This is a genomic window from Sphingomonas bacterium, from assembly GCF_903643035.1.
Taxonomy (GTDB): Bacteria; Pseudomonadota; Alphaproteobacteria; order Sphingomonadales; family Sphingomonadaceae; genus Sphingomonas.
This window is the reverse complement of record NZ_CAHJWW010000001.1, coordinates 1-54,136: the sequence shown is the minus strand read 5'-3', so window position 1 is coordinate 54,136 and position 54,136 is coordinate 1. Positions and strand designations below refer to the sequence as shown.

43 protein-coding genes and 3 pseudogenes are annotated in these 54,136 nt (G+C 65.8%); 26 read left to right on the top strand and 20 right to left on the bottom strand.

Features of this window, described 5'->3' with window-relative positions; translation table 11 throughout:
* Window positions 1–122: 122 nt before the first annotated feature.
* On the bottom strand, window positions 123–3,053 hold the full coding sequence (locus HUV01_RS00220; protein WP_174296313.1) for a Tn3 family transposase: 2,931 nt from the start codon (window positions 3,051–3,053) through the stop codon (window positions 123–125).
* Window positions 3,054–3,200: 147 nt separating this feature from the next.
* Between HUV01_RS00220 and HUV01_RS00215 the strand changes: the two genes are divergently transcribed.
* Genes HUV01_RS00215 through recD2 form a run of 4 tightly spaced genes read left to right on the top strand, consistent with a single transcriptional unit; the run spans window position 3,201 to window position 6,862 of the window.
* Window positions 3,201–3,794: a recombinase family protein gene (locus HUV01_RS00215; protein WP_174296312.1), complete on the top strand. Its 594-nt coding sequence runs from the start codon at window positions 3,201–3,203 to the stop codon at window positions 3,792–3,794.
* Window positions 3,791–4,891 (top strand): hypothetical protein, encoded by a 1,101-nt coding sequence (locus HUV01_RS00210; protein ID WP_174296311.1) that lies wholly within the window; start codon window positions 3,791–3,793, stop codon window positions 4,889–4,891. The genes HUV01_RS00215 and HUV01_RS00210 overlap by 4 nt, the downstream gene beginning before the upstream one ends.
* Window positions 4,892–4,893: 2 nt before the next feature.
* Window positions 4,894–5,637: an ATP-binding cassette domain-containing protein gene (locus HUV01_RS00205; RefSeq protein ID WP_174296310.1), complete on the top strand. Its 744-nt coding sequence runs from the start codon at window positions 4,894–4,896 to the stop codon at window positions 5,635–5,637.
* A gap of 31 nt (window positions 5,638–5,668) precedes the next feature.
* On the top strand, window positions 5,669–6,862 hold the full coding sequence (recD2, locus tag HUV01_RS00200; protein ID WP_174296317.1) for an SF1B family DNA helicase RecD2: 1,194 nt from the start codon (window positions 5,669–5,671) through the stop codon (window positions 6,860–6,862).
* Window positions 6,863–6,930: 68 nt separating this feature from the next.
* Here the strand turns inward: recD2 and HUV01_RS00195 are convergent, their stop codons facing one another.
* The 5 genes from HUV01_RS00195 to HUV01_RS00175 all read right to left on the bottom strand — a co-directional run bounded on the left by HUV01_RS00195 (window position 6,931) and on the right by HUV01_RS00175 (window position 11,996).
* A complete protein-coding gene (locus tag HUV01_RS00195; RefSeq protein ID WP_438827129.1) occupies window positions 6,931–8,397 on the bottom strand; it encodes a coniferyl aldehyde dehydrogenase in 1,467 nt (488 codons plus the stop codon).
* A 239-nt stretch (window positions 8,398–8,636) separates the two neighbouring features.
* Window positions 8,637–8,963 carry a winged helix-turn-helix domain-containing protein gene (locus tag HUV01_RS00190; RefSeq protein WP_174296315.1) on the bottom strand — a complete coding sequence of 109 codons (327 nt, stop codon included), beginning with the start codon at window positions 8,961–8,963 and terminating at the stop codon, window positions 8,637–8,639.
* Between the two features lie 63 nt (window positions 8,964–9,026).
* Complete coding sequence (locus HUV01_RS00185) at window positions 9,027–9,233, bottom strand: TOBE domain-containing protein (protein WP_174296309.1); 207 nt, start codon at window positions 9,231–9,233, stop codon at window positions 9,027–9,029.
* 20 nt (window positions 9,234–9,253) lie between these two features.
* Complete coding sequence (locus HUV01_RS00180; protein ID WP_174296308.1) at window positions 9,254–9,823, bottom strand: hypothetical protein; 570 nt, start codon at window positions 9,821–9,823, stop codon at window positions 9,254–9,256.
* A gap of 31 nt (window positions 9,824–9,854) precedes the next feature.
* A complete protein-coding gene (locus tag HUV01_RS00175) occupies window positions 9,855–11,996 on the bottom strand; it encodes a TonB-dependent receptor plug domain-containing protein (protein WP_174296307.1) in 2,142 nt (713 codons plus the stop codon).
* A gap of 128 nt (window positions 11,997–12,124) precedes the next feature.
* Here HUV01_RS00175 and HUV01_RS00170 point away from each other — a divergent pair, with 128 nt between their 5' ends.
* The 5 genes from HUV01_RS00170 to HUV01_RS00150 all read left to right on the top strand — a co-directional run bounded on the left by HUV01_RS00170 (window position 12,125) and on the right by HUV01_RS00150 (window position 17,333).
* The gene (locus tag HUV01_RS00170; RefSeq protein WP_254606271.1) at window positions 12,125–12,625 is read left to right on the top strand and encodes a homogentisate 1,2-dioxygenase; all 501 of its coding nucleotides are present in this window, start codon (window positions 12,125–12,127) and stop codon (window positions 12,623–12,625) included.
* Window positions 12,626–12,630: 5 nt separating this feature from the next.
* On the top strand, window positions 12,631–13,608 hold the full coding sequence (locus HUV01_RS00165) for a cytochrome-c peroxidase (protein ID WP_174296305.1): 978 nt from the start codon (window positions 12,631–12,633) through the stop codon (window positions 13,606–13,608).
* A 299-nt stretch (window positions 13,609–13,907) separates the two neighbouring features.
* Window positions 13,908–14,324 carry a DUF2946 family protein gene (locus HUV01_RS00160; RefSeq protein WP_174296304.1) on the top strand — a complete coding sequence of 139 codons (417 nt, stop codon included), beginning with the start codon at window positions 13,908–13,910 and terminating at the stop codon, window positions 14,322–14,324.
* A gap of 61 nt (window positions 14,325–14,385) precedes the next feature.
* The gene (locus tag HUV01_RS00155) at window positions 14,386–16,737 is read left to right on the top strand and encodes a TonB-dependent receptor (RefSeq protein WP_174296303.1); all 2,352 of its coding nucleotides are present in this window, start codon (window positions 14,386–14,388) and stop codon (window positions 16,735–16,737) included.
* 53 nt (window positions 16,738–16,790) lie between these two features.
* The gene (locus tag HUV01_RS00150; protein WP_174296302.1) at window positions 16,791–17,333 is read left to right on the top strand and encodes a YcnI family protein; all 543 of its coding nucleotides are present in this window, start codon (window positions 16,791–16,793) and stop codon (window positions 17,331–17,333) included.
* A 33-nt stretch (window positions 17,334–17,366) separates the two neighbouring features.
* Here the strand turns inward: HUV01_RS00150 and HUV01_RS00145 are convergent, their stop codons facing one another.
* The gene (locus HUV01_RS00145; protein WP_174296301.1) at window positions 17,367–19,421 is read right to left on the bottom strand and encodes a TonB-dependent receptor; all 2,055 of its coding nucleotides are present in this window, start codon (window positions 19,419–19,421) and stop codon (window positions 17,367–17,369) included.
* Between the two features lie 166 nt (window positions 19,422–19,587).
* Between HUV01_RS00145 and nikR the strand changes: the two genes are divergently transcribed.
* The 4 genes from nikR (at window position 19,588) to HUV01_RS00125 (ending at window position 22,438) form a co-directional block, all read left to right on the top strand.
* Window positions 19,588–20,061 (top strand): nickel-responsive transcriptional regulator NikR, encoded by a 474-nt coding sequence (gene nikR / locus HUV01_RS00140; protein WP_174296300.1) that lies wholly within the window; start codon window positions 19,588–19,590, stop codon window positions 20,059–20,061.
* Between the two features lie 330 nt (window positions 20,062–20,391).
* Entirely contained in the window at window positions 20,392–21,042 is a 651-nt protein-coding gene (locus HUV01_RS00135) for a neutral zinc metallopeptidase (protein WP_174296299.1), read from the top strand.
* Between the two features lie 14 nt (window positions 21,043–21,056).
* Entirely contained in the window at window positions 21,057–21,899 is an 843-nt protein-coding gene (locus HUV01_RS00130; RefSeq protein WP_174296298.1) for a DUF4198 domain-containing protein, read from the top strand.
* A 296-nt stretch (window positions 21,900–22,195) separates the two neighbouring features.
* Window positions 22,196–22,438, top strand: a complete 243-nt coding sequence (locus tag HUV01_RS00125) for a hypothetical protein (protein ID WP_174296297.1) — start codon at window positions 22,196–22,198, stop codon at window positions 22,436–22,438.
* 16 nt (window positions 22,439–22,454) lie between these two features.
* On the opposite strand, the gene HUV01_RS00120 is transcribed toward HUV01_RS00125, so the two are convergent.
* Genes HUV01_RS00120 through HUV01_RS00100 form a run of 5 tightly spaced genes read right to left on the bottom strand, consistent with a single transcriptional unit; the run spans window position 22,455 to window position 28,909 of the window.
* Window positions 22,455–25,580, bottom strand: coding sequence for a S41 family peptidase (locus tag HUV01_RS00120; protein ID WP_174296296.1), 3,126 nt, complete (start codon window positions 25,578–25,580; stop codon window positions 22,455–22,457).
* A 53-nt stretch (window positions 25,581–25,633) separates the two neighbouring features.
* Complete coding sequence (locus HUV01_RS00115; protein ID WP_174296295.1) at window positions 25,634–26,557, bottom strand: hypothetical protein; 924 nt, start codon at window positions 26,555–26,557, stop codon at window positions 25,634–25,636.
* Complete coding sequence (locus HUV01_RS00110) at window positions 26,524–27,669, bottom strand: DSD1 family PLP-dependent enzyme (protein ID WP_174296294.1); 1,146 nt, start codon at window positions 27,667–27,669, stop codon at window positions 26,524–26,526. The genes HUV01_RS00115 and HUV01_RS00110 overlap by 34 nt, the downstream gene beginning before the upstream one ends.
* Entirely contained in the window at window positions 27,666–28,349 is a 684-nt protein-coding gene (locus HUV01_RS00105) for a VC0807 family protein (RefSeq protein WP_174296293.1), read from the bottom strand. The genes HUV01_RS00110 and HUV01_RS00105 overlap by 4 nt, the downstream gene beginning before the upstream one ends.
* Window positions 28,346–28,909, bottom strand: coding sequence for a TetR/AcrR family transcriptional regulator (locus HUV01_RS00100; RefSeq protein ID WP_174296292.1), 564 nt, complete (start codon window positions 28,907–28,909; stop codon window positions 28,346–28,348). Before HUV01_RS00100 ends, HUV01_RS00105 begins: the two co-directional genes overlap by 4 nt.
* A 505-nt stretch (window positions 28,910–29,414) precedes the next feature.
* On the opposite strand from HUV01_RS00100, the gene HUV01_RS00095 reads away from it, so the two are divergent.
* The gene (locus HUV01_RS00095) at window positions 29,415–30,053 is read left to right on the top strand and encodes a recombinase family protein (RefSeq protein WP_174296291.1); all 639 of its coding nucleotides are present in this window, start codon (window positions 29,415–29,417) and stop codon (window positions 30,051–30,053) included.
* A 307-nt stretch (window positions 30,054–30,360) separates the two neighbouring features.
* On the opposite strand, the gene HUV01_RS14860 is transcribed toward HUV01_RS00095, so the two are convergent.
* Entirely contained in the window at window positions 30,361–30,540 is a 180-nt protein-coding gene (locus HUV01_RS14860) for a hypothetical protein (protein WP_217430851.1), read from the bottom strand.
* Window positions 30,541–30,697: 157 nt separating this feature from the next.
* Here HUV01_RS14860 and HUV01_RS15275 point away from each other — a divergent pair, with 157 nt between their 5' ends.
* Window positions 30,698–30,826: a hypothetical protein gene (locus HUV01_RS15275; protein WP_302480006.1), complete on the top strand. Its 129-nt coding sequence runs from the start codon at window positions 30,698–30,700 to the stop codon at window positions 30,824–30,826.
* 690 nt (window positions 30,827–31,516) lie between these two features.
* On the opposite strand, the gene HUV01_RS00085 is transcribed toward HUV01_RS15275, so the two are convergent.
* A complete protein-coding gene (locus tag HUV01_RS00085; protein ID WP_174296289.1) occupies window positions 31,517–31,681 on the bottom strand; it encodes a hypothetical protein in 165 nt (54 codons plus the stop codon).
* Between the two features lie 46 nt (window positions 31,682–31,727).
* Here HUV01_RS00085 and HUV01_RS00080 point away from each other — a divergent pair.
* Window positions 31,728–32,755, top strand: a pseudogene (locus HUV01_RS00080) (IS110 family transposase); the annotation flags it as partial.
* A gap of 372 nt (window positions 32,756–33,127) precedes the next feature.
* Here HUV01_RS00080 and HUV01_RS14985 read toward each other — a convergent pair.
* Window positions 33,128–33,270 (bottom strand): annotated as a pseudogene (locus HUV01_RS14985) (IS256 family transposase); the annotation flags it as partial.
* A gap of 250 nt (window positions 33,271–33,520) precedes the next feature.
* On the opposite strand from HUV01_RS14985, the gene HUV01_RS00075 reads away from it, so the two are divergent.
* From HUV01_RS00075 to HUV01_RS00045, 7 genes are all read left to right on the top strand, one after another.
* Entirely contained in the window at window positions 33,521–34,990 is a 1,470-nt protein-coding gene (locus tag HUV01_RS00075; RefSeq protein WP_174296288.1) for an AraC family transcriptional regulator, read from the top strand.
* A gap of 637 nt (window positions 34,991–35,627) precedes the next feature.
* A complete protein-coding gene (locus tag HUV01_RS00070; protein WP_217430850.1) occupies window positions 35,628–41,642 on the top strand; it encodes an autotransporter outer membrane beta-barrel domain-containing protein in 6,015 nt (2,004 codons plus the stop codon).
* 29 nt (window positions 41,643–41,671) lie between these two features.
* Window positions 41,672–41,950 (top strand): hypothetical protein, encoded by a 279-nt coding sequence (locus HUV01_RS00065; protein WP_174296286.1) that lies wholly within the window; start codon window positions 41,672–41,674, stop codon window positions 41,948–41,950.
* Window positions 41,951–42,013: 63 nt separating this feature from the next.
* On the top strand, window positions 42,014–43,057 hold the full coding sequence (locus HUV01_RS00060; RefSeq protein WP_174296285.1) for an SGNH/GDSL hydrolase family protein: 1,044 nt from the start codon (window positions 42,014–42,016) through the stop codon (window positions 43,055–43,057).
* Window positions 43,054–43,581: an MliC family protein gene (locus HUV01_RS00055; RefSeq protein WP_174296284.1), complete on the top strand. Its 528-nt coding sequence runs from the start codon at window positions 43,054–43,056 to the stop codon at window positions 43,579–43,581. Before HUV01_RS00060 ends, HUV01_RS00055 begins: the two co-directional genes overlap by 4 nt.
* 99 nt (window positions 43,582–43,680) lie before the next feature.
* Window positions 43,681–44,031 carry a DUF2165 family protein gene (locus HUV01_RS14855; RefSeq protein WP_217430849.1) on the top strand — a complete coding sequence of 117 codons (351 nt, stop codon included), beginning with the start codon at window positions 43,681–43,683 and terminating at the stop codon, window positions 44,029–44,031.
* Window positions 44,028–44,789, top strand: coding sequence for a DUF4239 domain-containing protein (locus HUV01_RS00045; protein WP_174296283.1), 762 nt, complete (start codon window positions 44,028–44,030; stop codon window positions 44,787–44,789). The genes HUV01_RS14855 and HUV01_RS00045 overlap by 4 nt, the downstream gene beginning before the upstream one ends.
* 251 nt (window positions 44,790–45,040) lie before the next feature.
* Here the strand turns inward: HUV01_RS00045 and HUV01_RS00040 are convergent.
* Window positions 45,041–46,139 (bottom strand): annotated as a pseudogene (locus tag HUV01_RS00040) (IS3 family transposase).
* 357 nt (window positions 46,140–46,496) lie between these two features.
* Here HUV01_RS00040 and HUV01_RS00035 point away from each other — a divergent pair.
* Window positions 46,497–48,539, top strand: a complete 2,043-nt coding sequence (locus tag HUV01_RS00035; protein WP_174296282.1) for an amidohydrolase family protein — start codon at window positions 46,497–46,499, stop codon at window positions 48,537–48,539.
* 311 nt (window positions 48,540–48,850) lie between these two features.
* The gene (locus tag HUV01_RS14850; protein ID WP_217430848.1) at window positions 48,851–48,997 is read left to right on the top strand and encodes a hypothetical protein; all 147 of its coding nucleotides are present in this window, start codon (window positions 48,851–48,853) and stop codon (window positions 48,995–48,997) included.
* A 37-nt stretch (window positions 48,998–49,034) separates the two neighbouring features.
* Here the strand turns inward: HUV01_RS14850 and HUV01_RS00025 are convergent, their stop codons facing one another.
* Window positions 49,035–49,703 carry a laminin B domain-containing protein gene (locus HUV01_RS00025; RefSeq protein WP_174296281.1) on the bottom strand — a complete coding sequence of 223 codons (669 nt, stop codon included), beginning with the start codon at window positions 49,701–49,703 and terminating at the stop codon, window positions 49,035–49,037.
* A 220-nt stretch (window positions 49,704–49,923) separates the two neighbouring features.
* Here HUV01_RS00025 and HUV01_RS00020 point away from each other — a divergent pair, with 220 nt between their 5' ends.
* A complete protein-coding gene (locus HUV01_RS00020; protein ID WP_174296280.1) occupies window positions 49,924–51,036 on the top strand; it encodes a helix-turn-helix transcriptional regulator in 1,113 nt (370 codons plus the stop codon).
* 41 nt (window positions 51,037–51,077) lie between these two features.
* Here HUV01_RS00020 and HUV01_RS00015 read toward each other — a convergent pair whose 3' ends face one another.
* From HUV01_RS00015 to HUV01_RS00005, 3 genes are all read right to left on the bottom strand, one after another.
* Entirely contained in the window at window positions 51,078–51,389 is a 312-nt protein-coding gene (locus tag HUV01_RS00015; protein ID WP_174296279.1) for a hypothetical protein, read from the bottom strand.
* A gap of 122 nt (window positions 51,390–51,511) precedes the next feature.
* On the bottom strand, window positions 51,512–53,425 hold the full coding sequence (locus tag HUV01_RS00010) for a CocE/NonD family hydrolase (protein WP_174296278.1): 1,914 nt from the start codon (window positions 53,423–53,425) through the stop codon (window positions 51,512–51,514).
* A gap of 44 nt (window positions 53,426–53,469) precedes the next feature.
* Window positions 53,470–54,136, bottom strand: a 667-nt coding sequence (locus tag HUV01_RS00005) for a Gfo/Idh/MocA family protein (protein ID WP_174296277.1), incomplete at its 5' end; no start/stop codon positions are given.

Sequence of the window (54,136 nt, the reverse complement as noted above, 5' to 3'; positions counted from 1 at the left end):
ATCGCATATTCAGCTCACTAAGCGGGTAGCAATTTACGGCAACAGCTCGACTATTCACTTGGATGCAGCCTTCGACGCCCCTGTGCATTATTGGGACACAGATATACGGTAAGCCGATTTGGTTAATTCACGGCTTGCCGGAGAGGCATGAAGCCATCGCTGTCGAGGGCCATCGCGTCTGACCAGACATAATCGCCGGTCAGATTGATGTGATCCCAGCCAAGCGGTGAGAGCTGCGGGATCAAGGACTCGTCGATTAAGACTCCGCGGCTCCGCATTTCGCCAAGCGCTCGGCCGAGGTAGCGGCAGTTGAACAGGATGATGGCGGCGGTGACCAGGTTGAGCGCGGCGGCGCGGGTTTGCTGGTTCTCGTGCCCGCGATCGCGGAAGCGGCCGAGCCGGTGGAACGCGACGGCCCGCGCGAGGCTGTTACGCGCCTCTCCCTTGTTGAGTTCGCCGGTTACGAGACGGCGCAGCGCGGGGTCGTTGAACCATCGCAGGGTGAACAAGGTCCGCTCGACACGGCCGATCTCGCGGAGGGCGGCAGCGACTCCGTTCTGCTGCCGGTAAGCAGACAGCTTCTTGAGGATCACCGAAGGCGTGACGGTCCGGCTTCGCATTGCCGTGACGATCGGACCGATCTCATCCCAATGTGTGCGGATCACGCCGGTATCGAGCCGCTGACCGAACAGCGGGGCGAGCCGCCCGTAGCGGGCGCGGGGCTCGAATGCGTAGAGGCGGCGATCCGACAGGCGCGGGATGCGCGGCTCGAACGCGATGCCGAGCAGGTGCATGACCGCGAAGATGATATCGGAGACACCGCCGCCGTCGACGGAGAGCGCGCGGATATCGACGCTGCTGTCGTGGCCGAGCAGGCCATCGAGGGTGTGGACCGCCTCGCCGGCAGTGCCGGCAATCACCGTCTGATGCAGCGGCGCATAGCGATCGGTGATCGTCGTGTAGATTTTGACGATTGGGTCGCGGCCATAGTGCGCGTTGACCTGGCCGCCGGCTTCACCAGGTCCGCCAAGGTTGAACGCCTGACCGTCACCCGAAGCGCGGACAGCCGCACCGAACCATTCGGCGAGCGGCTCGGCGTGGATCGCGTCGGTCAGACAGCCGAGCGCCGCGCGGAACGTCTCCTCGCGCATATGCCACGTCTGCATTCTGAGGAGCGCGCGTCGCGAGCCCGCGTCGCATACCTCTGCCATGCGCGACAGCCCCAGGTTGGTCGCCTCGGCGATCAGCGCGGCGAGGAAAGTCCGTTCCTCTGTTGGCGGAAGCCCGGTCGAGACGTGCCCGAAGTTGTCGATGAACCCCGTCCAACGGCTGACACTCGATAGCACATCGGTGATCCGCATCGTCGGCATGAGGCCATAGGAGCGAAGGGCGAGCTGCTTGGCGCGATCATCGTCAACTTCACGGATCTCCTTGGGGAAGCGCAGCTTGTCGCCGGCGAACAGCTCGCTCCCCTTCCGCGACAGTCCTCGCGCGAGGTCGAGCAGCCCGGCGTCGAGCTTGGCCGACGCGGTGGCGAGCCACTCGTCCGCAGAAGGGCTCGGCGCAACTGGGACACGCGCCGGCAGCGCAGATGCCGGCGCGGTGATCAGCGCATCGAGCGAGCGGTGCAGGCGCGACGTCGGCACCCAGATGTCACCGGCAGCCAACGCGTCGGCGAGCGCAAAATACGTAGCCAGCTCCCAGTAGGTCCGGTCGACCCCTTCGCGGCTGACGACGTGCCGATGCCAGCGCCGCTGGATATGGCCGAGCGGGAGCGTCGTCGGCAATGTCTTACGCCGATCGCCGCCGAGCGCGACCAGCACGTCAAGCGCGGCGCGGAGCGGTGCGGTCGAGGCCCGGCCCTCGAAGGTGAAGCTGGCGAGAAAGCGACTGCCGATCAGCTTGAACACGCGGTACTCCGGCGCGAGCTCGCCGATGACGTCGACCCGCCCGGCTTTGGTCGTCCGCCGGATGAGGGCGGCGTCCGCTTCGATGGTCGCCAGCGCAGCGACCGATGTCACGGCGGCAACGACGTCGCCGCCGCTGCGGGCGGCCTTGGCGAGCGTCTCGAGCACATCGGCGATCCGCAGCAGGCGTTCGCGGCCGCCGTCGGCCGACGCGGCGATCGTCGCCTCGAGCCGCTTGCGCGCCCGCAGATTGGCGCGCGCGACGAGTGACCAGAACATGGCAATGGCGGCATCGGTCAATGTCGCTTCGAGTTCCCGCACGGTGGCGATCAGGGTCGCGTAGCGCCGGGATGCGGCCATCTGCTGGAATGCCTGGGCGGTGTAGCGGACACCTTCCCGCGCCATCTGGGCAAGCCGGGGATGATAGGCCGCCGGCACCGTCAGCGCGACGGCACCGGTCGCGCGCATCAGTTCAAGCTTGTCGAGGATGTCGGCCAGCGAGCGGCTGCCGACCCGCGTCGCCGGCTCGCGGAGCCACGACAGGCGGCTTTTGCGCGAATGCTCCTTGTCCGACAGCAGCGCGTCGAAGCGCTCCCGGTGGTGGGGAGAGAGCAGTCGATCGACGTCGGCGATCACTTGCCGGTCGGCCGCGTGCATCGCCTCGGCGGCCATGCGCTCGACGACCGTGACGCCGGGAATGACGATGCGCTCAGCCCGCAGCCTTTCGATCAGGCGTTCGATCAGGATGCGACCGTCGACCAAGCCGATGGCGGCGTCGACCAGACCGCTGGCGATCTCTTTCCGAAGCGGATGTGTCAGCTCGCGAAAGCCGTGCCGCCGCTTGATCAGCGCGAGCTGCTCGTACCGCGTCGGTCCACGCCGGGCGAACGCGGCGAGGATATCGGCATCAACGCCGATCTGCTCGGTGATGTGGTCGAGCATGATCGCTGGCAGTGTCTCGCCGTAGCGAAGGTGCCGCCCGGGATAACGCAGACAGCAGAGCTGCAGCGCATAGCCGAGCCGAGTCTCCGGGGTCCGCGCTTCGGCAATCGCGGCGAGATCGTCGGATCCGAGGGAATGGTAGCGCACGACCTCATCTTCGTTCGCCGGCAGTGCCAGCAGCGCACCACGCTGGCGCTCGGTCATCGGGACACGCGCCGGCATCGGCAACCTCCAACAAAAACCTCTTGCCTTACGCTACCGTCATGAAAGAGGATTGTGAAAGGTTCTCGCGCTCTTGCGGCGACCTCGGTCCGCGGGGCTTCCGCAGACGCTCGTTTGTGAAAGGCTTCCGTGACCGTCGAATCCTACCTGATCGGCTACGCCCGGGTGTCAAAGGGTGACGAACAGTCGAACGCGGCGCAGGCGCGGTCGCTTGCCGTCGCCGGGTGCCAGCGTGTGTTTGAAGAAGCAGCGTCCGGCGGGCGATGGGATCGGCCGGTCCTTCACGACATGCTCCGCCAGCTTCGGCCCGGCGACACCGTTGTCGTCTGGAAGCTCGACCGGCTGACGCGTTCGCTGCAGGATCTCCTGCACCTGATCGAGCGCATCGAGGCGGCGGGTGCGGGGTTCCGGTCGCTGACCGAGGCCATCGACACGACCACGCCTGCTGGCCGCATGATGATGCAGATGGTCGGCAGCTTTGCTGAGTTCGAGCGGGCAATGATCCGCGAGCGAACCAGCGCAGGGCTTGCCCAAGCAAGGGCCGAAGGGCGGATCGGCGGGCGGCGGCGCAAACTCGATGAAGCGAAGCGCGCTGAAATCGCCGACAGCGTGATTTCGGGCCGAAAATCGGCGGCCGAGATGGCGCGGCTCTATGACGTCAGTCAGCCGACGGTATCGAGGATCGTCGCGTCGCACCGGTCGGGGTCCGTCGCCGCCATATGACGACAACTCGGTTGCTATGCCATGACCTGCTGCTGATCCAGAACGGCCTTGCGGATGTGCTCGGTTCATGGCGGGATCGCCTGCTTCTGGGTACATTTGCCGCGATCGGACTTGGCTGGCTAATCAACTCGCACCCTGTGAATGCGCCGACCTGGCCGAACTGGGTGCCCGGTTCCATACTCGTCATCATGGCAGTCGCGGCGGCCGGCACTATGCAGGCCGCGAGCAGCCGGCTTCGGGATTTCGTCGATGGATCGGCCTTGTGTGCCGACGCGCTCGATCCCCCGACCCGACTGACCTATAAGGCGGTCGCCCTGACTCCGGTCTTGATCGCCAGTCTCCTCGTTGCCAGCGTCGTCGAGTGGGATGGCCGAGCGCCTTCCCTCTGGCCGTTGGCGGTGGCAGCAGCGCTGTTCTTCGGTGCCGTCATACCCGGTGCAACAACAGCAATCGGTCGGCTTTTTCGGACGAGGCGCGTGCATGCGACGGAGGCGCAGCGGCATAATACGACCGGCACTTCGGTTTGGTCTCCCCATCTCGCCGTCATTATCGCCGGGCACCAGACGATGATGCCCGCGAAGACATCGACGATTTTCGTCGTTCCCAGCGTTCTCGCGCTCGCCGTGGCCGTATTCGCAGCGGTAATAGCGCGGACCGCTGGCAACATCGCCGGGGTCGTTGCACTGGGCGTCCCCGCACTCGGCGCCCTGCTCCTCCTGACGCGGGTCGATGATCAACTTGTCCGGTTTACGGCTTTCACCGGCCGTGGCCCGCTGATCAGTGCGGGCGATCATCTTATCGTGGCCGGCATTTTCTGCGTGGTCGTCACTCTGGCCGAGTTGGCACTGACCCGAATGCCGAGCGGGGATTTGCTTGTCATCCTTATAGTCGCGCTCGCTTTCGCCAGCGTGGCCGTCGCTAGGGTATGGTATTATCGAACGCGATCGCGCCGTGCGGCCAACTTGGCGATCCAGCTGGACCTGTCCGCAACCGCCCTGCTCGGTTCGGCGTTCCCGCCGCTGGCTGCTGGATGGTTGGTGCTCCGGCTCACGTACCTCTACCGGGCTGCCCGCGCTGCCACGTGGGCGGTGCCTTGACGGTGCGGATCGACGTCCGAGGCGTCGATGTGGTTCGAGGCAGGTCGCTTGCCATCCGCGGCGTCACACTCGAAGCTCGCCCTGGGGAATGGCTCGGAATTGTTGGTGCGAACGGGAGCGGCAAGACTTCGTTGCTCCGGGCGGTGGCGGGTCGGATCGAGGTCGCCAGCGGCGGCATTGCCATCAATGGCGTTGACGTCACGAGCGATCGCGCATCGCGAGCACGAGTAATCGGGTTTGCTTCGGAGGCGGCGCTGCTGCCTGGCGGCTTGGTTCCTGGCCAACTGTTGAGCCTGCTCGCGGGGAGGCAACATCATCTGGATCAAGACCGTGATCTCGCTCCGCTTCGCGCAGCACTCGGCATCGCGGCGCTGCTTGATCGGCGAATGAGCACGCTGTCGAGCGGAAACCGTCAGCGAATCGCGATCTATGCAGCGTTCGTTGCTTCAGCTCCTCGGCAGGCCGTCATCTTGGACGAACCATTCAACTGGCTCGATCCGGTGTGCGCCTACGACCTGAAGACAGCCTTGTCGGGCTTGGTCGCAAAGGGCCTAACGTTGATCACCGCTCTGCACGATCTCGCCAGCTGGGCGATGCTGTGCGACCACGGCATACTGCTCACCGATGGCGCTGTCGCCGCGGACCTCTCTGCCGCAGAGCTGATTGAGGGACGGCGCGATATCGTCTGCTTCGAGCGGGATATCATCGGCAAACTGAGTCGCCCGAACGCTGCGCCCCTACCGTGAATCTGTGTCCCAATAATGCACCGAGGCCAAGCTGTCGCCGAGCCAGGATGAAGCGCTGCGGCTCGCCCTGGTGTCGAAGGTCTGTGTCATTACCGGTGGTCCTGGTGTCGGCAAGACGGCGTTGGTCAACTCGATCCTCAAGGTCCTTGCGGCGAAGAAGCTGGCTATCGCGCTCGCCGCGCCGACCGGGCGCGCGGCCAAGCGGCTGGCCGAGTCTACCGGTCTCGGTGCCATGACGCTCCACCGGCTGCTGGAGACCGATCCGAATGAGGGCGGGTTCAAGCGCAACGCCGACAACCCGCTCGAGTGCGACCTGCTCGTCGTCGACGAGACCAGCATGGTCGACGTGCCGCTGATGAACGCGATGCTTAAAGCGTTGCCGCCCGCTGCCGCGTTGCTGATGGTCGGCGATGTCGACCAGCTGCCCTCGGTCGGGCTTGGCCAGGTGCTCAAAGACATCATCGCCAGCGGCGCTGTTCCCGTCGTCCGCCTGACCGAAGTGTTCCGCCAGGCGGCGACGAGCAAGATCATCATAAACGCCCACCGGATCAACGAGGGCGCGATGCCCGACCTCTCGGCGCGCGACGAGGGCGACTTCTTCTACGTCGATGCGACCGATCCGGGCGATGTTGCAGATCGCGTTGTCGATCTCGTCGCACGCCATATCCCACGGCGGTTCGGGTTCGATCCAGCGCGCGACATTCAGGTCCTCAGCCCGATGCAGCGCGGCGGTGCCGGCGCGCGCGCGCTCAACATTCTCCTCCAGACCCGGCTCAATCCGCCGACCGATACCGCGATCGAAAAATTCGGGCAGAGCTACGGGCCCGGCGACAAGATCATGCACATCATCAACGACCGAGAGCGCGACCTCTACAATGGCGACCTTGAAGTGGTCACCGCTGTCGACCACGTCGACGGCGAACTGACCGCGATGTTCGGCCAGACCGAAGCGGTGTTCGATTTCGGCGAGCTCGATGCCGTCCAGCTGGCCTACGCCACCACGATCCACAAGTCGCAGGGGTCAGAATACCCCGTCGTCGTGCTCCCTCTTACAATGCAGGCCTACACGATGCTTGGCCGCGAGCTGATCTACACCGCCGTCACCCGGGCCAAGCAGCTCCTCGTCCTCGTCGGTCCGAAGAAAGCGCTCGCGATTGCCGTCAAGCGACGACAGCCACGGCGCTGGTCATTACTCCAGGAGCGGCTCACGCGGCGCCTCGGGTAGCGGCGGCTCTCGTTCATTCTGGACGCGCATCGTGATGCCCAAAGGCGCGCGCCGATTAGATTTCTGGCTTATGCGGCTGTGCGCTTGAGCTCGCGCGCAAAGGCCTTGCGCGTCTTGTCGCCGTAGGGCGGCTTGAACCCGGCGAGCCTGGCGAGGTCGATCTTTGGCTGGGAATACACCGCCTTGGCGTGGCTGAACGCGCGGAAGCCGTCGAGCCCGTGATAGCTGCCCATCCCGGCCGGGCCGACACCGCCGAACGGCAGATTCTCGGCAGAGACGTGAAACACGACATCGTTGATCGTCACCCCGCCCGAGATCGTCCGGTCAAGCACGCGTCGCTGTTCCTCCGCGTCGTCGCCAAACCAGTAGAGGCCGAGCGGCCGATCGCGGCGGTTGATCCGGTCGATCGCGTCGTCGACCGTATCGTATGGCACGACCGGAAGCAGCGGGCCGAAGATTTCCTCCTGCATCACGGTCATACTGTCGTCGACGCGGCGTAGGATGTGGAGCGGCATCTTGTTGCCGTTCTGGGTCGCGAAGTCCTCATTGCCGGGGTTGACGACGATGACCTCAGCCCCCTTGGCGCGGGCGTCGGCGACATGCGCCTCGAGCCGCTCCCGGTGGCGCGCGCCGAGCACCGACGTGTAATCGGGGTTGGCGAGCAGCGTCGGGTACATCGCCGCCACCGCGTTCTGGAGACCGGCGACGACCGCGTCCTCGCGCTCGCGCGGCACGAGGAGATAGTCGGGCGCGAGGCAGATCTGGCCGGCGTTCATCATCTTGCCCATCGCGATCCGGTCGGTCGCGCGCGCGATGTCAGCCGATCGCGAGACGATCGTCGGCGACTTGCCTCCCAGCTCGAGCGTCAATGGCACGAGGTTCGCGGCCGCCGCCGCCATGACGTGCTTCCCGACCGCGGTTCCGCCGGTGAAGACGAGGTGGTCGAACGGCAGTTCGGCGAACGCCTTGCCCGCCGCCGGGCCGCCGGTGACGACCGTCACTTCGGCGGGATCGAAGGCGGCGGCGATCAGCGACGCCATCAGCGCGGAGGTCACCGGGGTGTACTCCGACGGCTTGATCATCGCACGGTTACCGGCGGCCAACACCCCGGCCAGCGGCCCGAAGGTCAGGTTGACCGGAAAATTCCACGGCGAAATGATGCCGACGACGCCCTTCGGCTGAAACTCGACCCGCGCCCGCGCGCCGAGCAGACCGAGCGGGAAGTCGAGGCTCCGCCGCTCGGGCTTCATCCAGCCGGCAAGATGCTTGATCGCGTGGCGCAGCGGCTTCACCGACGACATGATGTCGGTCATCAGCGACATCTCGGTCGAACGATGGCCGAAGTCCTCGGAGATCGCGGCGACCAGCGCGTCTTGGTGGTCGATCAGCAACGTCTCGGCGCGGCGCAGCCGGTCGATGCGGACCGCCGCCGGCACCGGGAGCTCGCGAACGAACGTTGCGCGCTGGACGTCGAGCAGGGCGCGCATCGTGCCCGCGTCGCGCTGGTCCCAAGCCTCGGTCATCGCCGTCGTCATCGCCGCTCCTTGAGCCCGACCGTCAGAGCCTACGCGCGAGTGTCGACCGCGCTCGCCGCCGCGTCAACGTTGGCTCCGCCAGCTGCCGCGTCGGTCGAACATAGACCGACGCTTGCCGTCCGGACACCAGCGTTCGGGAGACGCGGACGTAGTCGGCGGTCTTGTCGTCGTCGGCCGCCGTTACCGCTAGCGCGGTGCCGTCGATCGCCGCGCCCGCAACAGACAAACGAGATGCTGCCTCAGCGACTCCCTCCGCCGTGGTTTAGCGGTACGTCACGCATCAGCGTCTCGAGTTCCACCAGTCGTGGATGATCGCGCGCGGCTTTTATCAATGCCGCTTCGAGTTCGCGATAGGCCTCCAATACCAGTCTACCGTGATCGGTGACGACCGCTCCGCCGCCGCGCCCGCCTGCCGTTGCTTCGACCAGCTTCTCGTCGAAGCAACGGTTCATCCCGTCGACCTGAAGCCACGTGTAGCGATAGCTCATGCCGAGCGCCCGGCCGGCGGCGGAGATCGAACCGTGCGCGGAGATGGCGTCGAGCAGATCGGCTCTGCCTGGTCCCATGGCGCGTTCGACACCGCAAAACAGCTGCGGTTTCAGCTTCAAGGAGCCGATCCGCGGGACCACTTACTTGCCGATCAGGACGTCACTGGCCTTGACGATGACGGTAACGTCGTCGCCTTCGGCGAGGCCGAGGTCGGCGACCGCTTCCTCGGTGATGCTCGAGGTGACAACATTGCCGCCGCCAATGTCGATCTTGACCGTGGCATTGACCGCGCCGGGCGTCACCGAGATGACCCTCCCCCTGATCTGATTGCGCGCACTGATCCTCATGTCGGTCTCCTCTGGCGCGCCTATATCATCACTTCCGGACTTGGAGGAGCCAATGGTGCCGCATCCACGGCGCGGCGCTTCCGGCGACGGTTGGCGCATTCAATCGCACGCTGCGACCGGTCCCTGACCGTGGTCCATCGGCAGTTGGCGGCTTCGAAGTCACGGGCAAGGTCGAGGCGAACGAGCACGTGCAGCGGCGGGCGTTCGCCCATGTCGGCGAGGAAGGTTTCGAAGTCCGTCTTCCACGCCGGGCAGACCCGGATGCCGCGCGCCCCGAAATCGCGATATCGCGCTGAGCCGGGGTTGCTGCAGATCGTGTTGATCTCCTGCCACGCACGATAAGTTGGCTCATGCCGCTTGGCGGCACGATGGCCGTGCTTGAGCAGCCGCGCCGCCGAGATTTCGCGGTGGAGGCAGCCGCAACTGGCGGTGGTACCGGAGCGCACGGCAGTCCCGCCAGCGACGGTCTCGTTGCCGCAGTCGCAGGCGAACCGCCAATGGGCGTGGCCACCGACGCTGTGCGAGAACTCGATGCCGACCAGGCGCCCGTAGCGCAGGCCTCCCATCTCGATCCGGATCTTGCGGCCCATCGAACGCCCTAGCTGTTAGTACCGCCGACTCTCAAATTTTGGCGCGAATGCTCGCGAAGAAGCTGCGGCCGGGCTCGGGGAAGCCGTCGACGAGAACGTAATTGGCGTCGAACAGGTTTCGGGCGCCGATGCCGACAGTGACGTTGGCGAGCACGTCGAAGTCGACCCGGAGCGCGCCGTTCACGTAGGAGCCGGTGCGATAATAAGTGATCGGCGCGATGTCGGTGACCGTCCAGCGGTCGGAGGCGATCTCGAGACTGGGGATAACGTGGACGCGGTGGACGGGTGTTACGTCGGCATAGAGAAACGCCTTGTGCGTCGGCACATCGGTCGGGCGGAACGCGGTACTCGACGGGTCGCGGAGGCTGCGGTGGGTGTAGGTGTAGTTGCCGCCCAATGACACGTTGGGGCTGAGCTGCACTGCAAGCAATATCTCGCCGCCATAATAATTGCCGCTACCGAGGTTACGGCTTTGGACCAGGCTGACTTGCGGGCATGCACCGGTGGCTGGCGGGGCGACGCTGGCAGTGCAGCTGTAAGCCAGCGTCGGGTATGAAACGATCGCGTTGTCGATGTGGCTGTAGAACACCGCTCCCTCGGCGTGCAGCGGGCCAAAGACGTGGCTGCCGCCGATCTCATAATTGGTGGCGCGTTCGGGGCGCAGGTCGGGATTGGGGATCGAGGTACCGAAGCGCTGGCTGAAGCGCTCGAAGATCGTCGGGAAGCGCGCGCGCGAAGAAATGCTGGCGTGCAAGCTGGTGGCGTCGTCGATCGCCCAGGCGAGCTGGCCCTGTGCGCTCCAGGCACTGCTGTTGCGCAGCGGATAGGAATACAGCTGGTTTGGTGTGGTGCTGGGATTTGTACCGAGCGGCGCACCAAACTCTTGCGCCACGATCAGGTTGCGCCAGTCGTAGCCGACGCCTGCGGTGAAGACGACGCCGTGGGCCAGCGTCAGCGTGTTTTCGGCGGCAAGGCTGTAGGTATCCTCGGAGTCGCGCTGGTTCGGCTCGGTGGTGCCATTGGGCAGCGTCGTCGCCGAGAAGCTCTGCTGCGCCTCGTTGTGCTCGTCGCGACGATATTGCGCGGCAAAGGTGAAGTGGTCGGTCGTCGCGACGTCGAGCCCAAGCTCGATCGAGCCGCCATAGGCCTTGTCGTCATACGGGCTGTTAAACGCCTTCGGGGTGACCTGGGTCGTCTCGGCCGCGGTGCTGAACGAACGCAGCAGATTGTAGAAGGTGTTGCGGTACAGCCGCGTCTTGAGCGTCGCGACGTCGCCGAGCGCGGTAGTCGACAGGAAATACAGGCTGTCGAGGTTCCATGCGGGCCAGGTCCAGTATCGCTGCGCCGCGATCGGATCGGTAATGTGCAGCGGCGCGAGCTTGGCACCCTCCTGCCGGGTGTAGCTCAACGAATATTCGTCGGTAGCATTGGGTGTGAAGCCAATCTTGCCGTTGACCCGCCAGTCCTCGGTTCGCGACAGGTCGCGGTGGCCGCCATTCTCGATCGCCGTCGGCTGGAAGCCACTGGCAAGGTCCCAGTGGTCCTGGAAATTGCGTGCATAGCTCGCCTGTGCGTACCAGCGGTCGTGCTTGGTGCCGACCAGCCCGAAGACGTTGTAGCCGGCATATTCAGCACCGTGGCCGAGGCTCAATGTGCCGCGTGCCTCCACCTCCAGCTCTTTCGTCGGCTTGCGCGTGACAAGGTTGATGGCGCCGCCCATGCCGTCGGGGCCGTTGAGGACCGAGACATAACCCTTGGCGACCTGAATTTCGGCGATGTCGGGCGTCAGAAAGCGGCCATAGTCGAGCCGGTTGTCGGCGGGAAGATAGACGCGGATGCCGTCGATCGTCAGCGGCACCTGGAAGCGGTTGAAGCCGCGCACGAAGATCAGCCGCTCGTTGCGCGACCCGCCGCTGTTTCCCGACGTTACGCCGGGGATGAGGCTCGCCGCATCGTCGAGGCTGAGCCGATTGAAGCTGTAGATCGCCTCCTGTCCGATCGTGTCGCCGCCGATCAACACGCCCTCGGCGCGATGGCCGGTCACAACGATCTGGCCTAGCCCGAACGCGCTGTCATCGGTGACCGGCGTCGCCGCGACTGTGGGTGCCGCGATCTGCGCGAGAGCCGCCGCGGGCAATAGCGCGGCCACGGTCGCAAGCAGAAAGTGACGCATGTGTCCCCCATCCGGTTCGCTGTCGCCTGCGACCCGAGGGCTGTATATGGCGGAATATTACGAGCTGTATATAGACGAATATAGCAACAGGATTGGATTGGCCGATGATGAAGATGCTCGTTTTTCCGTTGCTGGCCAGCCTCGCGGTGCCTGCCCTGGCGCAGGACATGGCGATGGCGACGCCGGTCTGCCCGAGGGATGCCGAGCCGATCCCGGCGGGTCTCGCGGCCTGGGGTAACAAGACACCGCTGGCCGCCGCGAAAGATGAAGCGTCGGTCGGGCAGGCATCTCTCATACCCGGCACTGCGGTCGACCTTGCGCTCGCTGACACGCCGGCGGTGCACTACGTCGTCCGTCCGTCGCATCCTGGCGGATCGGTCAGCCATGGCGGCATGGCGGGGCTCGTTATCGCCACCGCCGGCACCTATCGCGTCGCGATCGGGTCGGGCGCCTGGGTCGATCTGATCAAGGACAAGGCCTCGCTCGAGTCGAACGGGCACGGCCATGGACCGAACTGCTCGGGCATCCGCAAGATGGTCGATTTCGCGCTGCAGCCGGGGTCGTACATCGTGCAGATCGCCGGCAACGGCGAGGCGCGCATTCCGGTTCTGGTCGCGAAGCTGCCCTGACGGCGATGCTGCGCGGGCTCGGACTGGCGATTGCCGCGCTGATCCTGACGGCCGCGGCGCCGCCATGGGAGTGGGGATCGCCAGTTGGGCTCCGCCCGCCGCGCGTGCCCGCGGACAATCCGATGTCGGTGGCGAAGGTCGAGCTCGGCCGGCGGCTGTTCTACGACGCCGACCTGTTGATCGACGGCACCATGGCGTGCGCGACCTGCCATGAACAGCACCGCGCGTTCGCCGACGGCAACGCGACGCATGCGGGGGTCCATGGCGACCCCGGGCGCCGCAACGTCCCGGGGCTCGCGAACGTCGCGTGGCTGCGGTCGCTGACCTGGGGCGACTCCCGAATCACCTCACTCGAAACCCAGGCTGCCGTGCCGGTAATCGGCAAGACTCCGATCGAGATGGGCATGGCTGGCGAGGAAGCCGAGATCGCCCGTCGCCAGAGCAGGGACAGCTGTTATCCAGCGATGTTCACCAGGGCCTTTCCGGGCAGTGACACGATCGACTTCGCGCACGTCGCCAAAGCGCTGGCGGCGTTCGAGCGGACGCTGGTCTCGTTCGACACTCCTTATGATGCCTATGCTCGCGGCGATCTGTCGGCGATGTCGGCCGAGGCGGTGGCCGGCAGCAAGCTGTTCGATAGCGACTGCCGATCATGTCATTCCGGGCCGCTGCTCACTGACCAGAAATTTCATCGGATGGGGTCGACGCCGGGTTCCGATGCGGGTTTGGGCGAAATCACGCGGCGGACGAAAGACATAGGTCGTTTCCGGAGTCCCAGCCTACGCAACGTGGAACTGACAGGCCCCTATTTTCACGATGGCTCGGCGAAGACGATCGCCGACGCCATTCGCCTGCATCCGCACACAGCCAATCTTTACGATGCTCAGGTGGCGCAGATCACTGCATTCCTTAAATCGCTGACAGATCGTCGGTTTGTGACAAACACTCGCTACTCCCTGCCTGAGCTCGCATGCGGCAAATGACGAGGTGCAACGCCTCAGACGTCATCGATGACCATGAGCAAGATCCAAGCTTCGAGGCTTTGGCCGCGAGTCTCGAAACCTTCTACTTGTTCATCTTAGCGGGATGAGCAGGCAAAGGTCTCGGCCGGCCCAAACATCCGAAGGCGACCGTTAGAGCTTGGTCGCAATCCTGCGATACATCTGTCGCGACGCAGGCTTCGGCAGCCGAGACGGCAATCGTACCTTGGCGCCGGCGGAGTGGGTCGCTGCGACCTCGGCGTCCGTGACATCCGCGTCGTCTCCGACTAGGCGGGGCGGTCGTGAACGCATTTCGCCATCACCTCCTGCGCCACCGCTGGCCGGCCCTCCTGCTGGTCGCGCTCGCGCTGCTAGTACGGTTCGCGGTTCCCGCCGGCTATATGCCCATATTTGCCGGCAACACGGTGACCATCGCGCTGTGTTCGGGATCTGGGCCGATGAAGATGGCGATGCCCGGAATAGCGGGGGCGGCCGACCACGACAGCGGCGACCATGATACTGGGGAGCACGGCAAGGGAGAGATGCCGTGCGGCTTCGCCGGCCTCGCCGCTCCGTTTGTCGCCGGGGCCGATCCGATCGTCCTCGCGTTGGCGGTCGCCTTCATCGTCGCGACCGTGTTCCGTGTCCTCGCACCGCGCCCGCGTGCCCTACCAGCCTACCTCCGTCCACCGCTGAGGGGACCGCCCGCCACCGCCTGATCGCCCTTCCCACACTCGACGCCAGCGGTTGCCGCCGCGCGTCCCCGATCAGGATTGTGTCATGCTTTCAATCTCCCTACGCCAGCCCCCCGGGCTGGCGGCGGCGCGCTGTCGCGCCGCTCTGCTGCTTACCGCCACGCTGATACCGTTGGCCCCCGCCGTCGCCGCGGACGTCGCCGCGCCGAGCGCCGATCTCGCCGTCGTCGACACGGCCGACGACATCCTCATCACCGCCCAGCGCAAGGTGCAGACGATCGAGAACGCCCCGGCTTCGCGCGCGTCGGTCGACGCAACAACGATCGCGACGACGATCAATGCGCGCAACGTCGAGGACACGCTCAAGTATCTGCCCAGCCTCGTCGTCCGTAAGCGCCACATCGGCGACAGCCAGGCACCGCTGGCGACGCGGACCTCGGGCCTTGGTGCCAGCGCTCGCAGTCTGATCTATGCCGACGGCGCGATCCTGTCCGCGCTGGTCGGTAACAACAATACAAGCGCCAGTCCGCGTTGGAACCTCGTCTCGACCGAGGAAATCGCGCGGATCGACGTCCTTTACGGGCCGTTCTCCGCCGCCTATCCCGGCAACTCGATCGGTGCGGTCGTCAACATCACGACGCGGCTGCCCGACGCGTTCGAGGCGACGATCGACTCTGGCATTACCGTCCAGCAGTTCGACCTCTACGGCACCCACCGCAGCCTGCCGGCGTACCAGATCGGCGGCACCGCCGGCGACCGCTTCGGCCCGCTCGCGGTGTTCGCCAGCGTCGACCATGTCGACAGCAAGGCGCAACCACTCGGCTTCGCGTCGGCATCAAAGCCGACGGCGACCGGCACCACCGGCACGCCGACGACCGGCGGCTACGACGATCTCAACCGTGCTGGCGCGCCGATCCGCATCTTCGGCGCGACCGCGTTCGAGCATCAGGTCCAGGACCGGCTCAAGCTCAAGGCGGCGCTCGACCTGAACCCCGGCCTGCGGCTAACCTATGTCGGCAGCCTGTTTCTCAACGACACCAATGCGACGGTCGAAAGCTACCTGACGAACCCGGCGACCGGCGCGCCGGTCTATGCCGGTACGATCAATAACGACGGCCGGGCCTACACCCTTGCCGCGAGCACCTTTGCCGGCAACGTCTACCACACTGATCAGCGCCAGTGGTCGCACAACCTGTCGCTGAACGGCAGCGGCGGACGCTTCGACTGGCAGGTGATCGGCACGCTCTACGACGTTTCCAAGGACGAGCAGCGGATCGCCAACACCGCGCTCCCCGCCGGCGCGAACGGCGGTGCCGGATTCATCACCGATCTGCGCGGCACGGGCTGGAAGACGCTCGACGCCAAGGGCGCGTGGCGCTCCGACGCGGCGGCGACGCACACGATCAGCTTCGGCGCCCACGCCGACTGGTACGAACTCGACAGCAACCGCTACAATACCGACAATTGGGTCAGCGGCGGCGAGGGATCGCTCAACCTCGTCGGCAGCGGCAAGACGCGGACGCTCGCGCTGTGGGCGCAGGAGGCGTGGCGCATCGTCCCGGCGCTGACGCTAACGGTAGGCGGCCGCTACGAGTGGTGGCGAGCGTACGACGGCATCAACTTTTCGCAGTCGCCGCTGATCGCCCAGGTCAACCAGCCAGGGTTGTCGAGCGACAAGTTCTCGCCCAAGGCGGCCCTCGCTTACGACATCAACCCGCATTTGACTGCGCGCCTGTCGTTCGGCCAGGCGTGGCGCTTCCCGACCGTCGGCGAGCTCTACCAGATCGTCACCACCCCAATCGGGTCGGTGCCCAACCCCAACCTCCGCCCCGAACGCGCGCGGTCGGGCGAGCTCGCGCTCGAGCAGCACGATCGCCACGGAACGATCCGCCTGTCGCTGTTCGACGAGGTGATCGACGACGCACTGATCTCGCAGACCGGTCCGCTCGCCGTCACTCCGGTTCAGGTCGGCACCTATGTCCAGAACGTCGACCGCACCCGCGCGCGCGGCGTCGAGTTGGCGGTGGCGCGGACCGACGTTGTGCCGCGCGTCGACATCCAGGGCAGCGTCACCTACGCCGACGCGATCACGAGCAAGGACAGAGTCTTCCCGGCGGCGGTCGGCAAGCTGCTGCCGAGCGTGCCGCACTGGAAGGCGACGATGGTCGGGACGTGGCGGCCGGCCGAGCGAGTCGCGCTGACGGCGGCGGCGCGCTACGCCAGCCGCAATTACGGGTCGCTCGATAACAGCGACATCGTCGGCAACACCTATCAGGGCTTCTACAAATACTTCGTTGTCGACCTCCGTGCGGTGGTCAAGGCGACCGACCGGCTCCAGATCGGGGTCGGCATCGACAACGTCAACAATGACAAATACTTCCTTTTCCACCCCTTCCCGCAGCGCAGCTTCGCCGCCGATGCGAAGGTGACGTTCTGAACCCCGCGGCGGCGACTGTCTGCGGTCGCCACTGCCTTTCGAAAGCACCGATCATGACTGTTCGCCTTGCCCTGCGCGGTGTCGCCGCGCTGAGCCTTGCCGCCGCCACCGCGGCCCACGCCCATATCGTCTTCGCCGAGCCGAGCGCAGCGTCGGGCAGCTACTACGCCGGCTTCCTCCGCGTATCCCACGGCTGCGCGGGATCGCCGACCGTGTCGATCCGCGTCGAGATCCCCGCCGCAGTCGCCAGCGCCCGACCACAGCCAAAGCCCGGGTGGACACTGACTGTCGAGAAGGCACCGTTGGCCACGCCGATCCCGAGCGAGAGCGGCGGCACGGTGCACGACCGCGTCACTGCGATCACGTGGACCGGCCGCCTCGACGCCGACCAGTTCGACCAGTTCGGAATCATGCTCAAGCTGCCCGACGCCTCGGCGACGCTCTACTTCCCGACCGTCCAGCGCTGCGAATCCGGGAGCAACGAGTGGAACATGATCCCCGCTGCCGGCCAGCCGTGGCACTCGGTCAAGTCGCCTGCGCCGGTGCTCAACGTGACAACCGGCACCCCATCGATAATGCATGGCATGAAGATGTAGGTCGAAACCCCCGCGGTCGGTGGCGCCATACAGTTAGAACCGCGCGGTCGCCGAGACCCTGAGCTGGCGCGGCTCGATCGGCTTGATGTGTCGGTCGTCGACACCGGCGAGCGGCTCACCGGGCAGCCGCGAGGTGTAGTAATACTCGATCTCGTTGTCCTTGGCGTCGAAGGCGTTGAGCAGGTCGGCGGCGATTTCGATCCGCCCGAAGTCATAGCCGAGCCGGGCATTGACCACCGTCAGCGGCTTGGCGCGAACGCTGTTGTCCTCGATGATCGGATACGGTCCAAAGTGGCGGACGCGCAATGCCGCCGAGGCGCGTGCGTATTTAACGACCGCGCCTGCCGAAATGACGCTCTCGAGCGCGTTCGGGATATGGTCAGCCCCCGGCGGCAAGTCAGTCTCGCGTGCATACGACCGTGAATATTGCCCGTCGACCGTGAGCCACGCGGCGGGCTGGTAGAAGGCGCTAAGCTCGTAGCCGTGGCGCTTCGACGGCCCGACCGGGGCGGTTTCGCCTGCATCGCCCTCGAACTGGAGCTCGGAGTTAAGGTTGAGCCACCAAGCCGTTGCGGTCAGCGTCAGCCCGTCGATCGGGCGCGCGCGAACTCCCGTCTCATACCCGCGCGCTTTGACCAGTGCCGACACCTTGTCGACCGGGGTGACGCCGTCGTTCGGATCGATCGTGATCGCGGTCCCGCGGCCGTCGTTCGAATGGAAGCCCTCGCCGTAATTAACGTAGAGCTCGATCTGGCGGAATGGGGTCCATGCGATCGCCGCCTTTGGGCTGACGATGCCCGCGGTGCTGGTGCCCGAGTTGGCGGCGATGGTCGACCGGACGTCGAAGGCATAGCCATCGCCGCGCAGCCCGAGCACGACACGGACAGTCGGGAACAGGTGGATCGTCGCCTCGGCGAACACGCCCGCCGACTCCTCGTCGACGCGGTCCTGTCGGATGACCGACCGGATCTGACCAAACTCGGTGTGATACAGCCCGACCGGCGCGATCAGGTCGGCGCGAGTGTCGGCGCCGACTAGCAGGTCGACGGGCACGCCGAGGGTGAAGGCAAACTTCTTGTCGACCCGCCCGCCGAGGACGAAGCGCGAGTCACGCTGCTCGAACTCGTCGCCGTGGACCGGATCGTCGAGAAAGTAGGTGAAGTTCGAGACGAGCTTGAACTTGTAGTAATTGGCGTAGGCGAGCGCGGTGATTGGCGAGTCGCCATCCTGCGTCCAGCTTGCCGACGCGAGGATCCGCGTTGTCGCTCCGCCAAGATAGGGATCGAGATAGCCGAGGCGGTCGATCAACCCCGAATCGATCGCCCGCTGCGGCACCTGCTCGGCCGAGCGAAAGTCGACGTGATAGCCCTGCAGGCTCGTCCGCAGCGTGCCGTCGCCGACCGGTCCGGTCCACTTGACGAGGGCATTGAATAAGCGAAGGTCGCCGGGGATCTTGAACGGGCCATTGTCGTAGCGGATCTCGCCGCCGAGAAAGAGGTCGCCCGCGCCGAGCTTGCGCGGCCCGCCAGCGACGAGGCGGTAATAGTCGCTCGTACCAATCGTGCCGGTAATGAACGGCGTCGCGGTATCGATCGTGTGGAATTTGGCCGACCCGGCGGTGCCGAAGTCGCCGACGTCGGCGCGATACGGCCCTTTGGCGTAATCGATCGAGTCGACGAATTCGGGCACGATGAAGTTGAGGTCGCTGTACCCTTGGCCGTGGGCGTGGGTCCGCAGGTTGATCGGCACGCCGTCGATGAACGTCGCGAAGTCGGTGCCATGGTCGAGGTTGAAGCCGCGCAGGAAATACTGGTTGGCCTTGCCACCGCCTGAATGCTGGGTCGCGATGAGGCCAGGGATGACCTCGAGCAGCTCGCCGATGCGCTGGATCGGGCGGTTCTCGAGGTCGACCTTGCCGATCTGCCCCTCCGACGCTGAATCGGCGATGCCGATCAAATTTGCCGCGCGCCCGGTGACGATGATGTCGGCGGGCTGCTTGGAGGCGTCGACGGTCGCGTCGGAAACCGAAGGCGTACCTGTGGCGTGCACCTTGCTGGGCAGAGTCAGCGCCAGCAGCACAATGCTCATCCCACCTTGTTGCCAGCGCATGAGCCACCCCGATATGAAGTCTTTGTCGAAAGTGAATACGGAATGACCGGTCGGCCGGTTGCGCGATTCCGGCAATGCACCGATGAATCTATGTTGAACCGCGACAGACGCGTTAGACCGGTATGAGGCCATTGGAGATTTGCCGATGCAGCGCGTCACGATTTCGCTCGACGATGATTTGGCGACGAGTTTCGACGCGATCGTTGCCGCGCGAAGTTATGCCAGTCGTTCGGAAGCGGTCCGCGACCTCGTTCGCCAGCTCGTCGACAGTGAGCGGCTGGGCGCAGGTCGAGGGGGAATGTGCGTCGCCAGCCTCAGCTACGTCTACGATCACCGAACCCGCGCGCTTGCCCAGCGGCTCCTCGATCTGCAGCACGACCATCATGAGCTGGTGGCCGCTACGACGCATGTCATCCTCGATCATGAATCATCGCTCGAAACGGTCATGCTGCGGGGTCCCGCGGCGGCCGTCGAAGCTTTCGCCGATCAGGTAATCGCCGAACGAGGCGTCCGCTTCGGTGCGGTCAATTTAATCGGCGTCGAGGCAAATGATAAGCACGCCGAGCCGGCCCCACATCATCATCACGGTCATGCGCACGTGTCGCCTTATCCCGGGTGACAAGCGTCAAAAGGTTGTCTGACCGTCGCCGCAGCTCTAGGTGTCGGTCGTAGCCCTTGAGCACCCCGCCGATTGCGGTAACCTAGTCGGTCGTCTGAGCACGAAGGCTACCAGCTGCGCTTCGCATGCTGTGGTCTGTGCCACGTCGACTACAAGCTCGGACCGATCGGATCCGCCGCCCCGACTGTTTCAAGCGGAGGCAGATATTAGTTCGTCTCGCAATTTGGCCGGTGAAACACCTGCACTTCACGACGCCAGGCAAGGTAAGACGCTATAACTATGCTACAGCTTGAGGCCCCTGCCGCGCGCCCATCTGGACTGGCGGCGATCATGCTCGTCGTGGCGATGCACGCCACAGCCGGTCCGCCGCAGCCGAACGACGACCGAGGGTCGATCATCGCATCGACAATCATCAATTCGACGACCGAGGAATGGTCCGCCGTCTTCGCCACGACCGGCCGTGCCTACGCCGCGCCACGTACCATCTATCTCCACCCACCTCGCCACCATCCGGCCCGTGGCTTTAGCTATTTCCGCGGTGTCGGCGTCGCGATCGACCTCGGCGAGTTGGCCGACATCGAACGCTTCCTCGGTGCCGACGCCGACGCCATCATCGCGCTCATCATCGCCCACGAGGTCGCCCACTATGTCCAGTATCTGAACGAGCGGCGAAGCGGCATCGCCCAGCAGTCCGGATTAGTCCGCGAGCAGGAGGCCGACTGCGCTGCCGGCTGGTGGCTGGGGCGAGCGAACACCCGCCGGAGCTTGGGCGGCGGCGGCCCCCTGTTCGCGGTGCCGGATCTCGACCGGCAATTGGCGCGGGTGCTTCAGGCACTAGATACGCTCAAGACCGGCCGCGTCGCTGAAGACGAAGCTGACTACTCAGCCGGCCACGGCCTGAGCGCGGCGCGGACAATCGCGATGCGCCGTGGGTTGGCATCGGCTGACGTCAGTGTTTGTGGTGGTGGTGTCGCACCGTGAGGCAGCTAAGTAGGATGGCATTCAAAGAGACGATCTTGCGCGGAGTGATCGCTGTCGTTGCCGCCGCCTGCGCGGCGCCAAGTTCGGTGCAGGCGCACGAAATGTGGCTGCAACCTTCGGCCAGCGTTGTCCGTCCGGGGGAGACCGTCGATGTCGCGATGCTAGTCGGCGACGCCGCCGATGTTACGCCGTGGAAGTTCGCTTGGGATAAGCTTCATTCGTTCAAGAGCTACGGCCCCGAGGGGATCATTGACCAGCACGCTGCAATCCTGCCCGTCACGGATCGAACGCCCAGCAACGCGTCGCTCCGCTGGGAAACTCCAGGGACATACATACTCGTCCTCGAAACCTATCATGCAGCGATCGAGCTCCCTGCTGATAAGTTCAACGCTTATATCATCGAAGACGGTCTTGCCGCTGCGATCACGCAGCGGCAGCGCACGGCGACAACCGACAGGCCCGGCCGGGAGCTTTATTCGAGGCGGGTCAAAGCGCTGATTCAGGTCGGCGACACGGTTAGCGACGAGGTCTTGCAACCGATCGGCGAGACGCTTGAGATCGTCCCAGAGCGAAATCCGTTCGCTAGGGGCACTGACCCGCGCATGCCGATTCGGGTGGTGTTCGAAGGACGGCCACTTCCCGGCGCGCTCGTTGCGCTGACGGCACTCGGCACGGGCGCAAAGCCGCTTGAGACCCGGATCACTGACGCGGGCGGTCACGCCGCTTTCGACATCGCGCGACGGGGCAACTGGTTGATCAGTGTTGTCTGGACCCGGCCGATGACAGACGTCCGCGCGGCCGACTACGATACGATATTCGCCAGCCTGAGCTTCGGCTTTAACGGCAAGCCCAATTGAATGAGGAACGCCACCCAATACTTCTGAATAGACTTAATCCTCCGCTCAGACCGTCGTGTCCGCTTCCCGGACGTGCCGGCTGCATCGGAAAATGCCGATCGTAAACGTGCAGCAATCACTTGATTCCCGACATACGCCCGGCAGATCGCATCGATGCTAGGGGCAGAACGAGAACATGCACATCGGGTAGGGTGTCGGATAACCCTCAGCCTGCCTGCGTCGGCCTTGTCTTTCCGCGATCAGACAGCTCCTCGTTCAAGACTGTGTGTGAGGCCGCTAGGCGTAATCCTTTTTAAGTGAGTAATGTAAGATCGCAGCCGCTTGCCGAGACGCCGCGAAATCTGTACGGGACGACGGATAGCGGCCCGCCCGGCGTTGCGTTGTCGCTGCAGAACGCCACCATCGACGTGCCGCTGCATCGTGGGGTTGCCACCGGCCTGATCGCACTCGACGACAATTTCGCCGGCGGGCAGCATTTCGGCTGGGGACTGCAGGCGCGATGGCAGGACATGCACGGGATCGCCCCACGACCTAGCTAATCATGCACGCCAGCGCTCATCGCTTGAGCGTCGCGGCGACCGCGGCTTCGAGTTGGCGGTCGCGGCCGGCAGCCTGGTCGGCCGGAGTGTTGTCGACGAAGATGTCCGGCTCGGCGCCGCGGTTCTCGATGATCGCCTCGCCGTCGGCGGCGAACAGTGAGTCCTTGGGGATCGTGATGAAGGTGCCGTCGGTCAGCCGCCACGGCCCCTTGATGCCGCTCACCCCGCCCCAGGTGCGCTGTCCGACGACGGTGCCCATCTTCCACTGGCGGAAGAAGAACGGAAACTGATCGCCGTCCGACATCGAGAAAAGGTTGATGACGACCGCCAGCGCGCGTGTCGCGGCCGTGCCGGGCAGGGTGCTGACGGCGCCCTCGCGGTTGCGAAATCGGCCCGCCAGCGGTCGGCGCAGCACATCGAGCACCCATTGGCTAGTGAAGCCGCCGCGATTGTCGCGTACGTCGATCACGAGGCCGGGCTTGTCGGCCTGCGGATAGAACTGTCGCAGGAAATCCTCGCTCCCCAGCGCATCGAAGTCCGACAGATAGACATAGCCGGTCTTACCGCCGCTCAGGCGGTCGACGCGCGCGGCATTCCCGGCGATCCAGTCGAGCTTGCGAATTTCTGTCTCGTCGTCCGTGGTGTCGACCTCGATGATCCGCCCCGGTTCGTCCGGTGCGCGCGCGACGGTGAGGCGAAGCCGACCCTGTTTGCCGAGCAGTAGGCGGTAGGGATCGTCGAGGGCGACGAGCGGCTGGCCGTCGATCGCGAGCAGATAATCGCCGTCGCGCACGTCGAGCGCCGGATCGCCCAGCGGCGCACGGAATCTCACCCGGCTGGCATCGCCGCGATAGATGTGCGCCAGGCGGTAACGGCCGCTCGCCGCATCGACCGCGAAGTCCGCGCCGAGCAGCCCGGGACTGATCTGTGGCCGGGCATCGCCCGAATCTCCCCCGCCGAGAAACATGTGGCTGGTCGACAATTCGCCCTGCATCTCGCCGAGCACGTAGATGAGATCCTCGTGCGAGCCGATAGCCGGCACCAGCCGCGCATAGCGGTCGTGGACCGCCCGCCAGTCCACGCCGTTCATCGTCGGGTTCCAGAACAAGTCGCGGTCGAGCCGCCAGGCCTGTTCGAACATCGCGCGATATTCGGCGGGCGGGTCGACCGTGACCCGCACGCTCTTGGTCGGCAGCGGCGTGTCGAGCGTGGTTCCCGCCGCGGTGGCGACCAGATGCCAGCCGTTGCCGCGGCGGATCAGGGCGGTCGCCGCGTCGGGCGACAGCACATAGCCGCCAACGTCGGCAGCGATGAGGCGATCGGCGTGTGTGACGGTGTCGAAGATGCGGAACCCCGATGTTTCGCCGGGAAGGTCGCCGCCGATGCCGCTGGCGGCGGTGGCGCGGTAGAACAGTGAGGCGCCGCGCCGCTCGATCGCGGCGATGCCGCCTTTGAGGTCGATCACCACCGCCACGGCGTGCGCCGTCGTATGGGCAAGATCGGCCGGTGCCATCGATTTGGGCAATGCCACCTCGAACAGCATGTCCGACTTGATCGTGGCCACCGTGCCTTCCCGGTCACGGTCCGACACGAACGGCTGCTCCCGCCGCGGCGAGACGAAGTACAGGCGGCTGCCGTCGCCGGAAAATACCGGATCGTGGTCGCTTTCGTTGATCGGGCTGACGACCGTGTCGATGTTCGTGGCGAGGTTTCGCAGATGGATCGCGCGCATCTGGTTTGGCCGGGTCGTGCTGTAGGCAATCCATGCGCCATCGGCGGAGAACACCGCGTCGTGAATCTCGGCGAATGGATCGACCGCGATCTGCATGGTGCGGCCGTCGGCTGCATTGATCAACCAGAGGCGCTTGCCGGCATCGGCAATAAGCAGGCGCGACCCGTCGGGTGCCCAGCGCGGAGCGTAAAGGACGCCGTTCCGGAAACGGGTCAGCACCCTGACCGGATTGCCGCCCGCGACGGGCATCACCGCCAGCTGCTGCTCGCCGCGGGCATCGGTGACGAAAGCCAGTCGCCGGCCGTCGGGTGAGACGACCGGATGATCCTCCCGCGCGGCAGCGGTGTGCGTGAGATTGCGCGCCGTCCCGTCCTGCGTCACCGCCAGCAGATCGCCGCGTCCGACCAGATAGGCAGTACGCCCGTCCGACCCCAAGGCATAGTCGGGGTAACCCGCGATATCGTTGCGCTGGATAAAGGCCGAAGCCGCCACGTCATGTGGCTTGATACGGCCATCGACGGGGAGGTCGACCCGGATCGCGCGGACCGCCTCCGAGGCGAGATCGAGCATCAGCAGCCGCCCACCGAGCTGGAACGCGATGCTGCCGGCCCCGGCGGACGGCATGTCGATGTCGTAATCGGCATAATGCGTAAGCTGGCGCGCCTGCTTGGTATCGAGATCGATCACCCACAGGTTGGCACGGCGCTCGGTGCCGCGATCGGACAGGAAGTACACCCGCCGGCCGATCCACATCGGCGCGGTGTCGATCCCCTGCCAGTCCGTCAACCGTTCCGACGCCGTGCCGTTCAGGTCCTGGATGTAGATGTCGGATGCCTGGCCGCCGACATAGTGTTTCCAGCGGTCGCCGCCGAGATTGCGGAACGTCGGGTCGTACGCGATGCGCCGGCCATCGGGGGACAGGCTCGACAGGCCCGAATGACCGAGCGCGATCGCTTTCGCCAGGCCGCCCTTGACCGGGACCTCGAAGGTTTCAAAGCGATGCGACGCCGTCTGCCGCAGCGACACGAACAGGATGTTCGCGCCGTCGGGCGTCCAGCCGGTGACGGCGTTGTCGTAGCTGTCGTGCGTCGGGCCGTGCGTCAGCCGCACTGGCGTGCCGCCACCCGCCGGCATCACATAGACATCGTTGCCGCCTTCGCGCACCCAGGTGAATGCAATCGATCGCCCGTCCGGCGAGAAATGCGGCATCAGGACTTGGCCGGGGTCATCGGTCAGGCGCTTGGCGGTGCCACCGCCGACCGCGACGCTCCACAAATTGCCGTAAGCCACGAAGGCGATCCGATCGGTGCTGACCGTCGGGAACCGCATCAGCGGCAGCACGGCGGCTGCAGCGGCCGCGACCGCGAGCGCGCCGGCGAGGGCGGCGAGCCCGGCGCGGACCGCACACATCAGGGCCGCAGTAGACCACCACGTCCGGCTCAAGCGTGGAGCGGTTACGCACGTCACGGCAGGGGCCCGGAGGGGCTGCCACGGCGGTGCTGCGCGAGCGCCCATGTCCCCGCTGCAAGCAGCCCGAGCAGGATCGCCTCGAACAGGAACTGGCTCTCGCTCAGCATGCCGGCCCCTACGCCGGCGCGGTTCCACAGGCTGAAGACGAAGGTCGGCAGCAGCGCGCCCTTGATCAGCACGATCAGCGCCGCGGTCTTCAATGATCTGCGCAACGCCGAACCTGCAAGCGCCGGCCAGACCAGCGCGGCGATGATGATGCTGGCGATCACCGGCTCGAAATAGGTCAGATAGGCCCAGGACAGCACATGCCAGCCGTACGGGAACGGGTAGACGTCGGCGTGCTTCAGATGCGCCAGCGAGGCGAGCAGTGGTGCGAACAGCGCATCCGCAAGCGGCCGGACGGCGAACATCATCAAGGCGGTGATGACGATGGCGGCGATCGCCCGCAGCCATAGCCGCTGCAGTCTCGGCGTCACGCCGACGACGACCGCGCCGAGCACCACGCTGTAGACCGTCGAGCTCAGCATCTGCGCGGCGCTGAAGGTCCACCCCGTCGTCACGACCGCGTCCATCAGGCTGCCGCGCAGCAACTCCTTCAGCCCGGCGAACAGCGCGGCGACGATCAGCGCGCGCTGCCAGAACGGCCGGCCGGCAAGGCGCACCCGTGCCAGGTCGTAGGAGGTCAGCAGCGCCAACACCGCTAGCGCGGCGTTGAGCAGCGCGGCGGCCGGTGAGACGCCGCTGCGGTCGGGGAACGGCACGCCCAAGCCCTGCAGCATGCCGACGTGGACGCTTAGGGACACGATGTTGGTGACCACCGCCCCTGCAACGATGGTGAGCCAGTACGCCGGCGAGCGAGCGCTGAATGGCGCAGGGGCAGATCTCAACGCGATCGTCCTCGTGCGGCCACTGGCCACAACGCGCGTAGCGTGTCGCCCTCAACCACGTGGTAGGTGTCGTAAAGATTGACCGTCGGGTCGCAGTGCGGCGTGGCGAGTGTGACGACCTGGCCAAGAGGCAGCGTCCCGCCGCCGGGCAGCAGCAGCGCGCCGTGCTCGTCGCCCATGAAACGGTAGCTGGCACCCGCCGGCGCTCCCGCGACGACCGCCGGAACGCCCGCATCGGTGGCGAACGCCTTGAACCCGGCGTCGAGCGTGACCAACCCCCGGGTGTTGTTGCTGATCACGCGCGCATCGACCAGCAGGGCGGTTTCGAACGGCACCGGCGCGCCGTCGCCGGTAAGGTCACAAGCCGAATATTCGGCGTCCATGAAGACGTAGGAGCCGACCTGCAGCTCGGTGAACAGGCCCAGCGCGGGGTCGATGCGGTGCGTGCCCGTCCCGCCGCCGGTGACGATCTCGGGCCGACCGCCCGCCTCGGTCAGCGCATCGATGATCGCCCGCACATGGCGTGCCCGCTCTTCCATCGCCTGGCGACGATCATCAAAGCCGTGGATATGCTGCTGCGCTCCGCAATAGCATTGCACGCCGACGTAGTGCAGGTCGCGCTGCAGCTCGATCGCGCGGAGCAGCGCGACGGCGGCTTCCGGCGAGCCGACGCCGGTGCGGCAGATGCCGGGATCGATGTCGATGACGACGTTCAGCGGTTTTCCCGACCCGCTCGCCGCGGCGCCGAGCGCGCTGACATTTTCGGGATTGTCGACGACGCACATCAGTCCGCTGGTGCGCCGATTGAGCGCCACCAGCCGCGCGATGGCATGCGCGCCGACGACCGGCGACGTCAGGTGGAGACCCTGCGTCACGCTGTTGTCCGCCAGCACCTCGGCCTCGCCGATCTTGGCGCAGCAGATGCCGATCGCGCCGGCGGCGAGCTGCCGCCGGGCGATCTCGGGGCTCTTGTGTGTCTTTGCGTGCGGTCGCAGCTGCAATGCATGCCCGGCGGCAAATCCGGCCATCGCCGCGATGTTGCGATCGAGCGCGTCGGCGTCGATCAGCAGCGCCGGCGTATTCAGGCTGCGGCGCGACCCCTGCTGATCGATCAGATGCGCGTGAAGGTCGGCGTCGGTCATGATGGCTCCAAAAGCGTTGCGCCCGCCGGCGCGCTGAAGTGCCGCTTGGCATAGGCGACCGTTCCGGTAAGCAGGACAGCGTCGCTAAAAAGGTCCCACATCGGCGAGAAGATGAGGTACTGGCTGGTCGTGCAATGCGTCGCCAGCAGGTAGCCGCCGGCCGCCTTGATCAGTAGCGCGCCCGCCCACGCCACCGTCAGCGTCCGGTAGACCGCGAGCGCGCCGGGCGCTGCCGCGGCCATCTCGAACGCATCGCGCTTCGCCGGATCGTTTCCCGTCGACAGCTGCCGCGACATGTAGAACATCATGGGTTTAGCTAGGCACAGCGAGGCGGCGAACATCGCCGCCAGCAGGATGTTTTCCATCGCACGGCCGATCAGCGCGTCGCGCTCGCTATGCGCCGGGACGAGGGCGGTCATCCGGACGATGACGTTCTCGATCGCGAAGAGTCCGAGAAAGTCGATCGCGCCAAGTTTGAGCAGGCTGTAGGCGAGCCAGAGCATTGGTGGCACGCCGGAGAGCGCCAGCGGGATCAGGCTCCCGTGCTCGAAATGCGGCGCGGCGGCGGCATAGAGCAAGCCCGGTGCCATCATGTTGATCAGCACGCTCCGGCCAAGTGCCCGAACGGCGACATGGCCGGTGATCCGGCGGAGGGCGGCGGTGGGCGCGGCTGTGGTCATGCGCCGGCCCGTTCGAGACGGGCGGACGCCTCAGCCACCAACTCTTCGAGCAGCGCCTCGATCGCGGCCGTCGTATGCTCGAGGTCGCCTGTCATGAGGAATTCCTGCAGCAGACCCTTCGTCGCGCACATCAGCAATGTCGCGATTGTCGGCGGCACACCGTCACCCGGGAGCGTCGCGACGCCGCGCTCGATCAGGCGTGTCCAGGTCTCGCTGTTCGCCTGTTGCGTCTCACGCGACAAGCTCACCCGGTTGAACAGCGTCAGCCCATCGACCTCGAACAGCAGGCGAAAATAACGCTGGTTCGCAGCTTCGGTGCTCCAGTCCCAGAACATCATGATCATCGCCCGCAGCGACGCCGGCCGGACCTGCCGGGCGCGAATCGTTAGCGCGATGTCAACCTCGCAGCGCACCTCGGCGAGCGCCGCGGCAAGCAGCGCTTCCTTCGAGGCAAAGTGGTAGATCAGTAGCCGCGCGCTGGTCCCGACGCGGTCGGCAAGCGGACGCAACGATAGATCGCCGACGCCGTGCTCGAGCAGCTCGGCGACGATCTTGCGCATCAGGTCGGCGCGGCGGGGCGAGCGAGTGTCCATGAAACGACCGTTACACTGTAACGATCGTTTCAGTCAAGGGTAGTATCGGTCGCGCTGCGACAGCCTTCCGGTTTCACGGTCGTCCCGTCCGAGCGAATACCGCAATTGGCGAACACCCTCTCTTCGACCTCTTGCGAGATTATTTCTAGCGGCGGCTGCAACCGGCCCCGCAGAGTTTGCTCGAGGCTGCGGTGGCAGCCAGAGAGGTCGCTTGAGCTAATATTGAGGCCGTTCAATCTGAGGCTTAACGACAATTGGAAGGTAAATGACCTGCAAGTCTCCGACACTACCTGCGAAAGAGTCTGTGATCAGAAAAGCCCGATCGAAATGAACGAAGTCGGCAATCACTTGATTCCCGCGCCCCCAGCTGAGCTTCGCAAAATCAACCCCGGCCTCGACGGCGAACATAGGCGACAAACCCTGTCGGTTTGCTGTAGTATGTGAAAACACGGGTTGCGGGGTTTTCCGGTACATGCTGGTCGGCTACATGCGCGTCTCCACCGCCGACGAACGTCAATCGGTCGATCTGCAACGCGATGCACTTGTCGCAGCGGGTGTGGATGAACGTCATCTCCATCAAGACCGTGCGTCCGGCGCCAAGGATGATCGACCGGGCCTGAAGGCTTGCCTCGCCGATCTCCGGCATGGCGACATTTTGATTGTCTGGAAACTCGACCGCCTCGGCCGCTCGCTGTCGCACCTCCTGACGATCATCAACGACCTGAAGAACCGCGACGTGGCGTTCCGCTCGATCACAGAGCAAATGGACACCACCACGCCACACGGCGAATTCCTGTTCAACGTCTTCGGCTCACTGGCGCAATTTGAGCGGGCGCTGATCAGAGAGCGCGTCAACGCCGGCCTGGCCGCAGCGAGGCGTCGAGGCCGCATAGGCGGCCGACCGCGATCGCTTGGCGAGGAGCAGATCGAGCAGATCGTCGCTGCACTCGACGGCGGTGCCAGCAAGGCATCAGTGTGCCGCGCGTTTAAAGTCCCGCGATCGACGCTCCTCAACAATCTCGACCGGATCGGTTGGAAGGGGGCGGGGCAGGGCGGGGCCGAGGCCAACCCGCGGACGGCGCTCAAGTCGGCGAAGGCGCAAGTAGCATGACGCCGACTTCCGAGAATCGCTGGACCGAGCCATCGACCGCCGCCGGCATTGAGGGCCGACTGCTTTCACGGCAATTTTGGTGGTTAGCGGACTGGCCGGTTACGGTACCTGGCGCCGATTGCGGACATCCATTCATTGAGCGTCGGCCGCGCGAAAAATCGCATATTTGGGGAAGCTGAACGCCCGTCTTGGGCGGCTAGACGATCTCGCGACCATCGGTCATGCCGGCGATAACCTCGCCGCTGGCGAGCGCGGCGGTGACGGCGTCATTAATCAGGGGCGTCGCTACCTCGAGCAATTCAGCACCCTAGGCGATCAGATCATCACGAGGAAGGCCGCAGTGCCCGTCGTCCATTGCCGTGGTCAGCGCATGGGCGACGCCGGCGCACGCGGCGCGGATCATCCTTGCCATAAGCCGATGGTTTTCGTCGCGAATCGGATGATCGAAGCACTGACCGGTCACGACCTGTTGCCAGCGCCCCTTCATGGGACGGCAAGTGGCTGAGTGTCATGCTGCGCGGAGCCGGGCTGCCTCGCCACACCTTAAGGCTCCGCGACTCCGATGAGGCGCTGAGGGAGGCCGCCGTTGAGGTTCTTCGACCCGTTCTCCCCGCGACCGGCTCGATGTCGAGGCGCACAACATCGTGGCGAGGGTCACTGCCGCAAAGGACCCCCGGCCCACCCATCGCGCCCTGCCCGACGCGATCGGCGAGCACAAGGCCTGGCTTGGCGTCAGGCAGGCGGCCTGCGCTCTGGTTCTGGACCTCGCGTGATCCTGTCAACCGGTGCTGGCAGCCGGCGGCAATGACGACATTGAATTGGATGCCGGCGGCTCGGCGAGCCGCCGGCTCACTGCGCGCGACTACCCTCCGCACGAGCGGAGCGAAACATTCAGTCTACGTCGTCCTCCTGCATCACCCTGCCGTTCCAGAACGATGGGGTCTTTACGTCGGGCAGACCTCGCGCGATCCTGATTGGCGGTTTGACCAGCACAAGCTGGGTTACAAGGTTCGGCATGTGCTTGCTGCCGGAGTTGGTCAAACATCTGAATCTAATGCAGCAGTGGGAGTCGCTGGAGATTGAGGCTGCGCTTGCTGATGCGTTCCGCGCTGTGGCCATTCCTTGGATCGAGGGCGGACACTAGAAGACCCAAATGCGCCATGCTCCCGGCTCGACCGCACCATCGCGTGATGAATCCCTTCCGAGATCATCAGCGCCGAGATCGGCTGATAGCCGGACGACATCTGCTTCCCGCACGTGATCATATCGGGGTACAGGCCCCCATCATGCGGCGGCACATGCCGACCGCGAAGACAACCATGCTCCCGGCAACGGCATCTCAAAGAACACCTTGCACCTGGCGCGATCAGACGACAAGCGACCGGTTACCGGGCCTCATCAAAGCGGTCATTAATGGTCGGATTTGGATCGAAATCGGGATCAATTCTTACCACAGTCTTCCGTCACGCCGCCTCGTCCAGAGTTTCTTCCTCGTCCAGCCCGAGCACGTCGTCCGCAATTCCTTCCTGCGTCACCTCGCTGTCAACCACCGCCTTGCCATCGCCTGGGGACGCCAATGCCAGTCGCGCCTCGCGATTGGTGATGGGGTGGACGCCCCCCGACGGCATCGATGTGCCAAAGCGGAGGTGTTGAAGACCACTGAGGGAGGCGTCCATGACAGAAGTTACCACGATCGGGTTGGACATCGCCAAGCATGTTTTCCACGCGTACGGCGCGGATGGCGCGGGGCGGGCGATGTTCAGCCGACGGCTCACGCGCGGCAAGCTGCTCGCCTTCTTCGCCGCCCAGCCTCGGGGCCTGGTGGCGCTGGAGGCATGCGGGGGCGGCCATTATTAGGCGCGCCAGCTGCAGGCGATGGGCCATGAGGTCCGGCTGATCCCGCCAGCGTACGTCAAGCCGTTCGTCAAGCGGCACAAGAACGACGCGGTCGATGCCGAGGCGATCTGCGAGGCAGCCCAGCGGCCGAGCATGCGGTTCGTCGCGGTGAAGAGCGAGGAGCAACAGGCAGCCGCTCTGGTCTTTCGTACACGCGATCTCGCGGTGAAGCAGCGGACCCAGATCGCCCATGCGATCCGCGGGCACTGACCGAGTATGGCTGGGTAGCTCCGAAGGGAGCGGCGTCTTTCGCGTTGCTGGCCGGTCTGCTCGACGACGGCGAGATCGGGCAGGCGCTGCCCGAAGCGGCGCAGCCGATGTTCGCGATGATGATCGATATGCTGGCCCAGCTCGACGAACGGATCGCCGTGCTGGACAAGGAGATCACGCGTCGGGCTCGCGAGGACCAGGTAGCGCGCCGGCTGATGACCATCCCCGGCATCGGCCCGATTACGGTCACGGCGATCGCTGCGATCGCGCCGCCGGCCGAGACGTTCGCCAAGGGCCGCGACTTCGCCGCGTGGCTACGGCTGGTCCCCAAGCAGATGTCGACTGGCGGCAAGCAAAAGCTCGGCGCGATCTCGCGGATGGGCGAGCGAACGTTGCGGCGCCTACTTATCATCGTTGCCAGCGCGGTCGTGCTCCAGGTGAGCAAGCGCGGTGCGCCGGCGGGATCGTGGCTCGAAGGCATGCTCGCCCGCAAGCCACACATGCTGGTGACAGTCGCGCTCGCTAACAAAATGGCGCGCACCGTCTGGGCGCTGCTGACGCGCCACGACGATTACAGAGCTCCGGTTCCCGTCGCGGCGTTAGCCGAGACGGGCCAGAGGCGTCGGAGGGCGCAGTCGGTCGAAGGAGGGTATGGCACAACAGTCGGCGAGACGGGGCCGGAAGAACCAGGGCTTTCCACCGTGCCTGAAGCACGCTGTTGGTGATATGGTTCCGGTCCGCGAACTCCCATACGGGCCAGCAGCTCACCGCTGCATCAAAGGCCGGACAGATGGCAGCATCCGACTACGTGTCAGAACTTCCAGATACTGCTTGCACTCGAAGGGGTGTCCACAGATGGAAATCCATCGAAACGTCGGCGCGCAGCACCGCCGGGTTGATCAGATGGGTGCGCAAGATCGCGTCGAGAGCTTCCGCGCTGCCACGATCGCGGGTCACCGCTGCGGGGCAAGCCGCTCGGCGCTCTTCTCGCCATAGCCGGCACCAGTCAGCCCGCCGACCTTCAATTTCATCAGCCGCTGCGCGGCAAAGCCGATCGTCTCACGCAGAAATCGGCGTCGGCGCTCTTCCCCACCAGCGCTTGAACGTCCATCGTAGCCTCGGTCGCCTCGTCGGTTGATTGTTGCAACCTAACCTGTCCGAAGATCGCCGATGGCCAGCCGCGAGCTACCCCACCACCCGGAGCACGACCACATCCGGCGAACTGAGCAGTCAAGAGCAAAGCTGAAGCAGATTTTCTTGCCTTTTTAGGCCGACTCTCTTCGTAACAGAGCGTTTACGTCACTAAAGCATCGCGGAGTTTCGAAGCCTTGTCCCTCGCTCAGTCTCTTACGATTCATGGAATGCCGACCGAGTGCCAGCGCGTGTCGGCAGGTAGCGAAATTCGGCGAACTGGGCCCGGGATCTCGCCGCTATGGCACTACCATCAGGAGATCGAACTCAACCTCGTCACAGCTGGAAAGGGTGTCTATTTCCTCGACAGCGCGCACTACGATCTGTCACCTGGTAGATTGGTGTGGATGTTACCCAACCAATCGCACCGGCTGCTGCCCGGGCCGGATCTCCAGATGTGGGTGCTCACCTGCTCAACCGAGCGATTGGAACGCTCGTTGCTGGACGACGCTGCGCGGCACGCGAGCCGCATACTCGCGCGCGACGATGCAATCGCGCTCGACCGGGTGTTTGCCCACGTTTCCCAGGAGTCCGATGAGCCGCAACTCTATCGCGTTGGACTCGAATATGCGCTGCGAAGCGCGCTCCATATTAGCATGTCGGGTCCGGAGGCAGCTCAGGCACCGCTGCACCCCGCTGTGCTCACTGCGCTTCGCGTCCTTCGCAATGCGCCCGACATTCCCAATGCGGCAGCGCTCGCGCAACGTTGCGGGGTGTCTGCGGTGTATCTGCGCGAGTTGCTGGCGGAGCAAACCAGGCGAGGCTTTGTCGAATGGCGCAGTCGCTTCCGGCTCGAGCGCTTCCAGTTAATCTATCCGCGGTGTGGCGATCTATTGACGGCGGCGCTGGAGGCTGGGTTCGGCAGCTACACCCAGTTTCACCGCGTGTTTCTGAGCATAGTTGGCACAACGCCGGGAGAGTGGATCACCGGCGGCCGCGAGACAGCGGGCACGCCTCCGGTCGCCGACTTTCTGTCTGCACCGGTACGTGCCAGCCGGTTGACCTGGTACGTACTGGCGGATCTGGTGCTCGAGGACGCTCGCAGGTGGATAACGCCGTCGTTTTCGGAACGGCTTGCCGACGCCGGCGCTCCACTCGGAAAGTATTGCCCGGTACCTAGCCACGTAGTCGCAAGTTATGACCAGCATCGCTTTACTGCCGATTTGATTTCTGAGATCGAGCGGAGGAATTCGGCAATTGCGTCTCGCCTCGCCTTGACCTTTGATCGTTTCGATGTATTCAAATCTTATTCGGAGTCGCTCAGCCTGTGGGGGATTGACCTCACGGACTTGGCTCCGTTGATAGGCTGTCATCTCGTGATCGCTTGCGTGGCGATGTTCGGGACCGCACCTCCAAACCTGTCTGCCGTCGTCGGGCTTGTCTCGCGCGTTGCCATGGCTCTGAATGACAGCGGCTCCTTTGCCCAGGCGAGCATTGAAGACCGCCAGCGCGCGACTGCTGCAATCTGCACCCAGTCTTTCATTCTACGCTCAGCGGTCGTCGCTGCCCAAAATAGCGGTAAGCCCGAATTGAGCGAGGCCGTCAGCGCGACAGCGCGCAAATCAGTCCTTGAGACATATGGTGTAAAGCTCGGCCACCAATTTTGTGCCGGCTGCGGACTGGCCCCCAGCCGGGTTTAAAAACGGTGTGCGGTTCGAGCCGCGTCCTCGAAAATGGCAAAGATGACCAGCGAATCTGATAAGACACCACTGTTGCCCTGAGTGAAAAGGGCACGATGTCGGATCGTGATAAGCCAGCGGGTGCCGGGTTCCTGTCGGACGAATTGTCTCAGGAACTGTGCCTCGAAGACGCGCTGCGGTCCCGGAGTCACCCGGCTATGCTCCGTGCGTTGGGGGCAGTCGCGAGTGCGCGGGGCCTCGGCGTTTTAGCAGCGGAAGCAGGACTCCCGCGGAGCGGCCTCGAAGCGCTGTTTGACCCCGACACCAGCAGCGAAGCGGAAGCGATTTCCAGGCTGATTGCGCGACTGCTCGACACTTGGGCCGCGCGGCGGGCAGTTCTGAAATCCACGAAGGCGACAAAGAATCGCCGCGTTCGCGGAAAGACCGCTCCGGGTGCCAGTGAGTAATTAGCCGACTGCAGGTCCGCGGTAAATGCCGAGTTACCACCGCAAGAAGTCGAGCAGGACACCGTAACCCGTGCCTCGGGACGAGTCACGGTGTCACGATCAAGGGGGAAAGTGCCATGAATTGCAGAAATGTTCTCGTAGTTCGGCTGCGCACAACGTCCGCGCTGTCCGGCGTCGTCATAACTCTGGCCTTGCTGACCGGAACGTCCGGACACGCTCAGGACACCGGCGCAGCGTGCAACATGGTCGGGCCGGCCTGCGACTTCTCGACCCCCATCGTGAATGGTGCCGATGGCCCCGGCGCAACCTTCCACGAAAACGGTCACCCTGGCACAACCGGCAACCCGGGGGGCAACGTTACCGCCGACCTCGAGAGTCCACGGACATTGGGAAGCAGCGGCACGACATCGCCGATCAACGCGGTGACGGTCGGCGGCAAGGGCGGCAACGGCAGCAACTCGGACCCGGCAGGAAGCATCATTATCAATCTGGACGGAGGCTGGGGTCAGCCTGGCCAGACCGGCGGCAACATCAATATGACAGTCGGCTCGGCGCTTTCGGGCGAAGCAACCTATATGAACGGCGGTCCGCGGACGAGTGGCCTGACGCTGATTTCGCTGGGCGGAGCGGGCGGCGACGCCGGCATTGCCAGCTACAATGTGGGGCAAGGCGGCAATGGCCATCCCGGCATGGGTGGCAACGGCGGTACGGTGACTGCCACGATCGACGGCAAGTGGGTATCCGACGCCGGCGCAGGACTCTTCGTGACCTCCAACGGCGGCCTTGGCGGCGGCGGCAGCTCCAGCGATGACGCGAAAAAGTCGGATAAATCACCGCAAGGAGTGGACGGCTGCGGCGGCAGCCCCAACGATCAGACCTGCACAGCCGGTGCCGGTAATACCGTCGACGTTACTGTGAAGGGAACAGTGGCAGGCCAGACCTTTGGCGCATTTATCGCCTCGATCGGCGGTGACGGCGGCACCGGAGGCGACTCGGACGACTGCTGCGATCGAAGCGGCGGTAACGGCGGCAAGGCGGGAGCTGGTGGCAACGTCAGAGCTACGCTCGCTTCTAGCGGCATCGCGATTGCGTCAGAGGCTGGCGCGGCATTTTATGTGGCGTCCGTGGGCGGACGTGGCGGCGTCGGAGGTATCAGCAATAGCTCGGGCAGCGGCGGTACAGGCGGCGCCGCAGGCACGGTCACCGCCGAGATCGATGGTAACGTCAGCACGAGTGGCGCCGCGAATACTTACGGCGTACTCATCCAGTCGTTGGGCGGAACGGGTGGCAACGGTGGGACGTCTGCCGCCTGGTTTAATCCGACCAGTGGATCGGGCAACTCTGGCGGTTCAGCAAACACCGTCACCGTCACTGGAACCGGCGCTCACATCGTCACGAGGAGCAATAACACCATAAGCGACAATTCTTCGGGCCTGATAGCACAGTCGATCGGCGGTGGCGGTGGCGTCGGGCCTGACTCGAACGGCTGGCTCGCGGTCGGCGGCAGCGGCGGCGCCGCGTCCGACGGCAAGCAGGTCAGCGTCGCGCTGACCGATTCCTTCGTGGCGACGTTCGGCTTTAATTCGGGGGCGGTCATTGCACAGTCGATCGGCGGCGGTGGCGGCAAGGGCGGCGACGCCAGCGGCAGTGGTTATATCGTCAATCTGACCGTCGGCGGCACCGGCGGCGGCGGCGGGACGGCGGCCGATGCCAACGCGGCCATGCTCGGCAAAAGCCAGATCCAGACGATCAACAAGCACTCTCCCGGCATTGAGATCCAGTCGATCGGCGGCGGCGGCGGCGACGGCGGCGCCGCTTATGGTTCAGTTTCGTCGGTATTCTACGGTGCCGCGATCAGCGTCGGCGGCAGCGGCGGTGCTGGTGGTAATGGTGGCACGGTCAATGCCGCGCACACCGAGAATAATGCGCCCGACAGCCAGATCGAGACCTTCGACAGCGACAGCTACGGCATCGTCGCGCAGTCGATCGGCGGCGGCGGCGGCAACGGCGGCGCCTCGACTGCCAAGAGTGTCGTCAAGGGCAACGGCGACTTTCCCAGCCAGTCGCTGGCGATGGCCACCGGGGGCTCGGGTGGGATCGCCGGCTCGGCCAGCAACGTCTACCTGCAAAGCTCGGGGCTGGTCGCGACCATCGGCGCCGGCTCGGCTGGCCTCGTCGCACAGGGGATCGGCGGCGGCGGCGGCAATGCCGGGGACGCCTCGGCGGCGGCAAGCGCCACCGGCGGTAATGGCGGCCTCGCCGTCTCGCTGGCTTTCGGCGGCTCGGGCGGCGCGGCCGGGAACGGCGGCAACGTCGAGGTGGTCAACCACGGGTTGGTCTTGACCACGGGCGGTTCGGCCACCGGTATGCTCGTACAATCGATCGGCGGTGGCGGCGGCAACGGCGGTGCAGGCGACGCTAAGAGCGAGAGCAGTTCGAGTGTCAACGAGGGCGATAACGCTTCCGACAACAAGCCGTCAGGCAAGAATCTGGCGTTCGCCGTCGGCAGCGGCGGCACGGGCGGGGGCGCTGGCGATGGCTACGGTGTGACGGCAATGAATACCGGCGCGATCATCACGCTCGGCGACAGCGCGCACGGCATCCTCGCCCAGACGATCGGCGGCGGCGGCGGCAACGCCGGCGGCGGCGCGGCATCGACCAAAGGCGATATCCAGTTCGACCTCCGGGTCGGTGGCACTGGCGGCAACGGCGGTTCGACCTATTATACCGGCCAGGTCAACGTGACCAACAGCGGGACCATCGTCACCTACGGTGCCGACGCCAGCGGCATCCTCGCGCAGTCGATCGGCGGCGGCGGCGGCAGCGGTGGCAAGGCGGGCACCAGCCTCAGCGGTGGCAAATCGGACAAGGCTGGCGGCAACGGCGACGCCAGCGGCGTCACGACCACGATCGGTGCGATCGAGGCAAACTACACCGCCAAGGGCGGCGCTGCGATCGGCGACTACAACTATCTGGGCGACGCCACGCACGGTGCCATTGGCACGATCAACGGACTGCTCGCCAACAGCACCTTCCAGGCTCGCGTCGGCGACGACGGCGACCCCGCCGACGCCGTCGACAACACCGCCGGCAGCGGCGGCAAGGACAGCGACGACAACAATGCCAAGTCGGTCTCGATCGGCGTCGGCGTCGGCGGCAACGGCGGCAACGGCGGTGCGGCGGGCACTATCACCGTCACCAACCAGGCGAGCGGGGCGGTCGCGACGATGGGGAAGGACTCCGACGCGATCGTCGCACAGTCGATTGGCGGCGGCGGCGGCAAGGGCGGCAACGCCACAACGGCGAGCAGCGGCGACATTTCGGGCGCGATCGGCGTCGGCGGCAACGGCGGTAACAACAGCAACGTGAACGCCAACAACGGTGGGCAGCCGACGGTTAACAACTATGGTACGGTCTATACCGTGGGCGCGATGTCGTCGGGCATCGTCGCGCAGTCGATCGGCGGCGGTGGCGGTATCGGCGGCACCTCATCGGTGACGGTCGCCGGCAGCGGCTCGGATAAGAAGGTGGCGGTGACCGCAACGCTCGGCGGCTCGAGCACCAAGGCTAACAGCATCTCAGAGGCCGCGGCCGTGACGAGCAGCGGCCCGATCGAGACGCGTGGTCACGACTCCTATGGCATCATTGCCCAGTCGATCTCGGGCGGCGGCGGCATCGTCAAGACGCTGGCAAGTGACCTCGACACAGCCAACGGCACCACCGTGTCGGGCAGCAGCTCCTCAAGTCAGAAGAACTTCGACGTCAAGGTCCAGCTTGGCTCGAACAATCAGCTGGTCAGCGGCGACGCCGGATCGGCGACGGTGACGACCACGTCGGGCGGCACCATCGTCACCAAGGGCGACGACGGCATCGCTATTCTGGCGCAGGCCGTGTCGGGCGGCGGCGGTCTCGCGCTCGGCGGCAAGCCCATGGGCAGCGCCGCGTCGGACTTCCTCGGTGCTCAGAACAAACAGGGCAACGTCGGAATCGGCGTCAGCGCCAACGTCACGGTCGGCGACAACATCACCACGTCCGGCGCCGGTGGTGTCGGCGTCTTCGCCCAGTCAGTTGGTGGCTCGGGCGGCATTGCCGGCGACATCGGCCACACCATGCAGCTCGCGCAGATAGGCAGGGCATCGAACGCGAGTCAGTATGCTGGCAACGGCACTGACATCAGCGTGACGGTCAACGCTGGTGCCACCATCAGAACGAGCGGTGGCAACGCGCCCGGGATCATCGCGCAGTCGGTTGGCGGTGGTGGCGGCTGGATTACCAATAACGATAATGCCTACATTGGTTCGGCCGGAGGCACCGGCATTGGCGGGCTCGTCACCGTGAATGTCCGGGGCGGCGTCGATGCGAAGGGCAGCGCGTCGGCGGGTATCTTCGCGCAATCGGCCGGCGGTGCGACGAACGGCGGCGTCGGCTCAGGCAGCAACATCACCATCTCCATCGGCGACGTAAACAACATCTGCACCGACAGCTCGAAAGTCTGTGCTGCTGCGGTGTTCGGCGGCAGCGCTTTCGGTGCGATCGCCTCGGCCGTCTATGTCCGCAACGGCGGTGCCGGAAATACCGCGACCAATTACGGCGTGGTCAATACGCATGAGCCGACCGATGGCTATGCCTTCTACGCCGACAACAGCTCGCTCCAGGTTCTCAACTACGGCATCGCCACCGGCAACACTAACATCGGCGGCAACTTCATCAATGAGCCTGGGGCAACCTATGTTCCGTTGTCCAATGTCGCCCTCAATGGAGGCACGTTGACAAATGCCGGGACGCTGGACGTCGGCGGCTCTGGCATCAGGACCGTGGCTCTGACCGGTAACCTGGTCAGCACCGGCACCGGCCGGCTGGTCGTAGACACTGATCATGTCGCGGGCACTGGCGATCTGCTTCAGGTCAGCGGCAAGGCCACGATCACCGGCGTCATCGAGGTTCATCCGAGCCGTGTCGCCAACCGGGCCGTGACGGTGCTGACGGCTACCGGCGGGGTGACGCTCGATCCGGCGCTGATGTCGGTCGATGCGAGCCAGCTCTTCGACTTCACGCCGAAAGTGGTGGCTAACACCGTCGTCATTCAGCCGCAGGCTCGCTTTGCTGCCGTGGCGGCCGGGTTGGGCGGCAACCGCACTGCGGTCGCCGGGAACCTCCAGGCGCTGTTCGATGGCGGCACGAGCTTTGACAACGCGTTCAACGCACTGTTGAAGGTCAACGATGCCGCCGCCTACTCGCGGGCGCTCAATGCGCTGTCCGGTCAGGCGCTCGGCTTGATCGGCGCGGCGCGTTTCGCCAGCAGCCATAATTTCATCGATAGCATCGACAATGGCTGCGCCTCGTTCGATCGCCGTGGCGATGCCGACGACGTCGAGAGTTGCGGCTGGGCGAGGATCGCCGGCGGCTCGATCAGCCAGAACACGACGGTCGATGCGCTTGGCTACGACGGCACTGAGGCGGCGTTCCAGCTCGGGCTCCAGCGCCAGGTCGGCGACGACTGGTACCTTGGCGCGGCTGCGGCGTACGAGACGAGCCAGTTCAATGGTCGCGATGACGACGGCAAGATCACCGGCGACAGCGTCATGGCCGGGGCGCAGCTGCGCTACCACCGCGGTGCGCTGCGGGCGGCGGTAACGGTCGACGGTGCCTATAGCTGGTACACCACTCGGCGCCTTGCCGAGGCCGGAGGGGTCGGCGGGACGGCACTCGCGACGCCCGATGCGTGGCAGGTCGGCGGGCATCTCAAGCTCGCCTATGAGCTGCCGCTCGGCAGGGCCGCCTACGTCAAGCCGTTCGCCAGCTTCGATGCGGTCCACGTCCGTAGCAGTGCCTTCGTCGAGACCGGCGCGACGCCGTTCGACCTTGTCGTCCGCGCCGAAAGTGAGACCGCGCTTGCCGGCGGCGTCGGGCTCGAGCTCGGCACGCAGGTCAAACTTGCGGGCCAAGCCACGGCACGACTGTTCGTCGGCGGCCGGTATGACGTCCTCAACCACAACGACTGGCGGAGCACGGTCAGCTTCGCCGATGTCTCAGGTGGGCCGACGTTCAACGTCCTGACCCCGGCGCCGTCACGGCTGGGCAGATTCGCCGTCGGCGTCGACATCGCCACCAGCTCGCGGGTGGACCTCAGCCTCCGCTACCAGCCCGAGGTCGGGCAGGGCTACGTCGTTCAGGCCGGCGTCGCCCGCCTCGCCTTCCGCTTCTGATCACGACCGTTCAACCAAGGAGAGACGCTATGAACAAGACCATCCTTTTCTCGGCCGTCGCGCTGAGCCTGCTCGGCACCGGTGCCGTCCGGGCTCAGGAACCGGCGGAGAACATCAGCCGCTCGCGCCATGGCAACCTCGCCGCCGCGCAGGATCTCGTTCGGCAGGCGTTCGACCGGCTGACCGTCGCCCAGCAGGACAACGAGTTTGATCTCGGCGGCCACGCCGGGCGGGCCAAGGAACTGCTCCGCCAGGCCAGCGACGAGATGCGTCAAGCCGCCAGTGCCGCCAACCGCCACGAGCGGTAATCCATCAACATCCACGCAGCCGGCGTTTCCGTGCCGGCTGCGACCTCCCTGAAGGAACCGACAATGCCTCGGCTAACACTCACTCTGGTCACCGCGGCGCTGCTCGCGCTGCCGGCCTTGGCCGCTGCCGCGCCTTATGACGCCTTATACGTGTTCGGCGACAGCCTGTCCGATCGCGGCAATCTTGCCGACGCATTCGGCACATCCTTTCCTAACCCGCCGAGTTATCACAACAGCTTCACCAATGGAGACGTGGCCATCGCGCGGGTCGCTGCAGCTTATGGTCTCGCTGACGATCCGTCGCTCTGGCTGAGCAGCCCGACGCCAACGAACCCGTTGACGGGAACGAGCTACGCCGTTGGCGGTGCCACCGCGCAAGCGAGCGCCGTCGGCGGGATCGCCGACATCAACCTGCCGCAGCAGATTTCGGCGTACCTCGCGCAAAGCGGCGGAACCGCCGACACCGGCGCGCTCTACACGCTGTTCATCGGCGGCAACGACGTCACCCACGCGACGATGACCATGACCGACGAGCCGGCGATTACGGCGGCAGTTTCGTCTGAGCTCAACGCCATCACGCAGCTGAAGGCAGCGGGCGCCCGCAACTTTCTCGTCGTCAACGTTCCCGACGTCGGAAGCATTCCGCTGTTCGCCCAGGAACATCCCGATCTCGCTGGCGAGGCGAGCACTTTGACGACGCTGTACAATCAGGATCTGGCGAGCGGGTTGGCGACCGTGAGCGGCGTCAACCTCGTCTCTTTCAACCTGTTCACCTATGAGAAGGCGATCCTGGCGAACGCCGCCCGCTTCGGCATCACTGACACAGCCGATTTCTGCTATACCAATGCGCCATTCAGCGCGGCGACAACTGCGGCGTGCGGTGCGGGCGCGGCGAACATCGGCCATTTCGCCTATTGGAACGACGTCCACCCGACCAAGCAGGTGCATGCTCTTATCGCAAAAGGCATCGAACAGGCGCTCGCCGGCGTTCGGTCGCCTTCGCCAGTGCCCGAGCCCGCCATCTGGGCGCTTCTGGTTGGCGGGTTTGGCATGATCGGCGGCACGTTGCGCCGCGGTCGCGAGAGAATAGCGGCCAGCGAAGCATGAACGTCGCTCAGCAGGCTGCAGCGCCACATCACCTCGCCCGGCTCGCCAGCCTGCTGGTCGTGTCGCTTGCTAGTGGAATGGCCTTGGCGAAAGGGGACGCCGTAGATCAGCCAGTAGGTAGCGACGCGCATCTCGGTCAGCTTGACCGCCAGCTCGGTGATGTCGTTGGCCACGCTGCGCAGATGACGGCCGCCAAATCCGCGCGCGTCGTGGCCGCACAGACTGCCTGGCGCGAGCACCGTCGCGACTGTCTCGACACCGGCGACACGAGGCAATGCCTCGCCGAGCGTTATGCGCTGCGCATCGCCGTCGTTGCCGCGGCGTCGGGCTGGCCGCCGGCGCGACCGCCGATCGGCCTACGTTGCGCAGGCGATCCGCCGCGTGGCTTCAGCATCAACTACTTCGCAACCGAGCCCTCGACCGTCGTCGTACAGCGGCGTGACGAGCGGATCGCCATGGTCCAGCAGCCGACCGGAAGCGGCATCCGCTACGAGGGTGGGGGAGGGGTGTATTCCGAGCACTAGGGAGACGTTCAGATCCGTTGGCCGGGCCTCGCGGGCACATTACGCTGGGCTGCAGGCTAGCGTTCTTATGATGCTCTCCCGCACCCATCAGATCGACCGGTGCGCACCGTGAGCTGGGCGCTGCCTTCGCGTACACTGTCGCGGGCGCAGTTCGGCGTGCTGAGGAAGCTGAGGCGCGGCATAGCGATAGCCGCACCGCTTCTGACGTCGCTCTGCGCGACCGACTCTCTGCGAGCGGGGCAACTCGCGATCATGACGATCGGCGGGGAGTGGTTCCTGATGTGGCAGTCGACGGTCTGGAACGGCCAGGAGTCGGCGTTTCGGTTTTACACGACCATCCTGTTGGTACTTGTCTACTTCAATCAACCTGATGGCGATCTTCGACTAATTCGGGTAGACCCGGCTCCAGCGGACGAGGTGTCGCTTCTGGGGTGTAAGGTTGATCGATGAGCTACTGGGCTGCCGGGCTGGTGGTGTTGCTCGCGGCAGCGATGGCCGGCGCGAGCAGCTATCTTATCAGTAAATCTATCGGAGCCGAACGCCAGCGACAACGACAGGCGTTTGGCGCTCCGGTCTTCCAACAGGTCGGCATCATGTTCTCGGTGTTGCTATCGTTTGTGTTCAGCGAGGTGTGGAGCGAATATAACATCGCTGCTCAAGCCATCAGCCACGAATGCGGTGCCCTGCACGGCGCCGCCATGCTGGCAAGCGCGCTTCCGCGCGACACCGGCCGGGGGGTCAACGAGGCTATCCTCAGTTACGGAAAGACCGTAATAGCCGTCGAATGGCCGTTGATGGCGAAGCGGCAGCGTAGCGCTGAAGCAGCAGAAGCCTTCCGGGTGGCGCTTGATCGCGCCGCACGGCTCGCGCCCGCGCAGCCTGCCGACCTGGCGATCCGCAGCCAACTCCTCGGTCAATTGATCGAGGCTCACGGCTTCCGCGAGACGCGGACGTTCCAGATTACTGCCGGCCTCCCGCTGATGATATGGATCGTCCTCATTGGCATGGCCTTGGTACTTGACGGCTTCTTGCTGCTCGCTGGGACGGAAATTCGCAGCCATATGTTTCTGGCAGCTGCCGCAGCGGGGAGTACCGCCGCGGCTTTGGTGATGGTTCGGATGCTCGACTTCCCGTTCGAAGGGGCTCTTGCCTTGCCGGAGGGAGATTTTTACAAATTGGTTGGAGAGGTTGGACGCCTGACGACCTGACGGGCTGATGCTCTACTGAACCAAGAGGACCGCCCAAGGACTCGCGGCGCGGCGCGTCGCTGCGGCCCCTACTTTTCTGCAGAGACAATCCACCGCTGCCACTGACGTGGTCCCCCCTTCTTTACCAGTCATAACTGGAGTCCGGGGTTGGCAGAGGGTCCCCCGGAATTTCCTCCAGTTTGAAGGTGAGCATCCGGACTTCATGAGGGTCCCCCGGTTTCTCATCCAGCCTGAGGGTGAGCATCCGGCGTTCATTCGGCGGCGATCTTGGCCGCGGCAGCAGCATATTCGACCGGCGTCAGCCAGCCAAGGGATGTGTGAGGACGCCTTTCGTTGTAGTCCCGCCGCCAGGCTTCGATCTTCGCCCGGGCATCCGCCAGCGACAGGAACCAGTGAGCGTTGAGGCATTCGTCGCGCAGGCGGCCGTTGAACGACTCCACGAACGCATTGTCGGTCGGCTTGCCGGGACGGCTGAAGTCGAGTGTGACGCCGTTCTCGTAAGCCCAGCGGTCGAGCACCTTCGAGATGAACTCGGGACCGTTGTCAACGCGGATGGTCTTGGGTGCACCGCGCAGCGATGCGATCCGCGTCATCGCCGCCGCCACCTGCTCGCCCTTGATGCCCTGGTCGACGTCGATCGCTAGCGCCTCACGGGTGAAGGCATCGACCACCGTCAACGCCCGCAGCCGCCGGCCGTCGAACAAGGCGTCCGAGACGAAATCCATCGACCACATCTCGTTGGCGGCCGAGGCCGCAGGCTGCCGCTCGCGGTTGGCAGCGCTGACGTTCCGACGAGGACGCCTGAGCCGCAGGCTCAGTCCATCTTCCCGGTACAGCCGGTAGAGCGCTTGTGGTTCACGAGCCATCCTTCCCTGCGCAGCAAGATGTAGATCCTGAAGTAGCCGTAGCGCATCCGTGCCGCCGCCAGATCGTGGATGCGCAGCCTGAGCGGCGCCTGATCTGGCTTGTGCGACACGTACCGCACCGACGAGCGGTCGACGCCGAGCGCGAGACAGCCGCGCCGCTCGCTGACGCCATGGGACGCCTGGACGTGCGCGACGAGCTCGCGCCGCCGCCCAGGCGTCAGAGCTTTTTTGCGAGTACGTCTTGCAGGATATGCTTGTCCAGGCTCAGGTCCGCGACCAGCTGCTTCAGCTTCCGGTTCTCGTCCTCGAGCTGCTTCACCCGCCGCAACTCGCCGACGCCCAGCCCGCCATACACCTTCTTCCAGCGGTAGAAGGTCTGCTCCGAGATCCCCATCCGGCGGATCACCTCCGCCACCGGCGTGCCCGTCTCCGCCTGCTTCAGCGCGAACGCGATCTGCTCCTCCGTGTACCTCGACTTCTTCACGGCATGCTCCTCCTCTCGCTGGCTCACAATGCCGGAAAACCCACCTTCAAACTGGCGGAGAAAACAGGGGGGACGTCAATTCATCACAGGGCCGAAGACATTTTTTCTCGCCAACACAGGGGCCCGGCGGAAGCACTGATGCTTACCTAATCTCCCCGGTGTTCCAATCTGAACGGACGGCCGGAGTTAGGGAGTTCATAATGGGCTGCGAACGTCGCCTTGTGGGGTCGTGCCGACAGCGTCTCGGGTTGGGCGCGTAGCCAAGCGGACCGACCGATCTGGCGGACACTGTCGGCTGGTGCTTGTTGTGTCGAACAGGTGTGCTATCTGACTGGCACACTAGAGGGGTGCCACCGCATGACCAAGTTGCCTACGCTCTTCGCCGGCTTGCTTGCTACCACAGCCGTCGCTCAGACACCGGTCGCCGATCTCGCCCGGCCGCCGTCTGACGCGCAGCACTTCGTCATCGAGTCGACCGGCGGTAAGCACGGCGACGCGTATGTTTGGACTGCCGCCGACGGCACGAAGATGGCGCGCGAGAGCATGAACCTGCGCGGCCAGGTGTGGGAGGACGATGTCAGCCTCACCTCCGGCGCGAACGGCATTCCGACGGCCATGACCATCCGCGGCATCGCACCGACGGGCGACGCCGCCGAAACCTTCCGGACCGCGGATGGCACTGCGACGTGGAAGAGCCCGATCGACGGCGGCAGCGCGACCTTTGCTGGCAAGGCTTTCTACACGGCGCAGGGAGCACTGTTCTCGCCCAACCTATGGTTCGTTGAGGCGCTGATCGCCGCCCCGGAGCACCGCTTGGCGCTGCTGCCAGGCGGCACGGCGCAGGCGCGCAAGCTCGACAGCCTGACCGTCGGCACGGGCGCGACGGCAAGGACGGTCGACCTCTGGGTTCTGACCGGTATTGGCAACACGCCCTTCCCAATCTGGGCGACGCCAGACGGAAAAGCCTTTGCCGCGACCTTCGGCCTTGGTTTCCTACCCGCCGCTTACGCCGACGAGCAGGTGAAGCTGGAGAAGGCGCAGACCGACGCACTGGCCAAGGAGGCACCGAAGATCGCGCATAGCCTGACGAAGGTGCCCGCCGGCGCAGTCGCGTTTACCCACGTCAAGACCTTCGACGCCGACGCGCTCACCTTCCGCACCGACCAGACCGTCGTCGTCGACCATGGCACGATCGTCGCCGTCGGTCCGGCCGCTGCGATCAAGGTGCCGGCCGGCGCGCAAGTGATCGCCGGTGCCGGTATGACCCTCGTCCCTGGGCTGTGGGACTGCCACATGCACGTCGGCGACGACTATACCGGTCCGCAGGAACTCTCGCTCGGCGTAACCAGCGTCCGCGACCCTGGTAACGATGACCTGAAGACGATCGATCGGCGGACGCGCGCAGCGGCGGGCGATCTGCTCTTTCCCCACGTCTATCCTTCGTTGCTGATCGACGGCAAGGGCAAGCTGACGGCACAGGTGGCCAACGTAGCGTCGAGCCAGGCCGAAGCGATCGCTCTGGTCGACCGGGCAAAGACGAATGCCTTCACCGGGGTCAAGTTCTACGGGACATTCGACGCTGCCTGGCTGCCCGCAGCGATTGCCGAGGCGCACAAACAGGGCCTCCACGTCCACGGCCACATCCCGCACGGCATCCGGACGAGCGAGGCGGTGGCCGACGGCTACGACGAGGTCACCCACATAAATTGGATTGCCATGGAGGGTATGCCTGCGAGCGTACTGCCGACGGACAACGGCATCGGCCGGTTCGAGGCACCCGGCCGCTACATGAAGGACACCGACATCGGCCCGGCCTCGCCGATCGGCAAATTGGTGGCGACGATGGCGGCGAAGCACATCTACTCCGATCCGACCATGGTCGCGTTCGAGGGGCTCTACTATCCCGACAATGGTGAGCTGTCGCCGGCCTACGCGCCGTTCGTCGGCACCCTACCGCCGGCGGTCGAGCGCGGGTTCAGGACCGGCGGCTTTCAGGTGCCACCGGATCTGACACGTGCGGACTACCGTCGCTCGTGGGCGAAGATGGTCGAACTGCTCGGTGCTATGCACAAGGCCGGGGTGCCCATCGTCGCCGGCACCGACGGCAGCGGCATCGAAATCGTCCGCGAACTTGAAATCTACCAAACTGCGGACTTCTCGCCGGCGGAGGCGCTGGCCGCCGCGACGATTGTGCCGGCCCGCCTCGTCGGGCAGGAGGCGCACACTGGCTCGATCGCCGTGGGGAAAACTGCCGACCTGGCGCTCATCGCGGGTGATCCCGAGGCGCACCTTGGGGACCTCCGCCACACCCGCGTCGTCATGCTCGATGGCAAGCTTCTCGATCCTGACGCGCTGCGCACGGCAGCCGGTTTTGGAGGCCGACCGAAGTTCGCGGATTGAGCGATCCCCGATAAGGGGAGAGCATCGTATGCTTCGCATGTGCTTCATGTTGCGAGCTCAACGGTATTGATGAACGAGCGGCCGAAGTGGGGAAGGAGGAAAGCGGCCGTGAATGGCCGCAATTGGGGAAAGCCGTCGAGCCGCCAGTCCTCGAGCTGCGGGCGGCGCGCATCTTCGAAGCCGACAGGTCGTGGGCGGCAGACCGGCGGCCACTGGTCACGTACCGCACCCGCGTAAGGCTCGATCGGCTGTCGCGGCGGCTAAGCGATGCCGATTAGCTCGACAGGGCGTGCGCCGCCGGCGACCTGCTGATGGTCTCGTTGCTCCTGCGCTTCCGACCGTCGCAGCTGCTCGACGGCTTCCCGAACCTCGCCGGCTACGTCGCCTGCGGCGAGGCGCGTCCGGCCTACCGGCGCGCCTTCGCCGCGCAGTTGACGACCATCGCGTCGCCGGACTGACCCGACCTGCCCGGCTCGGTCGCCGTGGTTCGAAGGTTCAGGCGACCAGGAAGGTGGCCGCACCGGCGCGGCGGGCCCGCGCGCCGACTAGGCTAAAGCCGAAGATCATGAAAGCCCATACCGACGGCTCGGGCACAGCGCCGGTCGACGAACCGAAGCCGTTGAACACGGCGTCGTCGAAGCGGCTGTCGTCGCCGCCAGTTTTGTATTCGGTGTTGAAGCCGATGCCCTGAAGGTTGCCGAGGATCGATCGAAACTGCGCCTCCGTGAGCGGCGCTGCCGACGAATTGAAGCCGCCGGTGAAGGCGCGGAAATTGCTTTCGTTCAACGTCACCGTGTACTTAGTCAGGTTGTCGACGTCGGTCGACGGCGGCCCGAGGTCGATCGAGGCGTTCATCGTCGCGCCGTAGAGGATCAGCGCCGCATACGGCACGCCGTCGTTGAACGCGTCGGCGACCTTCCACGAAATCGAGCCGCCGTAGGCGCCGCTCTGGTCGCCGAGCACCGCCGCCGGCGCGAAAACGCCGGTCTGGCTCGCCATGTCGCCGAGTGACAGCCGGCCGCCTGTCCATGGTGCCGGACCAAATGACGCCGCGGTGACCTGCGCGACATCGCCGTAGGTCCAACCCTGGTTGTCGCTGTCGAAGGTGTAGGTAATCGTCGCGTGCGCCGCGCTGCTCACTGCTAGCGCCAGCGCCGCCGTCATTGACCTCCTACCGAAAACCGACATGCCCTGTTCCTTATTCCGCTAGTTGCATTGCAGGTGTCTGGTGCCACGGCGCGAAGGCCCCGACATCCTTCAAATGAACTAAGCCTCACATAATTTGCTAACCCTTAGTCTTCTCGCGCCGGGGCACCGCTACCGTCGCGGCCTACGCCACGGGGCTAAGCTTGTCGCCCGTCATCCGTCCGTCTACCTTCGGGCGATGTCCGCGGAGCACCTTGAGCGCCTCACCGACCGCATCTACGATGCCGTTGTCGACCCGGCGCAGTGGCGACAGGTGCTGGCCGACGTCGCCGGCTTGGCCGGGGCGGACGAGGCCATGCTGCTGACCGCCGACGTAGTCACCGGAGCGAGCGACGCTATCTTCCATGGTGAGAGGGGGCTCGGCGCGGCAGCTGATTTCGAGGCCTACTACTCCGCGATCAACCCGCTGGTCCGCATGGCCGACCCCGCCGACTACCTCGCACGGTGGCGGCCGACCGCGATCCGCGACGAGGACATCCTCGCCCGCGTCGAACTCGAGAGCACCGAGTACTACAACGACTTCCTCCGGCCGCTCGGCGCCGAGCACGGCCTCTACCTGCGGCTCGACCGTCGCGGCCAGGTCGTCACCAACATCAGCCTGGGTCGCGACCGGCGGCGCGGCAGGTTTGAGCGCGACAGCGAGGCCGCGCTCGCCCCCGCCTATCCGCACCTGCGCCGTGCGGTTGCGCTGCGGCGGCGCTTCCGCGGGATAACCGCGTTCGCCGCCGCGACAAGCGCCGCCCTCGGCGCCGCGTCCGAGCCGACCTTCCTCCTCGACCGCGACGGGCGCATCGTCCACGCCAACGACGCCGGCGAACGGCTGCTCGCCAACGGCACGGTGATGCACGCGCCAGACGCCCGGCTCGCCGCCGTCGGGCCGCGCGCCGGCGCGGAGCTGGCGACGGCGATTAAAGTGGCGACGCGACCGGGCGACAAGCGCAGCGGCGCGGTCGAGCTGAAGGGCGCCGACGGCAGCCACACGGCGCAGGCCTGCGTCCTGCCGCTCGCCCTACCGTGGGCAGTCGAGGCGGCCGACGGACCCGCCGTCCTGGTGCGCGTCGCCGTTGCAAGAGGGGCGGCGCGTCTGGCGGCGGCGATGGACGGCTTCGGCCTGACGCCGGCCGAACGGTCGCTCGCCCAAGCGCTGATCAGGGGGCAGTCGCTCCGCACCGCGGCGACGACCCGCGGAGTTAGCGTTAGCACGATCCGCGGTCAGCTCGCCAGCCTGTTCGGCAAGACCGGCGCGCGGCGGCAGGCCGAACTGGTCGCCCTGCTCACCCGCGATGCCTAGCTCGACTCCCGCCGGCTGACCGTACGCCGACTACGGCCGGCTCAAGGCTGCGAGAACGGCCGTGGATTAGCCTGGCGTCCGCTGCGCCGCCGTTGAGTGCTCCGCTGCTCGGCCTCCTTCACCAGGCCGGCGATGCGCGCGGGAGCCTGCCGGACGGCTTCGAGGGCGACGATGCCGCCCATCGGGAAGCCGAGCGGCACGAGCGCACCTTCGCTCTCGCGCAGCAGCGTCGCGGCCATCCCGCCAATCGTATCGTCGCGGGTCGTATCCGCATGATGCACCGCGAACCCCAGCGTCGTCAGCTGCCGCTGCAGTCGCTCACCATCGCCCGACCACAGCCGCCGATCGCACATGTTGCCCGGGATCAGGACGGCGGTGAGCAGACGGACCTCGCCACGACGTTGCCCGGCGACTTAGCCGATTGCATGGGTATGCACAATCGGCGGGTCGCCTGTCCTGGCACCCCGCCGTGTCCTCACGGCACGATCGGCAGGATCACCGCGCTGGCGCCCGCGCCGCCGCGCCAGATGCTCTGCGTCGCGGCGCGGTAGTCGCCGGCGTGCGCGTCCATGATGTTGGCGACGAAGGTCTGCGGATTGCGGTCGTAGAGCGGGAACAGGCTCGACTGGACCTGGACCATGATCCGGTGGCCCGGCAGGAAGACGTGGTCGACGTTGGGCAGCGTCCAGCGGTAGCGCTCGACCCGGCCCGGCACGATCGCCTCGGGCTGGGCGAAGCTGGTGCGGTAGCGGCCGCGGAAGATCTCGATGCCGACCGCCAGCTCGTAGCCGGCCATCGACGGCTTGCCGCCCTGCGCCGCGCCTTCGGGGACGTCGTCGGGATAGACGTCGACCAGCTTGGCGACCCAGTCGCTGTCGCTGCCCGTCGTCGCGGCGAACAGGTCGACCGCGGGGGCTCCCATGATGTGCACCGCGTGGTCGAGCGGCGCGGTCTGCCACACCGCCACATCCGGCCGGTCGGACACGAAGCGCTGGTCGCGGACCAGCCAAGGCTTCCACTGCAGCGGGTCGCCGGCATCGATCGGGCGGGGAATGAACGGCACCGGGTGGGCGGGATCGCTCTGATAGTCGTCGTGGCCGGCTTCGGCCGGATGCACGAAGCTCGCGCCGCCGCCCGCGGTCAGGTAGAGCGGCTTGGGCGTCCCCATCGGCCAACGGGACAACTCCTCCCACTTATCGATGCCGGTGGCATAGGTCACCGCCGCCGGCGTGTGCGGATCGGGCGCGTCCTTCAGCCAATGATCGAGGAATGGCTTCATCCAGCGGACCCGCCATTCGTGCGCCGTGTCGCCGGCGAAGGTCAAGGCACCGAGATCGTAGCCGCCATGGTTCGCCCCCGAATGCCGCCACGGACCGATGACGAGCGTCACCGGCACGCGGGCCGAAGCCTTTGGCGCGAGCGCGCGATAGGCGGCGGGCGCGCCGTAGCTGTCCTCCTGGTCCCACTGCCCTACCTCAAGCATCGTCGGCACGGTCAGCGGCCGCGCGGCGAGCCACTTGTCGACCGCCTGGAGCGACCAGAAGTCGGTATAGGCCGGGTTCTCGAGCAGCTTCCTGACGCCGGGCACGCCCGCGATGCCGAGCGACCGCGCGAATTCGCCCGCCGACCCGGCGGCGAGCAGGCGCGTGTAGTCGTCGCCGGCACCGACCGGGAGCTCGCCGCCGCCGGCCCCCTTGTTGAAGCCCTGTCCGACGGCATAGCCGAAGCTGTCGACGCGGAACGCGCCATTGTGGAACCAGTCGTCGCCCATCCAGCCGTCGACCATCGGGCTTTCGGGTACGGCGGCCTTCAGTGCCGGGTGGGGGTTGATCTCGGCCATCAGCGTGGTGAAGCCGAGATACGACGAGCCGATGACGCCGACCTTGCCGTTCGCCTCGGGCACGTTCTTCACCAGCCAGTCGATGGTGTCGTAGGCGTCGGTCGATTCGTCGATGCCGGTCGGGTTGAGCGGCCCGGCGAGCGGCCGGGTGACGACATACTGTCCCTCCGACCGGTGCAGCCCGCGGATGTCCTGGTAGACGCGGATATAGCCGTCGGTGAAGAACTCGGCGTCCATCGCCTCGAGGACGTCGACGCCGCGCTGGCTGACCGTGCGGTGTACCGACCCATGAGCATCATAGGGCGTGCGCGACAGCAGGATGGGTGCGTTCGTCGCGCCCTTCTTCATGACCATGACGGTATACAGCTTGGTCCCGTCGCGCATCGGCACCATCGCCTCGCGCCGGACGAAGTCGGCCGACGGCAGGACCTGGTCGTAGTCGGCGACGACGTCGGGGGTCATCGGCGTGACGCGCGAGGCGTCCTGCGCGGCGGCGGCGGTGGCGGCGAGGATCGCGGCGGCGACGGCTGGCAAGATGTTGAGCGACATGGCGGCAGTCCTCGGCAGCGGTGGATGGGGTCAATCGAGCAGGATCACCTCCCGGCCGCGGCATAGATGCGGTCGAGAACATGAGCCACAGCGATCAGGTCGGATGCGGCGGGGTCGAAGCGCGCCCCGGCGGCCAGGCGAACCGCCCAGCCGGCGGCGATCCGCCCGCTCCAGTCGTCGGGCGGCGCGGCGAGGACCTCGGTCGCCGTGCCGGCGAAGCGCTCGGCGATGAAGTCGTAGAACGAGCCGCCGACGTTCTTCAGCGCCGCCGCGCCCGCGGTGCCGTAGAACGCCGCCTCGATCACCGCGTCGCGCCCGGCGTCGAGGTGCCACGAGCAGGCGAGGCGCACGGTCGCGCCGGTGTCGAGGACGAACTCGGCGATGGCATGGTCCTCGACGACGCCCGGGGTCAGCGCCGTGCCGCGATGGCGGAGCGTGGCGCTGAACGGACCGCTCGCCGCGCCGCCGACGATCCACAGCGCGAGGTCGACGAGGTGGACGCCGAGATCGGCGACGCAGCCGCCGCCCGACTGCGCGGGGTCGTAGAACCACGGCTTGTCGGGGCCGTAGGCGTTGTGGAAGGTCAGGTCGACGGCGAAGATGCGGCCAAGGTCACCGCGCCGCACCAGCTCGGCGATACGCGCCGCGCCGGCGAGGCCGCGGTACGACAGGTCGACGCCAAGCAGCCGGTCGGCCGCGCGCGCCGCCGCG

What these genes read in the sequence shown, in the direction of transcription:
- HUV01_RS00220 (WP_174296313.1), bottom strand. Translation starts at nt 3,053, where the DNA reads ATGACCGAGCGCCAGCGTGGTGCGCTGCTGGCACTGCCGGCGAACGAA.
- HUV01_RS00210 (WP_174296311.1), top strand. Translation starts at nt 3,791, where the DNA reads ATGACGACAACTCGGTTGCTATGCCATGACCTGCTGCTGATCCAGAAC.
- HUV01_RS00195 (WP_438827129.1), bottom strand. Translation starts at nt 8,397, where the DNA reads ATGACGACGGCGATGACCGAGGCTTGGGACCAGCGCGACGCGGGCACG.
- HUV01_RS00190 (WP_174296315.1), bottom strand. Translation starts at nt 8,963, where the DNA reads ATGGGACCAGGCAGAGCCGATCTGCTCGACGCCATCTCCGCGCACGGT.
- HUV01_RS00185 (WP_174296309.1), bottom strand. Translation starts at nt 9,233, where the DNA reads ATGAGGATCAGTGCGCGCAATCAGATCAGGGGGAGGGTCATCTCGGTG.
- HUV01_RS00180 (WP_174296308.1), bottom strand. Translation starts at nt 9,823, where the DNA reads ATGGGCCGCAAGATCCGGATCGAGATGGGAGGCCTGCGCTACGGGCGC.
- HUV01_RS00175 (WP_174296307.1), bottom strand. Translation starts at nt 11,996, where the DNA reads ATGCGTCACTTTCTGCTTGCGACCGTGGCCGCGCTATTGCCCGCGGCG.
- HUV01_RS00165 (WP_174296305.1), top strand. Translation starts at nt 12,631, where the DNA reads ATGCTGCGCGGGCTCGGACTGGCGATTGCCGCGCTGATCCTGACGGCC.
- HUV01_RS00155 (WP_174296303.1), top strand. Translation starts at nt 14,386, where the DNA reads ATGCTTTCAATCTCCCTACGCCAGCCCCCCGGGCTGGCGGCGGCGCGC.
- HUV01_RS00150 (WP_174296302.1), top strand. Translation starts at nt 16,791, where the DNA reads ATGACTGTTCGCCTTGCCCTGCGCGGTGTCGCCGCGCTGAGCCTTGCC.
- HUV01_RS00145 (WP_174296301.1), bottom strand. Translation starts at nt 19,421, where the DNA reads ATGAGCATTGTGCTGCTGGCGCTGACTCTGCCCAGCAAGGTGCACGCC.
- nikR (WP_174296300.1), top strand. Translation starts at nt 19,588, where the DNA reads ATGCAGCGCGTCACGATTTCGCTCGACGATGATTTGGCGACGAGTTTC.
- HUV01_RS00135 (WP_174296299.1), top strand. Translation starts at nt 20,392, where the DNA reads ATGCTCGTCGTGGCGATGCACGCCACAGCCGGTCCGCCGCAGCCGAAC.
- HUV01_RS00130 (WP_174296298.1), top strand. Translation starts at nt 21,057, where the DNA reads ATGGCATTCAAAGAGACGATCTTGCGCGGAGTGATCGCTGTCGTTGCC.
- HUV01_RS00120 (WP_174296296.1), bottom strand. Translation starts at nt 25,580, where the DNA reads ATGTGTGCGGTCCGCGCCGGGCTCGCCGCCCTCGCCGGCGCGCTCGCG.
- HUV01_RS00110 (WP_174296294.1), bottom strand. Translation starts at nt 27,669, where the DNA reads ATGACCGACGCCGACCTTCACGCGCATCTGATCGATCAGCAGGGGTCG.
- HUV01_RS00105 (WP_174296293.1), bottom strand. Translation starts at nt 28,349, where the DNA reads ATGACCACAGCCGCGCCCACCGCCGCCCTCCGCCGGATCACCGGCCAT.
- HUV01_RS00100 (WP_174296292.1), bottom strand. Translation starts at nt 28,909, where the DNA reads ATGCGCAAGATCGTCGCCGAGCTGCTCGAGCACGGCGTCGGCGATCTA.
- HUV01_RS00095 (WP_174296291.1), top strand. Translation starts at nt 29,415, where the DNA reads ATGCTGGTCGGCTACATGCGCGTCTCCACCGCCGACGAACGTCAATCG.
- HUV01_RS14860 (WP_217430851.1), bottom strand. Translation starts at nt 30,540, where the DNA reads ATGAAGGGGCGCTGGCAACAGGTCGTGACCGGTCAGTGCTTCGATCAT.
- HUV01_RS00085 (WP_174296289.1), bottom strand. Translation starts at nt 31,681, where the DNA reads ATGCCGTCGGGGGGCGTCCACCCCATCACCAATCGCGAGGCGCGACTG.
- HUV01_RS00075 (WP_174296288.1), top strand. Translation starts at nt 33,521, where the DNA reads ATGCCGACCGAGTGCCAGCGCGTGTCGGCAGGTAGCGAAATTCGGCGA.
- HUV01_RS00065 (WP_174296286.1), top strand. Translation starts at nt 41,672, where the DNA reads ATGAACAAGACCATCCTTTTCTCGGCCGTCGCGCTGAGCCTGCTCGGC.
- HUV01_RS00060 (WP_174296285.1), top strand. Translation starts at nt 42,014, where the DNA reads ATGCCTCGGCTAACACTCACTCTGGTCACCGCGGCGCTGCTCGCGCTG.
- HUV01_RS00055 (WP_174296284.1), top strand. Translation starts at nt 43,054, where the DNA reads ATGAACGTCGCTCAGCAGGCTGCAGCGCCACATCACCTCGCCCGGCTC.
- HUV01_RS00045 (WP_174296283.1), top strand. Translation starts at nt 44,028, where the DNA reads ATGAGCTACTGGGCTGCCGGGCTGGTGGTGTTGCTCGCGGCAGCGATG.
- HUV01_RS00035 (WP_174296282.1), top strand. Translation starts at nt 46,497, where the DNA reads ATGACCAAGTTGCCTACGCTCTTCGCCGGCTTGCTTGCTACCACAGCC.
- HUV01_RS14850 (WP_217430848.1), top strand. Translation starts at nt 48,851, where the DNA reads ATGGTCTCGTTGCTCCTGCGCTTCCGACCGTCGCAGCTGCTCGACGGC.
- HUV01_RS00025 (WP_174296281.1), bottom strand. Translation starts at nt 49,703, where the DNA reads ATGACGGCGGCGCTGGCGCTAGCAGTGAGCAGCGCGGCGCACGCGACG.
- HUV01_RS00020 (WP_174296280.1), top strand. Translation starts at nt 49,924, where the DNA reads ATGTCCGCGGAGCACCTTGAGCGCCTCACCGACCGCATCTACGATGCC.
- HUV01_RS00015 (WP_174296279.1), bottom strand. Translation starts at nt 51,389, where the DNA reads ATGTGCGATCGGCGGCTGTGGTCGGGCGATGGTGAGCGACTGCAGCGG.
- HUV01_RS00010 (WP_174296278.1), bottom strand. Translation starts at nt 53,425, where the DNA reads ATGTCGCTCAACATCTTGCCAGCCGTCGCCGCCGCGATCCTCGCCGCC.